The organism is Phaeodactylibacter xiamenensis, assembly GCF_965229835.1.
In the GTDB taxonomy this organism is placed as follows: Bacteria; Bacteroidota; Bacteroidia; order Chitinophagales; family Saprospiraceae; genus Phaeodactylibacter; species Phaeodactylibacter xiamenensis.
Genome location: NZ_OZ245931.1, coordinates 7,809,456 through 7,867,126, shown reverse-complemented (window position 1 = coordinate 7,867,126; position 57,671 = coordinate 7,809,456). Strand labels below are relative to the sequence as shown.

Sequence of the window (57,671 nt, the reverse complement as noted above, 5' to 3'; positions counted from 1 at the left end):
AACAAGCTGTCTTAATCCTACTCTGGACTGGATATGTGCTCTGACATTATGATCGCATTCTTTTGGGCTATCGGCTTACTAGGGTCTTAATCCTACTCTGGACTGGATATGTGCTCTGACTACATTGCAGACAAGCATGTGAAAAGATCGCAATAGTCTTAATCCTACTCTGGACTGGATATGTGCTCTGACATTATGATCGCATTCTTTTGGGCTATCGGCTTACTAGGGTCTTAATCCTACTCTGGACTGGATATGTGCTCTGACTACATTGCAGACAAGCATGTGAAAAGATCGCAATAGTCTTAATCCTACTCTGGACTGGATATGTGCTCTGACATTAGAAGCATTGAAGGATACTCTGACTTCTGGCTGTCTTAATCCTACTCTGGACTGGATATGTGCTCTGACCTTTCTGTGTTCGTGTCAAAGCTTGATGTTTTCATCGGGTCTTAATCCTACTCTGGACTGGATATGTGCTCTGACTCGCCAAGATCTTCTAAAGATCGGGGCATAATGAGTCTTAATCCTACTCTGGACTGGATATGTGCTCTGACATGAAAGTTTTTCGCTATTTCATGATTCTTTTTATTGGTGTCTTAATCCTACTCTGGACTGGATATGTGCTCTGACATGAAAGTTTTTCGCTATTTCATGATTCTTTTTATTGGTGTCTTAATCCTACTCTGGACTGGATATGTGCTCTGACTCTTTAATTAGGGAGATAGAGGATAATATTTTGTATTGTCTTAATCCTACTCTGGACTGGATATGTGCTCTGACGATATATCTTATTCACAGATTAAGCAGCACCGGATGCAGGTCTTAATCCTACTCTGGACTGGATATGTGCTCTGACGTTGAGGACATGAAACTGGCGCTGAGTTAAGAACAAGTCTTAATCCTACTCTGGACTGGATATGTGCTCTGACCAACAAGATTTTTTACATTCAATCAACGCCGAACGGGTCTTAATCCTACTCTGGACTGGATATGTGCTCTGACCTACAAACCTTTGGAGGCCTTAAAAAATACGAACTAAGGTCTTAATCCTACTCTGGACTGGATATGTGCTCTGACGTAACTGTAAGCAATCAACAACAACAAAAACCTAAGTCTTAATCCTACTCTGGACTGGATATGTGCTCTGACGCTACGACTTCCCGGAGTACCAATACCCAAACGGTACGTCTTAATCCTACTCTGGACTGGATATGTGCTCTGACAGCTGCTGAGAGCCCTGAGAGGAAAGATTATCACCCCGGTCTTAATCCTACTCTGGACTGGATATGTGCTCTGACCCGATCTAAAAAAGCGGTACAACAAAGGTGACATCGTGTCTTAATCCTACTCTGGACTGGATATGTGCTCTGACCGCTGACGGCCTTCTTTATGGCGGGAGTCTGCTGGGGTCTTAATCCTACTCTGGACTGGATATGTGCTCTGACAAAGATTACGGTACCGAAGGTAGCCCTAATCTTGGGTCTTAATCCTACTCTGGACTGGATATGTGCTCTGACTTCTTTTAAACTCGTCCTAGCGAGTATAAACAGGGTGTCTTAATCCTACTCTGGACTGGATATGTGCTCTGACGAATGCTGTCACGACGGTCTGATTGGACTAGACAACGTCTTAATCCTACTCTGGACTGGATATGTGCTCTGACTCATGTAGCTGTGATGCTACACCGTCAGAAGAATCAGTCTTAATCCTACTCTGGACTGGATATGTGCTCTGACATCTGATTGCAGGTTTTATTGGGTGCTGGTTTTTATAGTCTTAATCCTACTCTGGACTGGATATGTGCTCTGACTGCAATCTCTATAACTAGCTGAATAACAAACCATTAATATCAAAGAACTTGAAATTTTAACACTTTTTAACAGGGGTTTTTCGTTTGAGACCACTGCTTTTACTTAATAGATCATTACCGAACAGGAAGTACAACTCCCTGCCGGAATACAAGCAATATACGCAAATTCAGGCGGATTCGTTCCATTGCTATAGGGATATTTTTTATTGCCTTGCACCAGCCCCCTCTCCTACTGCAAACTCGTCACCTCTCTTTTAAACATCTCTCCATTCCCGTGCAACCACATAGACGTTTACCGCTCTACATATTCTCATTAATCCACCGCCTTGATTTTGCTATCATTTTAAGAATAGCTTTTCCCTCCTCGTGATTAATTTCAAACCTTGCACTACCTATCTCTACAAAATAGAACCACTTGTCAAATGAGTTTTGGTCGTAAAGCAAACCCCAGGTTAATCCATCTTCAAAATCAATGCGCCACGAGCTATTATATTCCTGTTTCTGCTGCCCGTAGATAAGGCTAACTGACTTTTCCAGAAAGGTAATAAGAGAATTAATATCCTCTATCTGTAAAAAAATCTCCCCTTTATTAGTTTCAACCACTGACGTTCTTGACCGACCTATGGCGATACCTAAGTCTCCCGTCAAGGCAACCCCCGCGCTACTCATCGTTTGAGATACTTCTTCAGACGCCACCCTTACACTAATTCCAGCGATATGCTTCACACTATCTGACCCGCTTTCCCTAATACGAATGCTTAGCAAGCTCATTTCCAAACCACTATCATCTCCACTCCTGAGGTTATTAAACACTTTTTGGTACTGCTCAATAACCTTAACCTCAGAATAGGTGTATTCCTGCTGGGCAAAGGATCTTGTGCCTCCTAAGGCAGCATTCAGTAAAACCAGGAATGCTAAATACTTGATATTGAAATTCATTTTTCATTTTTTTTAAAGAACTGACTCTTTTACCGACTCACCAAGACCCGCTTCGTCACCGGCGCACGCCCCTCACCCTGCACAGTTACAAAAAGGAGACCTGATGCGGAATAAGCCCCCCTCAGGTCAATCAGGAGCTGAGTTTCCGTGGTCTGGGCGGTGTAGACCGTCTGGCCTACAGCGTTGCGGACGACTACGGTGCTGCCCTGTTCCCGGTACGGAAGGGAGACGGTAAACTGCCCGTCATTAGGGTTAGGGAATAGAGTAAAGCCACTATCATTACTACCTCCAACTAAAGGCATAGGGGCAGAGAGTGTGACACTAGGCCCTACTTCAAAACCAGAATTTTCACCATCACATAACGATCTTACACGCCACTGTACCGTAGCGCCAACGGGTAGATTATTGACCGTGTAGCTGCTACTGACCGGGACATCGATAGAAACGCCATCCCCACCGATAGGACGGTACTGGAAGCGGTAGGCTGTTGCCTCCGCTACTGCATCCCAGGAAAAGGTGGCAGAGGTGGCGGACTGGGACTGGGCTAACAGATTGGCCGGTTTGGGGCATGGGGCTATGCCGATAAGGAATTCGCCCGTTTCCGACCACGGAGTGTCACCGTCCGGGCAGATAGCTTTGACCCGCCATTGATAGCCTGAGCCAAAGGTCAAATCAGTGATATCCACGCTGTTGCTCGTTACCGTTAGGGAAACCACTGCAATGGCCGGCGCTCCATTCTCCAGGTATTGAACCTGGTACTCCGTAGCTCCCAGCACTGCGTCCCAGGCGAGGGTGGCACTGTCATCCGTGAGGTCGATGGCTTGTAGGCTGACAGGGGCTTCACAACCGTTTTCCAGCAGGTCGCAAATATCATTTGCGTTGGTATCGATGAGCTGCCCTGCACAGTTACAATCTGTGCCGTAAACATCATTTTCTGTGCAGTCATCCCCATCATCACAGGGAGAACCGATAAGGGCATTATCGAGGTCCGGGCAATCATCCTGACTATCGCAAATGCCATCACCGTCCATATCTGAGCAGGCAGATGTGGTAAAGGAAGCAATATCGGAATAAGGAGAATTTTCATCGCTGCATATGGCTCTGACCCTCCATTGGTAGGTTGTTGAGGGAAGCAGCCCTGGGAGGGTTACCTCTGTCATTGTGGTGGTCCCTGTGCTGACCGTATTAAGCGGGGCTCCCTGTACAATATACTGAATGAAATACTCTACTGCTCCCGGTACCGCTGGCCAGGAGATGGTGACGGTTGTACCTGATGTATTATTGGTAGAGAGATTGGTGGGGGCAGTGCAGCCCGTTGCACAGGGGCTACAAAGCGCGCCACCACAATCTATATCTGTCTCATCGCCGTTTTGTATGCCATCGCTGCAGGTTTCACAGGAGCCATCGTCCTGGGTGGCAGAAGGGTTATAGTTGTGGGCATTGGGATTGGTACAGCCTAATATTGCGGAACAGTCTAACTCATCTCCTCCGAAGGCCCAATTATAATCGTTGATTAATATATTCCTTGCGTCCTCGCCAGCGCAATATTTCAAGTTAGGGACCATGAGCTCAATACCATCCTGAACATTTTGATTGGCCCAACCAATCAGGGTACTATCATAGCTAGTTATGGACAACCCAACATCAAATAACATAAAAAACATATCAGTCACGTTACTAATATCCCAGCCCCCTATGTTCTGATCGAAAGAGGTTGCGCCTTCAAACATTTGGACCATAGAGGTCACATTGCTGACGTCCCAACCGCCTATATCCTGATTGAAAGCACTCGCTTGATTGAACATAAATCTTGTATCAGTTACACTACTTAGGTCCCAACCGCCTATATCTCCGTTGAAGGACGATGCGCCACTGAACATATATGTTATATCAGTCACATTACTGAGGTCCCAGCCGCCTATATCCTGATTGAAGGATTCTGCTCCGGCGAACATAGCCTTCATGTTTGTAACAGTATTGGTATTCCAGCTCCCTATATCTTGATTGAAAGCAATAGCTGAATGGAACATATAAAACATATCATTAACATTGCTGACGTCCCAGCCACCTATATCTTGATTGAAAGAACTTGCCTTCCAGAACATCCCATACATATTGGTCACACTGCTGACATCCCAGCCGCCTATATCCTGATTGAAAGATTCTGTTTGAAAGAACATCCCCCCTATATCGACCACACTACTGACGTCCCAGCCGCCTATATCTTGATTGAAGGAAGACGCAGATGAGAACATGCCAAACATATTTGTTACACTACTGACATCCCAGCCGCCTATATCCTGATTGAAAGACTCCGCGTATGAGAACATAGAACGCATATTAGTCGCACTGCTCACATCCCAGCCGCCTATATCCTGATTGAAGGATTCTGCACCTAAGAACATTCCTTCCAAACTTTGAACACCAGATAAATCGGGTTTGTCTATAGCTTGGCCTGCAAGGTTGGAACAACCCCTGAAGGCATACGCCATAGTAGACCATTCGATATCTCCCCATTGATCAACCGAAAGGATTTTTTCCTTATCCCCTTCATCATTAAAATAAATCCTCGGAAAATCCCCACGAATAGCCACCTGATATGTGCCCGGTGTACCATAATCATGGGTGATATCACCAGAAACCCCAAAGTCATCATACACGCCGTCATTCTCCCAGTCTACGTCATAGTTGTAGCCGCCGCCCGTGGTAGGAATGGTAATACAACTGGAGCAGGAAACGCCGGGGTTGTCGGTTTTCCAGGTAGTGATAAAAGCATTAAAGGTTGAGTTACACGGTGGGCATAAGGCACCTCCGCAGTCTGTTTCGATTTCATCTCCGTTTTGTATGCCATCACTGCAGGTCTCGCAGGAATCATCATGCTGGGTGGCGGCAGGGTTGTAGTTGTGGGCATTGGGGTTGGTGCAGCCTTGTATACCATAAGTTTGATGAAACCCTTGGCTAACAATTATCCCTCCGTTGATCAAAGTGGAAGTTGCAAGCTCGCCTAATGTCCAGCTAATATGTAGGTCACCGACCTGGGCTTCACTGCCTGAAGATCCTATGACAACCGGAGTGAAATTTTGTCCAGCACAGTCAATGCTAATGATGAAAAAGGTAATGTATAGAGCTATTAATCTGGAGATCATATTAATAGTTGTTTTCATTTATGATTTAAAGTCTTAGCAAGCGATGCCCAGAAACCAGAAAAAGATGTGTTCATGAGAAAGGGAATCTTGTTAAAAAGTCTTTATAGCCTCACACCAACTTCTATGGACAGGTGACTTGAGTACTAATAAAGCCTCCGCTGTTCGATACCGTTACCCGCCAACAATTCCCGTTAGGTGATGTCATGATCACCCCTTTTCCTACTTCTTCAATGTAGATATCTCCTGAGGTTGATCTTATTCCTCCTTCTGTACTGAATACATAATTAGATTTTTGAAAGGATGCTATTTCTGTCGGAACGTTACCATCAACGCCTATTTTAAATTTAATTGTTGAAAGTTCCGGATTTGATCGAATGATCAAACCATTCCCATTCTGGTGAGATAACACCCCTTTACCTGCTTGATCAGGCACACCAGTATAGTTAGGTGAACAATGTGATAACCTAGTAAAAGGCCTATCCGGCATTGAAGGGCTACCAGCAGTCAATGTTAGGGCCACATTAGAAAAGTTTGAATTATTTTGGTTATCTAAAAAAACAAAATCACGTTCACTTGCCACTTGTGTATTTCCAATTATTGACAATGGGCGACTTGGGTCAAAGTCGCTACCAAGTTCCTCAGCAATAGCAACACTACCCCCAGAATAGCTGATTCCACCGTTATATGGAGACCAAAACCCTGTATTCCCTGCATTTTTTGCGTAAAGCGCATAGGGTACTGAAAGCAATTGATTTGTACCTGCCAGAGTATAATCAGTACCACCAGTCTCGTCTATTTCGAGTTGCAGATAATGTGTGCTCACAGCCCAATTAATGGCTGAGAAGCTCCCTGATAAAGGGTCTCCACTACCTACTTGAACCGAAAACAATCCAAGAGAATTTGTTGTAACATTATGGGTTTCAGCATAACTTATTGTACCAGATGTAGACCCTTCCAGTATACTGATGCGCAAGCTGATTTGTTGATCTGATAATGGTGAACCTGATAGATCTCGGGCAACTCCCTGATAATTCATCTTTTCAGGTGCTTGAGCAAAAGATGTGGCAAAAAAGAATAAAGTAAAAAGCGGTGCTAAAATCAATAATCTCATTGATATTTTATTTTAGAAAGTTTAATAAAACGGCTCCTTTGCTTGTGGAGAGTCAGTAAAAAAGGAATTCCTATCCCACCTGATATGCACCAGTAATACTATAGTCGTATATAACATCCCCGGAAACCCCAAAGTCATCATACACGCCGTCATTCTCCCAGTCTACGTCATAGTTGTAGCCGCCGCCCGTGGTAGGAATGGTTATACAGCTGGAGCAGGAAATGCCGGGGTTGTCGGTTTTCCAGGTGGTGATGAAAGGTGCTGTATTTTCGATTTTAGAGGGGATGGCTCCGAATAAACCTGTGGGGATCCACAACAAGGGGCACAGTCCTGTAAGCAGGTGAAGGGCTCTCAAGGGAGCGATGCTTGATGAAGGCATATTTGTTTGGTTTTTTGTGTTATTTGTTTTGCTTGGTATAGCTGTCAGGTACCGTCACAGACGCATCCGTACAGCAGACCCCTTAACCTCATTTCCCTTCATGATTCCACGGCAAGGGAAAATATGAAAAGTGGTATAAAAGCCCCTAGTAGAACACAGCCTACGTTGGGATCACAATAAATGGGTTAATAGATTGGTGCTAAGAAAAATCAATATCTGCGCTTAGACAATGATTTATGTCAAAGATAGGTTTTCTGCATTTTCCCTGCAAATATCCAAGGTCTAGCCTGAAAATTATTTTTAGTGAGTTCGGCTAGAATAACCTTTGGCTATCCTTTTGTCTCTACCGCTGACAGGGCCTTTGGGGCAAGGCATCTCCTTCCCCCAAAAGTACCCATCAGGAGCAATGGTGGATCGGTGCTTTTACCGGGCCACCAAGACCCGCTTCGTCACCGGCGCACTGTGCCCATCGGCAACCGTAATCAGTAATAGCTGATGGCTGGATTTCCAATCGGAAAGATCCAGCTCCAGTTGCTTTTGGCTATCGACCGGTAGGCGGTAAAGTTGTTGTCCCAAGATACTGCTTACTGTGACTACGCCCGAGAAGGGCTGCTCGAAGACCAGGTAAGCTTTGTCCCGTACAGGGTTGGGGAAAAGCTTGAATGGATTGCCCGATGCCTCTTGTACCGGGGTGCTGAAGTTTTGATAGTCCTCATCCCCGCCGCTCAGCTCGGACCAAGTAGTACCTGGTACAGCCAGATTAAGAGCAGGGCCGTTGACAAAGCTGGAGTTTTCAGTTCCACACAAAGCACGCACCCGCCATTGAACGGTAGCACCTTGGGTAAAATCAGTAATAAGTACTTCATTATCTGTTACATCTATACTGACACCATCCTCTCCTATTGGCCGGTACTGAAAGCGATAACTCTCTGCCTGAGGTACTTCAGACCAGGAGAAGGTACCACTTGTAGGAGATTCAACCACAGCGTCTAAGTTAGTTGGGGGCGTACAGCCCTCTTCCAAGTCACAGATTCCATTATCATTGGTATCTAAAAGAGTGCCTGCACAGCCACAATCGACCGTGTATATGTCATTTATTGTGCACTCATCTTCGTCGTTACAAGGCTGACCTTCCAAATCATTTACCACAGTCACAGTTGCGGTGCATTCTGAAGTGTTTCCAAATTGGTCGGTTAGAGTCAATACGATAAGTTGTTCCCCGGCATCAGCACAGCTGAACTGCGTTTGAGATAGCTCAATATCCATCGGTCCACAATTGTCTGACGAATTGATACCGATATCAGCGAAGCTAATAGTGCTGTTCTGTGTCGGTGTGACGCCCACCTGGATGTCCTCGCAAATCGCTACAGGCGGCACACTATCTTGTACACTGATAATCAATGAACTACTATCTATATTTCCAAAAGCATCTGTGAGGCTAAAGTCAAAAGCATACCATCCGTCTTCTGCACTAAGCTCAAACCGGTACACTGCGCTGTCCTCATCATACACCAAGGTATATTCCGGGGAGGTATTTGGAAAACTATCCGTCAAGCTAACAGCTAAGGTAAATGTATCAGCAACGGGGCAATTATCAGAGGGAATCAGCTCCAATGCTGTAGATATTGCACAAGAAGTATCGATTGTGGAAACCCAAAGGGTATCTTGTTGGAGTAACGTTCCCCAGAGGGTGGACACCGATAAATCGGGTGCAATCGTATCAGGCTTTACAAAGAGTGAAATTTGCAGGCTATCCGACGCGCTGTTTTCTAAGAACAAGGAGACGACAGTTGTATCTTCTGGTAGTACAGTACCTGCTACTGGATATTGCCCGATGACAAGGTTTCCAGCATCACCAGCACACCCTCCGGTAACGACCGCAGCTCCAGTCATATCCGGAACAATGGCCTCACAGTTGGCATTAAGTGTTAAGGTGGTATCTGTGATTGAAGAAGTAATGACGGACCCCAGCGTATCTGCTACGGTGATTTCAGAGATACAAACATCTGTGTTGCCTGCCGCATCCGAGACAAGTAAAAGAGCGAAATGAGTACCTAGCTCATCACAATCAGCCGAAGGAAAAGTGGAGTCCCATTCTGGAGTCCCACAATTATCTGCGCTCCCCCCATCAAGACTGCTGGGTGGAATAACGACCTGCCCGTTAGCCCCGAGATAAACCGTAATATCCTGGCATTGGGCATTAGGCGCATCCTGATCGGATAGTGTAATTGTACTGCTGCAGGTATCAGCTTTACCATTTGTGCCTTCCACATATAGCTCTACAGTTTGTACATCAGAGCTCATGCAGCTAAAGGTTAATTGATTAGCAGTGTAAGACAGACTGCCACAATTGCTGTATGACCCGTTGTCGAGGTCAAGTGGTACGATTTCTGCTACCCCCTCTGAATTGAGGCTGATGCTGAGGTCACGGCACAAAGCAACCGGGGCTTCTTCATTGATTACCGTTATTGTAGCAGTGCACATACCGATATTGCCGCTGGCATCTTCGGCAAGAATGACTATCTCATTATCCCCTATATCAACACAGGAAAGTTTTTCAGGTAATATAAGTGTATCTGTTAGGGAGCAGTTATCACCCAGAGAAGCCCCAAGTAAATCAAGTGTCACAATTTGAGCGTCATAGCCTGAAAGGTATACAGTTGTATCTTTACAAAGCAAGTCTGGAGGGGTACTATCGTTAATATAAATGGTAGAGGTACATTCAAATGTATCCAGCGTATTTGTAAGTGTTAGGATGACATTATGTGTGCCAATATCCTCACATGTAAATAATTCCTGGTTTAAACTGGCCTCCCAGTCTGAACAGCCTATATTAAAGAAAGTATCAATGAGTAACTCATCGGGTGAAAACAGAACCCCGTCTTCACTGGCTTCAGCAATAATAACCGGAGGGCATAGGCTTTCTTCTTCGAAGCCCGCCCTGACATCAATTGGCAAAACGGCAACAGATTCATTACCACAAATATCAGCAATTTGGATTTCTAATGAATGGAGACCAAGAGGAAAAACACCTGAAATGTTGAAGTTTGGATAGTTACCAGTCAGCACCTGCGGTAGAGCAGTGGGATTGCCTAGCTGCAGATAGTCAAAGAAAATGGAAACGGAGACGCTGTCTGTATCGTCACAATTTGTCTGAACCTCTACCGGAAGTATTACATTATCCAAACAATGCTCTATTCCGAATGGTGAAAATATATTCTCTTGGGGAAGATTGACACCGAAGTTAGTAACAGGGGCCATAGTATCTTGCTTTACAATGATCCTCTGAATAGCTTCTGCATGAGTCATATCACTGTAAGTCCCTCTCCAAATTCTATATAACGTGTCCGGACTGCCACACACACTGAGCGCATCAGCCAGCAATATACCTGTTTGGACGGTGCCACTTCCTGCTGTACTATCTGATGGGTAAAGATGTATTAGATCTGTCATATCCAAAGGATTGAACAGTATTAATGTATCGGCTTGTGGTATATGACAAATCTGATCTACTATCGTATCATTCGGTGGGGACAGCTTGCTTGAAGCCTGATTGAGAAATATATTTGTGACACAAGAAAATGTATCTGTTGGTATGCTCAATATCACCTCGATTTCATTATTGCCATATTGAAAATAGCTAGAGTGATTAGCAACTGCTGTTACACTCCAATCAGAGCAGGTCTCAAAGAGTAGAGAATCACTTAACAACTGATTAGGGGCAAAATCACCAATCTGATCAACAGAAAGTTCGAGCGGCTCATCAGAGCACAGCTCGCTAACATCATAGGGATTGGAAGTTACCGTTATTGTCCATTCTCCTGTGGATACCTTGGGTTCAAAGTAACACAGACTATCAAAGGCATAACGCCTGTAAGTAACGGTTTTATATGGGGATGGGGGAGTATAAGTCGGTTGATTGGCCCCAGGTATTGTGTCTGTGAAGTTATCCAGAGAGGAGCGCCAACTATAAGTGATATTATTACAGGAACTTGTAGCTGAGGTTATGCTGCCAATTTCCCGAGGGGTGCCTCCGTAACATATTGTATCCCCCGTTGTTTCGATACTACCTGGATCGATGCTTGTTGTTAACGTAACGGTAATGGTATCGGAAGCAGCGATATAGCTGTCTGTAGCGTAAGCAAAAACACCAACTTTTGCAATACCTGCTGCCAAAGGGACTAGTTGACCTGTACTTTTAACTTGCAGTACATTGTCTCCTTCGAGCACACTGAACAGTAAAGAAGCATCAGAATTAGATGTAACCGGTAATAAAAAAGCGGTTTGATCATTTAATTCAAGGGAAGTGTCCTGAAGATTAAAGAAAACAGGTATCGCTCTGGACTCGTAATGCTCGCCTAAGCTTTCCCTGTAGTTAATCATATCGTGAACTACCCTTAGCTGGAACCCATAAAAGAAGTCTTCATTGCGTCCCGTTCTCATTAAGTTTTTAGTGTCGTTTGGAACAAAAATGTAATTAGCATTAAATGTGGAATAATGAGACAATCCAAAGTTGTGCCCTAATTCATGTGCAAGAGTGGACCCAAGGCTTTGAATCGTACGGAATAAATGAGTTGCGACAACTCCATGTCTTGGAGGCGCATCAGTCGGCCCAAAACCATAGGAAGTCCCGCCTCCGTTCGCACCCCCAAAAAAGGAATCATTTTTATTTTGTCTAAGCATAACCATGTTAGAGAAATAGCTAGTATCAGGAATCTGGGCAACTGTAGAATTCCATTCAAGGAATTCAGGGTCATAGGAATTGCCATCGTTATTCAAATCCCATTCATACTCTTTGATACCAAGGTCTGTGAAATCGATAAAAATATTAGCAGCAGAGTAGATGTCTGCTATATAGGCTATTATCTGGTCCGATGCGCTTAACAGATGATGATCCGATTCGTCAGGGTACTTCACATAGGTGTAGGAGCACTTCAGCATTTTACGATCGGTAGCATGGATATCAAAGTAGGCTACCGAGTCCCCTTGTGCTACGAGATAAACCGTAAACAGCCCTGTGTCCATAGCCACCATAGCGATTTCCTCCTTTATTCCGGGAAATGCCTCTATGACTTCAAGCCGTAGTTTAGTTGTATCTGAAATGTGATAATCCAAATTACCTGCATGACTGGTTTTGCATACAAATGACTCGGTTTGGTACTTGTTTAGTAAAAGATATGGGAAATAATTGGACAATGTATCTACAATATAATTGGAGCTGTCCCTATGTGTAATCGAAAAGGTGCTGTCAGTGAATGAAGTTGCCTGACCAAGTAACTTGAACCAAACTCCTTCATCGCCTAAATTAGTCTTCCAGTCATTGCCAGTAGATTTTAAAATACGGTAACCACCAGACCACCAGTCAATACTATCAGGTTTCACCAATTCCCAAACGTAATCCTTATTAGGTTCCAAGACCAGTGAATCCGTTATGGGAATCATTTTAGTTGAGCTGCTAGGTTTTTCAATGGAAATCTCAGGGTCTATTACTTCCCTAATATAAGGCTGAGAATAGATCATAGGGCCTAAATCATCTACTGTACCCTCATAAAAATTGAGCATCATCATAGGGTTAGGCCCTGGCCAACCTGATTGTTCATAAAAAAAATGCTCAACCAAAATATGCTTTAGCTTCTTATCCTTCCCATTTAAGCGGAAATTTTGCTGAAAAACAGATCCTAGAGCATTCATATTATAATAATCAGGACCTGAAATCAGGGGAAGTTCAACGCTATACTGGGTTTGATAATTCACTTGACCCAGCCCTAGAAAAGGAAGGATGAAAAGTACTAGCAACAAAAGCTGGCGAATTGACAGATAAAGGCTCATGGCAATATGTTTTTTTTATTCATTGCCTAAACATAAAAGCCAGTTATCCTACACAGACGATTATGTGATAAAATAACCATTTATAGTGATTAGTACCTTATATTATGTGATAACATTTGACAACCGTACACTTTTTGCAGCTAGCTATAAGAGATAAATCCGGGTAGGTTCTTTGACATGTTGAGAAAATGAATAAGGAAGAGGAAATTAGTGGTTTCCTAGATCACAATCCCTCCTCCTTCTGAGCGGCTGTTACACTAATACTTTGAAAACCGCTTTGAAAAATTCATAATAATTGGGAAAATGACAATTGAAAGAAAAGGAAATAGTAACGATTGAAAGAATGGTCTGCTATATTCAATTTGACCGTTAGGAAAGAACCCTGAGAAAGCAGATTTAGGCGTGATTTGAAATAAAGAGGCTAATAAGAACGAAGCGATAGCGCTAAAACAAATGCTTACACTTAGGTAAAGGAATAAATGCTTGTCTGTTTTATCTGGCATAGCATTAGAATACTCTGTATACAGCAAGAACAATGTGTATCCTGGTAAAAGCGCTAATAAAAGCGGATAAAATACAGCTACAGCAGAATATTCAACCCAAGTTATTGGTTCACCCGCCTGGGGAGCTAAAACAACTGAATTAACCCCATAAAAGGCTATTGGAAAATAGAATAAAAGCGAAAAAGCACAAAAGAGGCTGTGAAGCAGCCGTCCAAACAGTAATGCCAAAACAGAAAATAAGACTAACAGACCTAAGAGTCTGTACAACCAATGGTCAAGACCGTAGCCATGCAAAAATATAAACAATGATTCACTCCCAAAGTATGTTACAACGGTAGACATAGACACTACAGCAGCTATACTTGCTAAGCTTTTGTTGTTCATCATGGGCGGTATTATTTGACTTATGTAAGAGCTTAAACGGGAAATCTTGGAGTTTGGCTAATCTTTTATGCCTTTTTTTAAAAAAATCTAATAATCAAGCCGATAGACCACATAACCTTCCACGTGGAGACCTTCGGGTTTCCCCTCTTATTTTTTACTACGCTGCCGTTTGCGCCCTGTACAAAGAGCCTACTGTTTCGGCGTACGCTATTGGGTTTTCTGAGCCCGAATAGCATCTGCCTATTGGGAAAAGTTTAAAAAATGTCCTGTTAAAGCGCATTATGAGGGAAGGTCAATGTCACTCATATTATAGTGATTTATATTTATAAAGCAAAGAGAACACCATCTGGAAACTATTCAACCTGTTGAAAAGAACAACATTTGGATTTATAGCACAAATCCGAATTTAAAAGGCTTTTAAGAAGAATTTGTCTGAGCAATGAATTGTAATTTGCTGTCACAAAAAACAATTAGTTACATGGCACCCTATTGTGATTCTTCTTTTTTTTGATTTATCTGAAAGGGAGTGAGGTACGATCTTTCTTGTGTGTCCGTTTGTATCTCATATCTCTTTCAGCCAAATACTATAGGAGGTCTAATGAATCCAATCAGCCTTGTGAGGCTTTCGGTTCCAACTTCAGCAATACATTGTTCTTTCATTGGTGTATAGTTATTGAGAAATCGTTTAATTTTTTATGCTAATGTTGTAAAGTTAAGGAACCGTTAGTCTCACTAAACACTTTGACAATCTAAGATTAAATCAGTATTGTTTGTTCATTCAGTAGTTGTCATGGGTATGCCTAGGTTTGTAGGAAGAAAAAAAAATTGTTTGTACAGCAATTCACTCAACACTATCGAGCTGGTTCCCCCAGTGTGTTTATTCTTCCAGTTTCCCAGCTGAACCGATACATGCCCATGACCTTTTTAACTCAAGGCAAAAGCACATAGCGCTCCAGTCAGACTGTTTTCTTTACATCCTCTTCAAGCAGTAGCCAAAGGCTACTGCTTTTTGCATCATTTGGTTGTTTGATCCTTCAGTGCATTAAAGATTGGAATCAGGTTGAAAAATAGTGTAGCTCATTTCCCTATGTACCTGCTCGATGAATGGGGGACCTAAGCGTTATTTCAGCGCATACTGTGCCGAAGGATATGTGTCACTTGTATTTAATTTATTTTCATATATTTGATTCTTATAAAGCTAGGATATAGGAAGCGTATGCGAGATATTTAGAATATTATTCCTTTTTAAAGCGTAATTCCGAACAATATATACAAATATCATGTTTTTTACGTGTAAATAATTCCAATTAACTGTCACAAAAAGTAAGAATACACTTTACGGTACCCTCTGGTTTTTCTGATTTTTGGTATGTCAAACGAAGGGTAAATTAAGTGAGCGTGCTTTGTGCACCTTTTAGTTTGCATTAGTTTAAATTGGGAAAGGCTTATGAACGCATAAGCCCTTGTGAGACTTCCGGTTCCAACTTCTACATATTTGCGATTTTTTTGAAGTGTGCATATTTATTTGAACAATGGTTCTTTATTGCTTTTATGTGGCTGTGGAACCGTTAGTCTTACTTTTACGGGAACTTCTGTAAAGTATAAGTTAATTCCGTTTTCACAGCCATGGGTTTGCTTAGGTTTACAGGTAGAAAACGAATGGCTCTATGCGGAATTGTGTGGGTGCTTAAGGTCGAGTTTACCTGCTAATAAATAGATCATAGTGATAAAATTATTGATATTCCGGTTCCCCCTCGCTCTTCTTTTTGCCAGCTGGATCTTTATGTTAATCCCTTCTAATATCCCATTGGTTAACCGAGATGTAGTAAAACTTATTAAATTCCATAACAGTGAGCTTTCAGGGTTTTGGTGAATTCGATGAATGGGAAGATGTTACTCTCCCCCACCTGGCCACACCAATCAGCTAAAAATATTTCTGCTTATTGTTCTTCCTTCATTTCCCAGAAGTCATCAAATAGTATTTTAAGCCAGTAGGCTTCGTCAAGAGTTGGATATAGCTTAAACAAGCTATCCGGCTTATCTTTTTGTGCCTTGCTCAACTTCTTCTCTCCTTTTAAATTAGGTGTACTTATGGGCTTTGACCTTGGCCCCGCTTCGTGAAATCCCGGTCAACCGTGACTGAAAATGTCAGTGGCACCAGACATTTCAGCCTGTAATATTGCATGCTTTTAAAAAAAATCATGGTCTCCCCCCCCCTTTTAGATTATTGGTGTCAATAAGTTATTGACAGCACATTTGAAAATGGATATTCAAAAATTGCAGCCATGAAAAAGCACCTTTTTCACCTTATCTTTTTATTGTTGCCTATAACCTTTTTTGCCCAACAATCTGCCTTATATGTAGAGTTTACAGGCTCAGGTATCCCTCATAAGGGTATAATTCTAATAAATGAACAAACCCGGCAAGGCGTATTTAAAGTTGCCATTCCATCACAAAATGGAATCATGGTGATAGAGCAACTTGCACAGCTAAGCCTCTTACAGGTACCAAATGTATACGCTTTCGGGCAATCTGGATGGCAAATGAGTCAGCAAAACCAAACTCAGGGCTCCAATCAGGACTTTGTCATCATGTGCAACACACCCCGTATTGCTTCGACCGGGCAAATGGCACCCGGCTACCAACCAGACACTTTTGTTTTTCAGAACGGGCAGCTTACGGTACGATCTAATGGTCAAGCCACTCGGGTTAACGCTCGTCCTATCCAATCTCAACAGGAGTATTTAGCTATTGCTCAACAACTAGGTCTCATTCAGTCCACACAGCCTACTACAGCTCCTGTCCCCAACCCGTCTTCCCAGGCCACCCCTGTCTTTCCTACTAATGTCCCGAACATGCCTTCACCCCAAACTAATCCCGCCCCTGGCCCACAATACCCCACGAACACCCCAGGTGGGCTCGGCAATCCATATCGCTACTAAGAATATCATTCTTCTCTACATTCCAATGTCCTAATTAAAATGATATCATCATGAAGAAGCTACTTTTGTATCTTACTATGCTCAGCATTCTAAGCATCTGGTCGTGTGAAGAACCGGCAACACTACTACCATCTATATCTGGCTGTACTGATGAATTTTCGTTCAACTACCATCCCGATGCCAATGAAGATGATGGCTCTTGTATGCCCATGCACGGCTGTTTAGGCTGGGTAGGCGGCTATAGCAAATCTGGACAAATCATCAGTTCTTTAGGTCATGCTGCTTACGATCAAAAGTTCTGGAAAGAAGTGGCCATACAACGTGCCTTTTTCCAGCAGATCCCTGCCCAAGTGTCTATCCTTTTAGAGCCTGAGCCGGAATTAAAGAATGCTTATGCCAGCAGTGATGGGCAAATCAGGTTTGGCTACTACATGTTTTGGGATATACTGGACCAATATGGCGAATTGCCCGTAGCCAGCATCTTGGCCCATGAGTGGGGGCACCGCACCCAGTTTCATTCCAATTGGAACGATTATAACCAGCCTGCTCATATGGAACTGGAGGCTGACGCATTTAGCGGTTTTTACCTTTTTCTGGCTAAACGCTGGGCATGGTCTCAAATCCAGGATGTATACCAGGCATTGATGGATTTTGGTGATTACAATTTCAACCACCCTCAACACCACGGCACACCCAATGAGAGATATGCAGCAGCGCGTCTGGGAGTGGAACTTGGGAAATATGCAGTAGAAAATGAACGGCAATTCTCCTACAAGGAGCTGCATGATATTTTCATCGAGCAAATTCGCACGCAGATCAAACCCAGAAGCTTGGAAGAAAAGCCTGTTGAGTACTCCGAGATTACCTTTCCGGAAGGGGTGACAGACGAAGAAGTGCGGAAACTGTTTCCCAGAGAATAATGGCAGATCACCGTTTGGTTGTCAATCAAAACCACAAAACAATGAAACTCAGCACCCAAATCTTACACCTATTCTTGCTTTGTTTCCTATTTGTACCGACTACGCAGGGGCAAACCAAAGAATACCATACTGACGACTGGTATAGGACCAGCTACAAACCTGCGGAAGGCTATCGCAAAGTAACCAATCTTGAAATTGGGACCAGCATGCAATCCTTTACAGATTATTGGGGACAAGTGCACTATACTGCGGCTACAGATGGCAGAGTACTAAGGGAAGTCAAGGATTATTATCCGAATGGCGGGCTTCGTTTTAAATGTAAAGCTATTTCAGTGACGCAATTACCGGATGAACTACTATTCGAGGGGCCTGCAGAGTGGTACTATCAGGATGGCTCCATCAAAGAAAAAGGCTCGTTCTTAAATGGTAAGCCACATGGCGAGTTTGCAGAATACGCCCCGAACGGAACTATTACCCGGAAAACCATCTACCAAAAAGGAAAGGCGGTTACAAAAAACCGCCATAGGGGGGCCATCTACACCCCTCTATTGGGTACCTGGTTGTACAACGAAGTAAAATACAATACGCCATCACCTCACATTACCAAAACTACCCAAAATAAGGTGACGTTTTCAGCAGATGGTATTTTATCGATCCAAACCAAAGTTGATCATCAATCCAATGACCCTTCTATGGCCATGTTTTGTCCATTGCTGGGAAATGGCACATTTACAGCATCGTACAATTGGCGATATGTGCAAGCTGCTGGCGGGCATTTTCTGGAAGAATACGATGGTGAGGAGATGGTTGCAAAAAGCCGCATACAGTGGCAGGGCAACAATAGGGTTTCCTTTGTTGTATTGCATTCTAACAACCCGGAGAATATAGGGCGGACACTGACTTACCAAAGAATACGCTAATAGCACTTCAATCTAAATGTTATGAAAATGAACTCGAAGGGCGTATGGCTATGCTTTGCTCTGTTCTTAACCGCATATGGACAAATAGCGGCACAGGCCGGAACATGCCTAAAATGCAAGGGTCTTGGTAGCGTACCATTCTATACCACAGACGACTATGGAAACAGTTCTTTTATCTACATCGCCTGCAGGCGCTGCAATGGGACTGGAAAATCGGTAAACGTCAATGCCCCTGATGTAAAACCCGAAAAAAAGAAGCTCGAAACATTAAATGCACTCATTGGTAAATGGCAATATATACACTCAGACTTTACAACATACAGGTTCACACAGCAATTTTTTGGTGACGGTAGTTGCCTGAGTGTAATTGAATTTCTTAACCCTTTTTGGAATAGTTGGTCAGTAAATGCGACTTATCCGAGGGAATATAGCTGGGGCTATGTCAAAACAAATGACCAGTCCGGCATACTTGAACAATACCAGGGCGGTGAACTCGTGAACCGCTTTTCCGTACAGTGGACGAGCCCCAACACCTTCACGGCAAAGCTGGCGTTTACAACTGAGTACACAATCAATAAAAGCGGCTGGTTTTATTTTCAGCGCAGCATGTAGGAAGGTAAACAACAGTAATAAACTGACTGGCAGGAATGAACTTACTTTTGGGATGACCGAAAGATGGGAAGCTTATGCCTGCTTGATTGAATTGTAAATTATTTTTTCACTTTCAAATTTCAAATTATCATGAAAAGGTTATCTTTTTTAGCATTTTTTGCCATCGGGTTTTTCACACTTAATGCCCAGAAAGCACATGAAGTAGGCACTGTCATTATTCTTATGGACGGTGGCGGTAGTGCTCAAGGAGCAGGAGGTACAAGTGGTACATCAGCTGGTGGTAGTGGTTATGAACCTTCTGAACAAGACATGAATTTAGAGACAACTCAACCTTATTATCAGTATGTACATAAATCAAAAAGTGGAAAGAAATACAAAGTTACAAATCATAAACAAGGCGATGAATATGTAATTAAAGCCACTGAAATCAAAAACAGCCCGAACTATGCTGGACTATCCTTTACCTTTAAGGTACCAAAGTCCATGGAAGAAGCTATAAAACTCGCGCAAACAATTCCGGGAAATAATTACTATACTCACTGTGAGGAACAGATAACTGCTAAAGAACAAGAATGGGCCGTGCAAGGCAAATTAAATATTGAAGGAGGAACTCCTCTGATAAAAGGCGGTGCAGGAACATCTGTTAATAAATCATGGGGGAACAATCATGCAACTAAAAACTCAGGTTGTGTTACAATCCAACTGAACGAGCAATAGTGGTTCATGCCGACGATTGATAGCATAGCAAACCATATCAATCGTCGGCGTTTAAGCTGGAAAGTGTGTTGTTACGAAACCAAAGCATACCTTATATAATATGCTGTGTCATTCATATTTAATAATGAAACAAGGGTTTATGTCGATCCCTATACGTGTAGGTAATGCAAGGGGACAGGTAGCAAAGGAAATAGCAGTGGTTCTTTTGCTTGAGGGGAGGTATAATGATTTCAAGCAGTTTATTTACGCAAAATTTCTTAATGCGCTTGGGGCTCACAATTAAATTAAGTAACCCCATTTTATAGGTGTATACTTCATCTCACTGCTTTCTGATTTTACCTAAAACTTAAATATCACCCTAAAATGACAAAAAAATCCTCCCATACCGCGCTCGGCCTGGCAATACTATTCTTCCTGCTTACGGCCATCTTTACCTTATTCATTATCCTTAATAAACAAAAAACCACAATCTGGGGGCTCAATCAGGCGCTTATTGCCAGCGGTATTGGCTTCACCCTGGTAGCCATATTAGTTAACCGCTGGTCAATTGTAGAGATCAAGCGTTACCTGAAAAAAGCCGAACCGGCCTCCAGCCATTGTGATTACTGTCATAACAGCCCTGCCGGCCCCTTGCTGTGCAGCCACTGCAACAGTATTATGTGGAACCGCATCCAATCAAAGTACACACAAGTGGCGGTTTTCATTGCGCATCACCGCTGGCCGGTATTGTCTGGCTTTCTGGCTTTATTGGTGATTGCTCCTATGTCCATCATTTACAGTCTAAAGGTGGAAAAGGAGGCGGAAATAGATCGCATTATTGAGCGTACAGAAGCGTATATTGAGAGGAGCAATGAGTTGCGGGCGAAGATCATGAATTATGAAAATAGCTTTGAACATTTTGTCATTAAGGAAGACGCATTTAACGAAATCATTAACCGGTATACCGATTTGAGCTGGGAATACCCTATGTTGCTTCAGGAAGTTGAAAGTTTGGCAGGAGGCCATCTGACAAGTGAGGATATCCATTTTACCGACACCTCCGGTATCAAACTTGCCAAGAGTGTAAAATCGATAGTGGTAGATGGCAATAATATAATAGATGGTAACACCTGTTTTTATCCGGTACAGATGAACGATAGGTGGATTCAATTTTTAAAGGAAACCTATAAGGCGGACCAAGCCTCGTTTACCAATGACCAAGACCTGATTTGCCATCGGAAGCAGGCAGCGTTCAACTTGTATTCCGAACTAAAAGTTCAAAACTTAATCTTACGTGAATTTGCCTTATACCTACGTAACTTTAACATCAAGAACGATGAAAACATAAAGCAGTTATCTCATATATTTAGTGCAAGCGAAGGGGTATTCGATATGAAGACGCTTGTCGCAATCAATACAAGTGAATACAGGATGAGTGAACTAGATAACCTTAATTTTCGAATGCCATAACAGTTAAAAAAATATTGCCATGCACCCCAGCCTTAAGCCCTTTATTTCACTTTTATTATTGACTTGTATTGCTACTTATAGCACGGGGCAAAGCATCTCTTACAAGATAGCTCAGGCCTATCAACAAAAAGCGGATCAATTCTTAGAACAAGAACAATTTGGCCTTGCCTTACGGCACTACCATAAATCAATCAAGCTACTGCAAAATGAAAGAGATAGCCTTTCGAACTTGCTTCTGTCAGAATCTTACCAAAAAGCAGGAGAAGCTCATGAAAAGAAAATGAACTATGACAGCACCGAGTGGTATTTTTCCAAGTGCCTAAGTACTCTTCAAAGCTTATACGGTTCAAATAGTAGGCAATCTGTCAAATTTATGAACCATTTTGCCGGATTTTACGCCGGCAGCGGAGATTGGAAGGCCTCTCTGCAAATGCGGTTAAATGCCCTCGAAATTGCCGAAAGCACAGAAGGAATACAGGACCTCATTGTCATTCTTTGCAACAACATCGCTATTCTATACTTAGGAATTAAAGAGAATACTTTCGCAAGAACATATATCGAAAAAGGCATTGCCAGCCTTCAATCGTGCGGACTGCCCCCTCACAAAAGAGCGATTTTCCTGGCTAATTATTCCAACATTTTATCCAACGACGGGGAGACAGAACTTGCATTTGAAGTCATAAATAAAGCCGAAGAACTGACAAGCAATAACACTTACGCTATTGTTTCACTTCTACAAATAAAAGCCGAAATGTTCCGCCGTATAGGTGATCATGAGTCTTCTTTACGCTCTGAGCAAAAAAGATTAAAGTGCCTGTTAGCCGATCCGATTGGACCTAATGACCTTGCTATTGCCCGGCTCATGTTGGGCAAAGACTTGAGAACATTAGGAAAGGCGGATAAAGCCTTGCTGCAATTGGACACTATAATCGATGAGTTTAGTGGCCAGCAAGTGGAAGACATCCTTTCTGATGTGTACTTTGAAAAGGGAATGTGCAACTTACAAATATCCAAGCCTGATAAAGCCATCGATTTTCTGCAGCAGTCTTTAATATTAAACTCCTACCAAAATAACTCTGTCAAAACCCTCAACAGATATGCCCGGGGCTTTAACTGTTTTTTCTACTTAGCAGAAGCATACAGACAAAAAGAAGCCCCGCTACTTGCTTTTGATGCCTATAACAAAGCCGATTCTTGCTTAATAGAGCAACGCAAACAAATACTGGTACAGTCCTCTAAGGAAAAGCTTGGCCCTGATGCACTTGCTCTTGCAGAAAGACTTTTATCACTAAAAGGAATGCCCCATACCATTGAATATACAGAGGCCTGCTTCCGCGTAATCGAACACTCCAAATCGCTTATCCTGTATGAATCTTTTTTGTCATCCAAAGCCACCCAAATAGCAGAATTATCAGCCGAACTTAGAAACCATGAACAGGAAGTACTTAGGGCAATCAACAGTGCACAAATCGACTTATCGAATGCTGTGGAAAAAGGAGTGCCGAGAACTTCTGCCAAATACCAACGCCTGCGTGCCCGGCTGAATGATGCTTATTTAGATTTCCGGCGATTAACGGCTGAGTATAAAAGAAACCATCCTAATTACTTTAGGCTGAAGTATGATTTTTCCCCAGTTTCCGACTCTTATGTTCAAAAAAAGCTAATCAACGATAACCAAGCCTTATTGGAATACCTCGTCGGCGACAGCAGCATATTCATCTTCCTGATCCCAAAAGAAGGAGCGCCAATACTAAAAGAGGTCAAAAAAGACTTTCCGCTGGAAGACTGGGTAGCAAAATTCCGGGAAGGGGTGAGCAACACCAACAAGGTGGAAACCTACCTCAAATATGCCCAACTGCTCTACGACAACCTTATACAGCCCGTAGCCGAACAATTACCGGAACGCGTCATCATCGTACCCGATGGTGTACTTGGCTACCTACCCTTTTCAGCTTTGCTCAGCGGGCAGCCTGTCAGCCTGGGCAACTTGAGTACCTATCCATTTCTGCTCAAAGAACACCAGTTCAGCTACAGCTACTCTGCCACCTTACTGAAAGAGATGCAAGACAAAGAACACCGCCATGAAGCGGAAGGCCAGTTGCTGGCTTTTGCTCCTTTTTTTGAAGAGGAAACCACCACGGTAAATGAGCAACGAAGCGATGTGTGGAAAGGGTTGCCCGCCTCCGGCCCCGAAGTGCAACAAGCCGCCTCTTCTTTTCCGGATAATCACCTGATCCTGTTGGGGAAAGAAGCTACAAAAGCAGCTTTCTTAAAATCAGCCGCCAAATACCGCTTCCTTCACATTGCGACTCATGGGCAGGCTGATGGCCGGGTAGGTGATTACTCCTTCCTCGTTTTTGCCAGCCCCACAGATACCTCAACAGCAGCCCGCCTCTTTGTGCGTGAACTATATAATCTGGAACTCAATGCTGATATGGTCGTCCTTTCCGCCTGCCAGGTCGGCGCAGGCCAGTTGCAGCGGGGCGAGGGCATCATCAGCCTGGCGCGCGCCTTTGCTTATGCCGGAGCCAAGAGCCTTGTTTTTCCAATATGGAGTGTCAACGACGGTAAGACAGCGGAATTGATGGGCTATTTTTATGAATACCTGGCGGAAGGAGCACCTAAGGATGAGGCACTGCGCTCGGCTCAGCTCAAATATCTGGACCAACAGCCCAGTAACTTCGCTAAACACCCTGCTTTTTGGGCGGCATTTTCGGCGGTGGGAGATATGGCCCCGATCAAATAAACCTTCTTATAACATAAGAAACACGTCATTATGCAATATATCAAGTATTTAAGTGTCACAGCTGTAATGCTATTGATTGGGGGGCAGTTCTTGTCTGCTCAGGAACGGGAGTGGGAGGTTGGAGATACTTCCTATGCCCAAAAACTATTGGACGCGGGGAAGAGGCTGACCCAAGAAGGAAAGCTAATCGAAGCATTAAGCACGCTTCAAATGGCTGAAGATATTTATATTCAAACAACTGGCGAAACAACCAAAGAAATTGCCATTGTTTACGACCAAATAGGACAAGTGCTTGCTTACATGAATAAATTTGACGAATCAATCACTCATTTTGAAAAAGCACTAAATATTAGAAAACAAATTTACAGAGAAGGCGACATTCAAGTTGTTATATCTCTGAATAACCTTGCCCTTACCTTAAACTATAACAGTGAATATGAACGGGCTGGAGAATACTATGAAGAGTCACTCAAATTAATTCTGGAACTCTATGGTGAGGATCACAAAAACACACCTATAGCCTACAGCAATTTGGGGGCGAACTATAATAATAGAGGGGAATATAAAAAATCAATCGAATGCGATAGTCAGGCCCTAAGGTTAAGGATTAAAATGTACGGGGAGGATTCACCTGAAGTAGCTGAGTCATATAACAACTTGGGAATAAACTTTCAAGATATAGGAGATTTTGACAAATCAATTGAACTACACAAAAAAGCGCTTTCAATCCGATTAAAAGCCTTAGGATTTCTACACAAACATACTGCCTATTCGTATTTAAACCTCGGTACTTCCTACATGGATAAAGGTGACTACCAAAGGCAGTTAGAATATCTACTGAAAGCTTTTGAAATTGATACGAGCTTATACGGTGATGAAAGCCCAGAAATTATCTCAACCTATAATAATATAGGAGTTGGTTATATTAACTTGGGAGATTATGAACGCGCTATATCGTACTTATCCAAAGCACTTTTTCTGGAAAAAAAATACTATGGAAAAAAACACATTGATATAGCTACCACATTAAACAACATTGGCATTTGTTATTCATCATTAAAGGATTATCAAAAGGCAACCGAATACCAAAAGGATGCTCTGGAAATACGATTAGAGGTATTCGGGCACAATCACCGTACCGTGGCAGACTCTTATAATAACCTTGGCACCATTGCCTATGACAGGAAAGATTTTAAAGAGTCAGTCAAATTTCACCAAAAGGCACTTGAGTTAAGGAAATCACTACTTGGAAAAGAGCACCCTGACGTAGCTTCTTCCAATTTTAATTTAGGATTAGTGTACGAAGAAAAAGGAGAACTAAACATAGCCCAAACCTACTATCAAAGCGCGCTAAATGAAAACATAAAAGTCTTTGGTGGAAGGCATCCAGAAGTTGCGAAAGTTTATCGAGCCCTTGCCTCAATTGCGATTCAGAGACAATCCTTTACAGAAGCAGAGAGTTTACTAAAAAAATCCTTTGGGGCCTTGAGTTTTCAAAGTGGGCATTCGCTATCATCAATTTCCTCGATTCCTGGCTTATTATTGACTCAAAACACTCAGATCAATCTGTTCAATAAAAAATATGACGTCTTAAAACATAATAGTTATCTACATGCGTCCCGTCGGGCTTATCAGGAAGCCTTTGAGACTATACAGTATCAATCCGAACTAAGCTCATCAAAATCTATCCTCCGAGAGAACATACAATCTACGTTTGAAGGAGCTATAATTGCAAATCATTCGCTTTATTCTCTGACAGATTCAGCAATCTATTTAAAAGATGCATTTTTTATCGCAGAAAATGCTAAGGCACAATTATTATATGCATCTATCAAGGAATCAAATGCTCTTAAATTTTCCGGTATCCCCGATTCCCTACTCCAACGAGAATATGACCTCCGGATAGACATGACATACTTAGATAAAAAACGCCGGGCTTTACTCCAAAAAGACTATGAGGCCATTGATACTACTGTACTTTCCCTTAGCAATCAAATCTTCGACCTGGAGCAAGAGCTAGAAGCCCTCAAAAAACAGTTCGAAGAGGCCTACCCCGCCTACCACCGCCTAAAATATGACCGCTCCACCATCTCTATCTCCGAGGTACAGCAAGAGTTACTCAAACCCGATCAGGCACTGCTCGAATACTTTGTAGGCGACAGCAGCATTTTCATTTTCCTGATCCCAAAAGAAGGAGCGCCAATACTAAAAGAGGTCAAAAAAGACTTTCCGTTGGAAGACTGGGTGGCAAAATTCCGGGAAGGGGTGAGCAACACCAACAAGGTGAAAACCTACCTCAAATATGCCCAACTGCTCTACGATAGCCTTATACAGCCCGTAGCCGAACAATTACCGGAACGCGTAATTATTGTACCCGATGGCGTACTCGGCTATCTGCCCTTTTCTGCATTACTCAGCGGGCAGCCGGGCAATATAGGCAACCCTAAAACCTATCCGTTTTTGCTCAAAGAGCATCAGTTCAGCTACAGTTATTCTGCCACCTTACTGAAAGAGATGCGAGACAAAGAGCACCGGCATCAAGCGGAAGGCCAGTTGCTGGCTTTTGCTCCGTTCTTTGAAAGTGAAATAGCCGGCATAACAGAACAAAGAAGTGATGCCTGGAAAAAACTACCCTTTACAGGCCCTGAAGTAAAAAGAGTAGCCTCCTTTTTCCCTAAAAAGTACCTAATCTTTTCCGGCAAAAAGGCGACCAAGGAAGCTTTCCTTCAAGACGCCGCTCACTATCGCTTCCTCCACATTGCTACTCATGGACAAGCCGATGACCGGGTAGGCGATTATTCCTTCCTCGTTTTTGCCAGCCCCACAGATACCTCAACAGCAGCCCGCCTCTTTGTGCGTGAACTATATAATCTGGAACTCAATGCTGATATGGTCGTCCTTTCCGCCTGCCAGGTGGGCGCAGGCCAGTTGCAGCGGGGCGAGGGCATCATCAGCCTGGCGCGCGCCTTTGCTTATGCCGGAGCCAAGAGCCTTGTTTTTCCAATATGGAGTGTCAACGACGGTAAGACGGCGGAATTGATGGGCTATTTTTATGAATACCTGGCGGAAGGAGCACCTAAGGATGAGGCACTGCGCTCGGCTCAGCTCAAATATCTGGACCAACAGCCCAGTAACTTCGCTAAACACCCTGCTTTTTGGGCGGCATTTTCGGCGGTGGGGGATATGCGAGCTATTAACCAATAAACTAATCTTGGCAAAGCCTGTTTGCTTTTACTTTTGCGGCCAGTTCCTCAACCCTATCCATATAGCTATGTCCCTCTTCCTCCAGAATCTCTTTTAACAGCTTCATATAAGCATCGCAATTATTCGGAAGTTGGGCAACGTAAGACAATAGGGCTAAATATTGAGCGTCGTGTTTTCTAAAAACGTCATCTACCGCTAAATAGGATTGTGCCGCTGCCTCATAGGTCCCGGTTTTGAAAAGCACTATACCTTTTAGAAAATGCATAGAATCAGGCACAATAGACGACAAGGTTTCAAAATCTCCTTTATTGTATAATTCTTGTATGCTGGTTTCCATAGAATCTGCTTCCTCAGAACTAGCTCGATAAACGTTAAAGACCGATGCCATAAATTGATTATGCTGGCCCTTAACTTCCAATTGCAGTTTATTGTCTTTTTCTTCTATTTCAGCAATTGGCACATTTCTCTCTTTGGCTTGCACTTTAGTATCAGGTGGCAGAGTTTTCTCAGGCTGAGCCTCATTTATCTCCACCGTATCTGCTAATACCTCCAGGGGGAACTGCCTTTTCTTTGTTACGGTGTCCTTGCTAGGCTGTGCCTCTTCTGCCTCTTCTGCCTTTTCATTCGTTAGGGTCGCGGCAGATGACATTTCACAAACAATTACTCCCAATATTGCCAAAAGAAGGAAGACTACCCCTGTCCATATCCATGGACGGTATTTAGTGCTGGTATCAGAAACAGGATCCGCCTTGGATGGCAGAGGGGTTATCGTCCCATCTGCCCGCCAAATTTCAAATTTCTGCCGGAGGGCCTGCTTGCGTAAATACCTATAAACCTCCACCTGTTTTTTCACCTGCTCGAATTGTATTTGTAGCATTTCATCCTTTTCAAGCGCTGCCTCAAATACAGCACGTTTCCCCGGTGGCATTACCCCCATCAGGTAAGCTTCTATGTCTTCTATTGAATATTTCTGATCCATCACATTTTAATTAAAAAACCATTCACAGCATTTTCAAAACAACTCCCGTAACTTCCTTTTGCATTCTTTGACTGCATCTTTAGCTGTAGACTCTGTCCATCTCATCTCCATCGCAATTTCTGCACTGGAAAAACTCAACATCCAAAGTCCTAATACTTTTTGGCAGCGTTTGCCCAGCTTTGCAAGTATCTTATGAATCCATTCTCTTTCTTGTTTAGATTCCAATAGCTCTTCCGGGTCAATACCCTGATCTGTCAACAAAGGGTTATCGGGGTTGCTTAGCTGTTCCTGCTCTAATAGGTTGTCTCGCCGGTTATTTTTCCTTGCATCTCTCATGATAAGGAAATTCGCTATACTTAGAATATATGTCCTCACTTTACTTTTTGACGGGTCATACACTCCAGACCAGACTTTCTCACAAAAGGTGATAATTGACTCCTGCAGGATATCATCGCTATTAATATCAGAACTGTTCCCTACCCATTTCATAATGGTATGTCTGATTATATCGTCTTGATACAGCTGCTGTAACGCCTTATCCTGTAACTTACGGTTTTTACCTCTTAATGCGGCGGCGATCTCTTCATCAGACATGTCGTCAGAAGGACTGGGGTGCTTCTTCATAGATTATTGTCAGTAGGAGGTTAAAAGAGGGTGGTTGTCTTAAAATACTAATCATTTAAAGCAATAGTCCGTGGCGAATCATGCGGCAACTTTGCCGATAGCCATGAAGTGCTTGGGGATGGAATTAATTTTTGAAAGCTGTGCGCCAATGCCAAACATCGAGTGTATCCGTACAGCTCCAAAAGAAAATAACTAGAGAAAGAAAAGTTGAAATTTTCATAACTGTTTATTTAGTGTGCACTCCCAGTCTTTTAAGAAGTCACATTACTCTTCACTGCCAACCATGCCCTTACTTACTCAAAGTAAAAGCCCTTCAGCACGTAAGCGTAACCTGACAAGGATAACGTCATCTGTTCTTCAAGAAATAGGCTAAGCGGTAGGATTAATCTTCAACAATGAAGATAGAGAAATAACTCGAACCCTAAAATCTTTAATTCCAAATTAAGTATAGTTTTTTAGCCCTTGATCACCGCTCCCGCAAACGCAAGCGTTATAACGCTCTACTCCACACAGACGAAAGCGCCCACCACTTAATACAGCCCCCCACCGTTCGTGGCGGTGGATATCCCCCCAGCTTAACGCAAAATCATTTACAATAGCTGTTAAGTCGAAATCAAAATTGGCAGGCATCATAGGGTTCCTATTCTTTATTATTGCAGCTAACAGCTGCAAGATAGTGTCTGACAAAGTATGTAAGTGGTGGGGTAAAGAATACAAAGATTTTAGAGGTTCAAGCTATTGTTCAAAGAAATGTGAGGCCGAAGCAGAGAGCAAACGTCGATTCAAGCATAATATATAAGTGTTGTCCTTTTTCAGGGCAGCAATTAAAAAGCCCAGGCGCATCCACGCCCGGGCTTTCTCATTTTATCAATAAGCGCTACTCCCCTACCCCTCAGCCATCTGTTTAGCCCGAGCACGGACACGGGCCTTCTCAGCCTTCCGCTTTTCCTCATTGTACTGCGCTTGCAGGACCTCGTTGCCGCTGGTATGGAGCATGCGGAAGCCGTTGCCCAGTTGGCGCTGGTACATAGCCAGATCACGGACCACCTTCTCTGCGATGTTGCTCAGGTCGGCTACCTTTTGGGTGGTGGCTCTGCTCATGTCGATCTCGACTTTCTTTTTGCCAAACTCGACAGTCAGCTTCAAGGTGTTATTACCGACCGCTTCGTTTTCCAGCGTCTTGGCTTCTTCTGCCAGCGTCTCGGTGTAGCCCATCTTGATCTTAAATTCCTCATAAGCCAGGTCACGCTCTTCCTGGGTGATTTTGGTCAGCTGCTCGCGCTCGCTTGCAAGTTCGTTGCGGCGGGCGGCGATTTTGGCCAGCTGCTCTTTAGATTGATTGTCCATTGTAAATACCTATTTAGTTAAAAAATAATGCTAAACGGATCGTTGGAGATTCAGCCAGAACCGACCGAAGCCTTTGAGCTTTTTGAAGGGGTAGCCGTTCCGATTCTCTACCCACAACTCAATGTCATTGAGGGCCTGCACAAAGGTGCCTTTGATTTCGTCCATCAGGTCTGGATCAAATAGGCTTTCATCGGTGAGCTTGTTGTAGCTCTGCGATGCTTTCGCAGCTTTCAGGGCTTCCTTAATAGCCTGGGCCCGGTTGCCTTCCTCGGTCTGGAAAAGATTGTGCAGATAGTACCGGCTGTCGTCTGGCTGAAAATTGATGATGGTTTCATAACCTCGTATCTCCCCTTCTTCATCGGAGTATTTGAGCACGGTTTCAAAAACAAAAGTCCCCCGGCGGTGGCGCTGGGCGTGATACTTAGTCGTGACTTCCTTGAAGTTGATATCGCGGACTCTTTTCCGGATAATGCCGCGATTTTGCAGCGTTTTCAGTACCCCCATAAATTTTTTGTCCTTAGTAAGGAGGTTGTGACTTGTTGCGAAAATAGCAATTTTTACACTTAGTAACAACAAACGGCATGGCAACAACCAAACAAACAGGGAAAACTGATAAGACCTTTCACCAGCACAACCCTACAAAATCGGAACACGTAGAGGCATTTTTGCGGGATTTCGATACAGGCAAACGGGGCTCTGCGCTCAAACTCCTAAATGAAGAAAAGGTCTACATCGTTGATGCTGATTTTTTGGAAAGGCAGGCAGAACACATCAAGCAGCTGGAATCGAACTATGAAACGCTGGAAAAAGCCCTGACCGAAGTCCGGGAAGAGCGCGACATCCTCCTAAATGGCCTGTACGGCATCTACAGCCGCTTTGGCTTTGTGGTGGATGCAGTGAAGAAGGGCATGGCTCAGAAATCCCCAATAAAAGGCTCCCGTCTTATTTCAGGCGTGATGAAAGCTTTCAATTTCAAACAATCGGAATCGAAAGAGGAAGATATAGCCACCGGCAATATTATCGTGAGCGTGATTGCCTCCATCCGGAAGAACCTCTACAAAATCACCGACAACTTCGGCGAACTCGGCGACCAGCTGACCCCTGGCCTGAAGGTGCTCGAAAAGCACGAGATCATACCGCCACTCAATAGCATGGAAATCCAGGAAGATGAAAAATAACTTTTTCGGCACACCTAAAGAGTTGCCCAAACCTGTAAGCGAGGACGAAATCACTAAGCCTTCTTTTGAGCGCCCGCCAATTGGTGAGGCGACCGACTACGAAGAGGTGACGGATGAGCCGGATGTGAATGAAAACATCATTGACGATATGTTCGGTGATGTTAAGGACATTCTCAATGATGCGGAAGAGAAAATAGAAGAGCAGGAAAAGGAAGCAGCCGAAGCAAAAGGAGATACCGCTCCCGGCACAGTCCCCGCAGCAGACATGCTGGAGGAGGACGAACTCAACGCCGAACTGGTTATCGTTGCTTTTGAGGGAGCCCGCCACCTGATCTACTCTTTCGTCTATAACCGCACGGTGAGCCGCAGCGATTTAAAGGTCATCAAGCGGATCACCCGTCAGTTGTCTATGAAAAACAGCCGGAACACGGAAGAGCAGGCACTGTTAGAACAGCTTTGGGGCTACATCGAAAAACATGAGCAAATGCGCGACGACTTTCTGGACCGTCTGGCCTGGAAGGATAAGCAGCGGGAAACCCTGGCAAAGCTGATCGAGCTGGAAATCCGGAAACGCCGTCTGCGTGGGCAGTCCAATATCACCAAGTGGGCTGTCATTGGCTCTCTGGTCATGAATGAGGCAAACGCTGTGGGCAGCTTGGTGGAAGCCCGAATGAATAAGCCCGACCTTGATACAATCGACTGGTCAGTGGTGCGTAAGGCAGGAATCGAAGTGTAACAGATGGGGAAAAGAGCTAACCGGAAAAAGACAGGTGCGAGAGATTACCAATCCTATTTGCTGATCGGGGGCAAAGGGCAGGGAAAATCTACCCTGCTGATTGACCTCGTAGAAGAATACTTGAAGTCCTTCCAAAATAGCTACTGCAAAGGCATTTACCCCAGGGCATTCATCCATGATATGAGCTCTAGCCGGGCGTTCCGCCACCTGCCTACTGTGGAGCAAGCCTGTCAGCAATTGGGGCTTGACCTGGAAGACCCGCTTGAACTGCTTACCCTCAAAGACTCGTCAGGCAACCCGGTATGGAAAAAAGGCGCACTACGCTACGTCTGCCGCAAAAGCAGGGAAATCCAGCACATGCACGAAATGCTGGCGGCGCACTTCCGCAACGGCATGGTAGTCTTTGATGAGTGGACCACCTATGTCCGGGCCAACCCACCGGACTGGCAGATCGACATCGTAAACAACCACCGGAACTACGGGCTGGAAGTCTTCTACGTATGCCACCAGATCATGCGGGTGCCGCTCTTTTTTATCCGGGGAGATATGATTGCCAAGATCATCCTGTTCAAAACCGGAGAGCGTGAGCTGGAATACCGGCAGTTCCGCCGCTACAGCTGCGCCGAGCAGCTTTGGGAAGCCTACCAGCGTGTCCTGAAGGCCCCTGCAACGGACAACTGGGTTCAATATCATGAAATAATCGACGTGTGATGGAACCGCAAAATCCAATACAAGCACCTTCGGGAGCACACGACAAACCGCGCATCATCAAAGTGCGCTGCAATGGCAGTTTTGTCTACAAAGAAGAAATACGGGATGTCCTTAATCTGGGCAGGCGCAGTCATTGGATGAGCGAAATCCGATTGCTCAAAGAAAGTGTGGAAGGTTTTTGGGACGACTATGAGCCCTACCTGCATCGCACACAGGTCACTACTGAGATAGCCCGAATCATCATAGAAACGGTATTGGAGAGAGCCGGTGAAAACGTCCGACTGGTCTTTTGCTGGCAGGACTCTAAGTAAGATGTAATTTTCGTACTCGTAACATCCCCAGCCGGTAAAGCATCTGCTTTGCTGGTTTTTTTATGCCCGCTGTGTAACGAAAACGGCACAACACGTTGCGAATCGTGCGCTTACGTACAAACACCGCTCAACATGATTTTGCCCACTTCCTCTTCCGATAGATTTGAGACTCATTCACGCTATCAAAAGCTATCGAAAACTAAAACTTCATCCAAGATGAATAACATGCTGAAGCGGGCACTGGAGCAGGATATGCGCAAAAAGCAAGCCTCTGGCTATGTTGCGCGTAGCGTTGCGCCAGGTGTCGCATCTCGTCTCGGTGCGCAGGGCGCATCCCAATCCAAGGTGGTCACTCCTGAACGTGGCGCAAACGTAAACATGCAGGTGCCTACCGGACAGCCTGTTGTTCCGACTTCCATTCCTAACGGTCTGGCAGTTGAAGAATCGGTAACGGTCCACATCGATCTCACTGGCCAGGGCCTGACGCCGGCAAAGGAGCGTATCGTTCTTTTTGACGAAGGCAACTTCTTCTCTGCTGCGAATGGCATTGCTTCCAAGTACCCGGCTGGTTCGGTGTACATTGGCTCTTCTGCTAACAACCTCTACCCTTCCTGGGTGGGCGGCCTGTGTGGCTGGACTTACCTCTTCGCAGGTATCAAGATGGACGTAGCTGCTGCCGCTGGCGCTGCTGCCTCTGCCCAACTCCAGTTCCAGGAGAAGATGACCTACCACAGCCTCAACACTCGTGATCGTATTACGAGCGAGCTGGAGGTGTCCAACTTTAACGATCCTGGCAACTTTGACCGGGACGTGCGTGTCATCCCCCTGACCGACCGCAAGGCACGTTTCGACCGGGAGACAGCGCTGGAGTTTTATGCCTACCACGGGCTGCATATCATCCTGACATTCTGGATGATCGGCCGGGCGCGTGACTAAGGGTGCGGGCTTTTACCCAACCCTTCAACAAGACACTCTATTTTTTCAACCGAGCGAGAATAATGGGCGCAGGAATTATTGATGCTATCCTTTTGAATAATCCCTTAGCTGTCAGCGAAAAGCTGGCAGCATTGGGACTTATCCGTGAGGATGGGGAGTATTCGCCTGAAGACCTGAAAATGGTCATCCACCAACGGGTGGCAGAACTGCCGGAACAAGATGGGACAGACTTCGCGTTGCAAACGCTGGATGTACCTATCGACCTGGCAGGAGATCAGGCAGACTACCTCCTTGAGTATCATGTTCAGAATGGCAACCGAATGGCGCTGGAAAATGAGCTGCAATTGGCATGCTCTAAGTCTTACGCCCAACCCGGTTCCCTTGCAAAAATGAACATCCTGGGCTGGCCGCTGCCTAATGTCGCGGTGGCTATAGCCCTTGTCTTCATGCTTGTCCTCATTATTGCTCTGATCAAAAAAATCTGATCATGCTGAAGAAGTATAAAAAGCACATCATCGTAGGTGTGGTTATCATTGCTGCTATCGCAGCTTACTACTTCTACAAGAAGAAGAAAGTCAACAGCAGCAAGAATGGAAATGGCAGCACTCCTGCCGGAATCGAGGATGATCCTACCGGCAAGCTGACGGGCGTGAAGACAGAAACCGATAAGGTGAATGTCGAACGTGCGATGTCCTACCTGAACTAACCCCACTACACCATGAGCAAGACTGCAAAAGCACTCATCCTGATCGTAGCTATTTTGGTGCTCCTGGGCGTGACGGGCTATGTAATGCAAAACCAGCAACCCAAAGTAGAACCGGGCCAACCGGGCGCAATGGGCAATATGCCGTGCGTTCGTGTCAACCGCGACCGCTTTGGGCCCTGGAATCCGGATGCTATTCCGAGCGGCGACCTAAACCGCATGGCAAAACAATACCTGAAGGGAGACAGCCAGACTAATGGCAGTATTGTCGGGGGCTTTTTCAAAGCGATCGACGTCTACCCTAACGAGAGCCGGGCTAAGTTTTACGAGCAGGAGATCAAAGCCTATGCAACATCTGTAGGGCTTCCTCACTGGGATGTGCTGATAGGAGAGCTTGCTTGCGACAATAACGCGATTGCATGACACAGCTAATGCCATATGATTACAACCAGCTATTCCGGGGCCGCCCCGTGTGGGTAAAGCCTGTCGTGATTGGCGTTGTGGTCATCCTGGTATTGCTCGTCATTTACTTCCTGGTGAAGGCAATCAGCAAATCACTCGGGCTTAGCTCGCAAAATGAGCCGCCGGTCCGGTTTGATGTGGAGGACATCAACTTCAATCCCGGTGACGGCCCGGTAACGAACTTCGATGTAGAGCCCTGGGTATCTGAGCTGCACGATGTGCTGACCTCCACCTACCTGCTGGGCTTCGGCATCAGCAAGCGGTGTGATACTTACCGGCGGGTGAGCGCATTGAACCTGAACCAGCTTCGGGCGCTCAATTTCGCTTATGAAGCGGCATACGGACTGACGATACGCGAAGCCATGCGCAAAACCTGGGACTCCGGGTGCATGGTATTCGGAAGCGTAGGAACGGACTATGGCGACTTGCTGGAAACTCAACTGGAACGAATCGAATCCTGATGCTGCCACTGACCGAACAAGAGAAGAAATTTTTGGTGATAAGCCTGGTTGCCTCATTGGTTGCCGCACTCATCAAGCATTATATCATCGTAATATTTGACCCACGATCATGAACAACTGGAAACATTACGCTGCGCTGGCAACCGTCACCGTTATCGCTACGGTGATAGCAGGTCTTATCGTAGACCACTATCAGGAAATGAAGCTGAAGAAGCTCATTGCTGATGGCGTTCTGCCAGCCAACACAGAAGTATAAACGCGACGCTATGAACGATCTCATTCCAACTCAATACGGCGTTGAAATCAGCCTGGACAAGCAATCCGCGAATTATTTCGGGCTTGCGGTGGGCGCACTGATTGCCGCTGGCATTATCCTGGGCATTGTCTCTGGCGTATTGATCAGCCGAACGATCAGTGGCTAGTCACGCCACATTATGGAAATTCTCGAAGCCTTGTCCGCCAAAGATGCAGGGTAGGGCTTTGATTAATTAAGCCTATATGTCATCTCTATCATGCAGTCATTTCAGCCGAATCTGGCCTCCCGGAAATAAGGATCCGCTCGATGCGGTAATTGCCGGGCTGGATAACGATACCGGTACTGTCGATGCAACAGGCAGCGTGGGCGATGAGGTCCGGGTGGTCATCAAGCGCAATGGCGTGGTCATAGAAACCACACCGGCGGAAAGCAACAACGGCAACAACCAAATTTCAATCACTGGCCCGCTCGAAAATGGCGATACGGTTTGTGTGCAGGCATCCAATGACGGCTTCATTCTTCTCGATGAGGACTGCCACACCATCCCTACACCGCTCTTTGGGTTCGTGCCTGTATCCTGATAGCTATGATCCTGATCAGCTTACAAGACTGCAAGCCTGTATTCCCGCACTGCTCTGGCATGGATAATGCCCAGGCAGTCTTCACATTTACAGACATGGATGGGAATACCGGAACCGTCACCGTATCGGGCAAGATCGCAGCTTTCAATGCTATCTCCCACGTCGACTACCTCGCGGTGGATGGCAGCAACGGCAACACCAGCGAAGTGAGTGTTGGCGGCACCCTGACCGTCGTTTCTGCCTTTGACCCCGCCTTCAATATCGACAACAACAAGACGGTGAGCATGAAAGTCACCGATTGTGCCGGGTACGAAAGCGTGGAAGAAGTGGTGGGCTATACCGATGCCGTAATGACCCACAACAACGAGTTCCTCAAAGTCGACGACGACCATTATCTGATCTACATATAACGAATGCTATGTCTTGCATAATCACAGGTAAGAAACCCTCCCAGCTCGATGACCCGGCAGTAACCGTGGACAACACTGCGTGGCTGGTCATCGAAACCAGCGATGGGAAAGTCGTAAGGATTCACCCTTCCGAACTGACCTACCTGGTCGATCCGGAATGGGAAGCTTTCATCGACCCGAACTTCACTGGCACCACCCTGACCATCCCGCTGACCGAAAACAACGGCAAGCTGCCCGATGATGACGATCAGATTTTTGTGGATGTCAATGGCTTAACCAGTCAGATTGGCGACCACTGGAACCCGATACGCAACGCAGGGGCAATCCAGGACGCTATCGAGTTCGTGGGGCCTAAAGCCAACGACCGTATCGGTGTCCGTTTCCCACGATCCGCATAATTATCCATCAGAAAACACCATCTACGCGATGAAAAAGCTACTCTTTATTCTTGCTGCCCTTTGCCTGACTGCCTCCTGGAGCTTTGCCCAGGAGCAGCGTATCGATCCGCCCCGAAACATCAAGCAGGCACCAGGCGCAAACTACGTCCTGCTTTCTGACGGGCCCGGCAATTTCCAGATTGTCCCGGCAGCCAGCCTGCCGGGCGGTGGCGGCGATATCATTACCAACTTCACCTACAACGGCAGTGCACTGACCATCACTACCGATCAGGATGTATTTTCAGTGAATGTCAATGCAGGGACCGTAGAAACAACTGTACCGATCAGCATCAACGGCACCGCCTACCCAAGCGGGACGGATATCCAAGTCATTCTCGGCGCTATCGGCACCGCTATCGACAACATAGGGCTGGTGGATAACGGCGACGGTACCTACACCTTTACCGATACAAACGGCAGCACCGTGACGATCAATACAGGCGGCGGTGGGGCAACCGTTACCGCCTCAAATGGCCTTAATGATCAGGACGCTACTTCAGATGTCGATGTGGAGCTGGGCGGCACGATGGAACGTAACACAGAGGTACTTGGTGCTAATTTGAATCTGGACTGGCAAACTTTCACGAATTATAGGGTAAGGGATTTGCAAGGGCAGTTTTTAGCAGAGACGGACACACTTGGCGGTACCAAAGGCAGCTTGCTTATTCAGCCTTCCGGTCAGACGATGCGGATGAACAACTACACATTAGGCGCAAAAGCAGACGTCTACACAAATATAGCAGGAGCCGCCACAATGAGGTATTCACAGCTTGATAACTCTTACCCTTCTATTGTAAATGTCTCTGCCGGTGGTATTGAAATCAGCCGAAAAGCAACGGCAGATACATCAGGCTTGTTTTTCACCGGCGATAGCGCAAGAATATTTACCACCCTACCTCTAGACTTCAGGAGCAATTCAGGCATTTCTTTTTTTGGAGGGAAATACGCTATGCCGGATGCTACACCCGGATCCGGGCAAAAGGTCGTGGTCTGGAATAGCGGTACGCCGAGCTTTCAGGATTATTCGGCAGGCAGCAGCGGTAGTGCCTCTACGATCAGTTCAATCACTGGAGGCGGCGCGACTATCATGGTCAAGTACACGGGCACAGCCCCTACACTATCCGGTAGCTCAGGCAACTGGACGATTACCGTTCCATCCGGGACTATTCTGGATTGGTTTCGATGGAACGGCAATAACTCATTTTTGACTGCCGGGGGCGACATGAATATCACCGTTCAGTGGATAGGTGTGTCTTTCAATACCTCACAAGCCGATGCCGTAATCCCTGATATTACCCTTGTTGAGCGCACTACAACTTTGAACCAACAACTTGATGTGCAAGGTGCAGGATGGAATGTTACTTGCCCTAATGCAGGCATAGGCGGGGGAGCTACCACATCCGTTATCAGCGGTCTTAATGGATTCGGAGGGGACTGGACGGTTATTGGAGAATTTTAAATCTGACAGGATGCAAAAGTACGCACTCTTATTCATTGCTGTTTCAATTGCGCAATCACTATTTGCCCAGGTAGATACGCTCTACTCTGAAATGACAGGTACGTGTACTTTTGGTAATGTGACTGCGGTCGATTCGGACACCTATACTTTTGACATATTCGTTACGGATCAAGGGAGTGAATACTCGGCAAGTGATGTTGCAGTCGGCCATGTCATTATTGACGGCAATAAGAATAAATATATCGTAACTGCAATTAACGTGCAGAGCGTTTTTCTTACAAACATTACTGTCGATTGTGTAGGTGGTAATTGCCCTGCTCCGTTCGGAAAAGGCCAGATTACGCAAGCTACCCCTAATTTCGGTTTTGATTTATTCACTCCGGATAATCAGAATGGCCTTTCGCAAATCATCAAAGCATCTTTAGAAACCTCTAACTGGTTAAAGCTCGATCAAATACTCAACGAACTGACGGCTGCAACAATCTATGGTTATTTCCTTAATCATGTCGATGCTGGAGCCGATGGAGTACCTGTGGGTTCTCCATACAAAGCTGCTTTAGGCAATACTATGGGTATGCCTTGGGGAGCCCTAATTATTCGTACACATTAAAAACAAACTTAGCGAATCATGAGAAATCTAATCATTGTTGTTGCACTATTGCTCGCTGGGCAAGGTGTATTTGCCCAGTCAATCACTGGCGGCTCTGGTGTATGTGTTGTCAGCAGCGATCCTGATAACATTACGGCCATGCAAGACCAAGATGCTCGTTACGAGTGTGTTGTTGCCTGGGACAATACCAACCAGGTTCTTTACCTGTACGACTCAACACAGTCGGCCGGGAACCGGTGGACTGATGTCCCTCTATCAAGTGTGATTGACACCGATACCCGGCTGGACAATCCTAGAGTTGTAGGGGCAAACCTTGTTTTTGACCTTTACGACGAGATTACTGACACTGATCTTGGTGATGTAAGCGTCCCAATCTTGGACATTGCTCCTGTGCAAGGTATTTCAGCAGGTACGGGTATCAGCGTTACTGATGACGGCAACGGAAACTTTACTGTGACCAACACCGCGCCTGCTAATGCTACGGATGAGCTTCAAACGCTGGGAAACACCTTCCCCAATGCTTCAACAGGGCGTGTGACCCTTAGCGATGGCGGAGGAAATGTTGATATCGTTGAAGGTACTGCAATCGACATTGCGGATGACGGATCCGGAAATATAGAAATTACAAACACAGCCCCTGACCAAACGGTAGGGATCACAGGAGGTACAGGGATTAATGTGTCGGGCACATACCCCAACTTTACCATTACGAACTCAAGCCCGACCAATGGCACTGACGAGCTTCAAGACCTGACGCTTACTGGCAATGATCTCAGTTTGACGAACTCAGCAGTAGATATTGATTTGAGCCCTTATCTGGATAATACAGATACTCAGGATTTATCTCTGGTTGGCAATGACCTAAGCCTTACCGACGGTGGCACGGTAACTATTGATGGAGATGCCACGAACGAGGCACAGGAGCTTTCTATTGGGGTTGCGACTGGAACAGCTGCAGTAAGCTTATCTGATGTTGGCGTACTTGATGGGGGAACCGTAAGTTTCATTGAAGGCGACGGTATTAGCATTACTTCAAACGGAAGTAATGGCGCGAATATCATCAACACCGAGTTTGCCTCCGTAGAAGCGGACGATCATGCTGATGCCGGGATTCAGGGTGTAAGCATTGGAGAGTATTTCTACACTTCGGCAACGAACACCATGGGATTGCCGGCCGGCACTAAGGTTATGCGCCGTTTCTAAACAATAAACCAGAAGCAATGCTTCGAGTTCCGTATAAGTACATCACATCATTCGTATTCCTTTTGATTGCGGCGAATTTGCAAGCGCAGAGCATCGTTGGGGGAGCTGCTGTCTGCAAAACAACAGGTGACCCTGATCTTATCTTAGATATGCAAACGATAGATCAAAGGTATCAATGTTCAACCGCTTGGGATACGGTAAATAATGTGATGTATTTGTACAACTCAGCAGCAACCGTGGGGCAAAGGTGGGAACCAGCACCAGGCAATGACAACTTGGGTAATCATCTCGCAGAACAAAACCTAGACATGGCAGACTTTGCGATTACAGATGCCGATCGAATCAGCGGGGGATTAGGCCCAAACTCTGCGACAAATGTTGCTGAAATTGACTTCAACGAACCCGTAGGCAGTGGAGTGGTTGGCAATGCGATGACGATGGAGCATAACGCCTCCATAATGATTACAAGTGATCGCAATGGAAATGCAACTACAGCTAGCGATGAACCTATAATTCTGTCGCAAGGCAGCATTGATACTGATGACCCAAATTATGTTGAGCTACTCAGAACTTACAATGGGACATTTAGGATTATGGATTCGTACAACATGGCAGCTACTGCTCCACCAGTTGATGGCGACTCGTATGTTCAATCCTGGACGAACGGCATCAATAACTGGACTAACACTAGCACGTTCGGCGGTGGCGGTGGCGGGATATTCCAAGTAGAGAACACGTCAACCATCGCTAGCAGTAGCTCGACCAATAACTACCATCGAGGCAGCCTTGGCATTGGCGACTTCAGCAATACAACTATTGGTGCAAGCTTTCATTTGTATGACCCTAACATGACTATGCGCCTTAGCGACAGTTGCAGCACCGATCAATGCGCAACGCCATTGTTAGAGTTTTACAGAGGAAGAAACACGAGTTTGTTAGGGCGTGTTGGCTTTTTAAGCAGCACTGATAGTGACTTTTCTTTCATCAACAACCTTGCTGCGGGTAAACTAAAGTTTGGTACAGATGCCACGGTCAAGCTAGAACTTCTTGCCAATGGCCAGGCGAGGCTTAATCAATATACAACGACAAGTTCCTTCACTGGGACTCCGGCAGGGTATTTAGCGTTTGATTCAAACGGGTATATCATTACTGAATCAGGCACATCTGGTGGCAGTACAGCGTTCACCAGCTTAACTGACACCCCTGGCAGTTACACAGGTCAGGGAGGCCAGTATGTTCGGGTTAATACCGGCGAGACGGCTTTGGAGTTCGTTAACCCACCAAGCGGTGGAGGTGCTTCAACATTTACGGATTTGACCGACACGCCCGGCAGTCTTTCAGGGGAAGCAGGAAAATACGTCAGGGTAAACTCTGGTGGCACTGCCTTAGAATTTACAACTACATCATCCGGAGGCAGTTTAGGATATGCTGCTGTGCAAATACCGAACGATTCTTTGACGTTGCGATATGATTGGAACCAGCAGGAAGAGGGCCTGTTCAAAGTGAATATGGACACCAGAGATCGCTGGGAGATTGTCGCATCGAATCCGCCCGCTTCGGTGGCTGCGGAGTATAGTTTACTGTTTACGAACGTCGGTCTTAATGATACTGTCACATTCCCATCTAACTTCTTATACGCAGATAGTAACGCCATTGGTTCTATTAACCTGAAGAACTCGCTCATTCAAGACTTTTGGTACGACGGCACAAACTACTGGACTTATGAAAATCTTGGAAATTCACTAACTGGCGTACCAACCTGTTCTGACGGCATTCAGAATGGCGATGAAACCGGGGTAGACTGTGGCGGTAGTTGCCCGGCTTCTTGCGGCCCAACCTGTTCTGACGGTATTCAGAATGGCGATGAAACCGGAGTAGACTGCGGCGGTTCTAGCTGCCCACCGTGCGCCAATAGCTATGAAGACGAATATAATGCAGTATTGACATACGCAACTAATCAAGGCTATACACTACCAAGTACAGCAGTCCAAGACGATCAAAACCAATTAGTGGCTGATCTTAAAACTGCTGGCATTTGGGACAGCTTGGATATTTTCTATGTCTTTGCCGGTGATGGTGATTCGGACTTCGCTCTTATTAACTGGGCTGATACATCACAGTTCAATGGTGTGATAAACGGTACCGTCGACTTCACTGCAAACGAGGGCATGAAGGGCAATGGCACCAACGGCTATATCAACACAGGCTATAATCTAGCTAATGATGCTGTGAACTATAGGGAAAGCTACGGTCAGATATTAACACACATTCATACAGGTGATACCGACTGGCAAAACGCTACCGCTATTTGCGGAGCAAGAGAAAGTGGCGTCGTAACTGAACCGCAGTTGATGGTTCAAAACAGTTCCACGGGTAGTACCATATTGAGGATGCAAAGCTACGGTAACACAATAGGCTCCTACACATTTATAACTGGGCCCCCTGCCGGGTATGATGGCACATTCTTATTCAGCAGAAAGAATAACAGCACCTTAGAGGCTTGGCGTGGAACTACAAGATACCTAAACGGTAACACGCACAATAGCCACCCGACCTTTCCAAGCAGGGAAGTTTATCTATTCGCCAACAATACCGGCGGCACGGCTGGCAACTTCGGAAGCCACGAATTATCAATGTGGTGTATAGGTGGGTTTGACAGTCAACAGGCAGCATTTAATACTGCTTGGAATACTTACGCAACAGCTTTAGGCGGGCTCTAACAAGCTTAATTATGATACGAACGATAACTTTGATACTGCTATTTGCAGCAAGCAACGCTTTCAGCCAGAACAAGCCGAATATTATCTATATCATGGCTGATGACATGGGCAATGCAGATATGAGCCGGAATGGTTCTTTGTACGATACCCCATGCTTAGACAGCTTAGCAAACGAAGGAGCATACTTTGACCGCTTTTATTCGTACCCGGGATGCACACCTACCAGATCAGCGCTAATGACTGGCAGATACCCACTCAGAATGGGACTGTGGCAAGTTGTCATAGGCAGGTATGATAATTATTGCCTGCCAGCTGAAGAGACAAAATACATGTTGCCCAGGCTAATGAAAGAAGCAGGGTATCAGACTGCATTAATTGGCAAATGGCATTTAGGGCACATGTACCCCGAATGCCTGCCGCATACAAAGGGCTTTGACTATTACTATGGTACTTCTTATGGCCTAATCAATTACTACACCTGGGACTTTGAAGGTGCTGACGATGTGCGGGAGAATGGCATTTACCAACCGTCTGACGGCACTTACTTTACTGATAAGATTGCCGAGAAATGCGAAGACTACCTTGATGACTGGGCAAACTGTAACAGTTCACCGTTCTTTCTTTTTGTGCCAATGCTCGCACCGCACGTTGCTCCAAATGGTACAGGCTGTAATCGTCTTGAAATACCAGTAGATAGTCTGCCCAACGCACCTGGTAATTTAACTACATGCCAAAAAAGATACTGGGTAATGATGCGCCAAATGGACTATGCGATTAGCAGGATTGTAAATAAAGTCCGAAGCCTTGGCATCGAGGACAATACGATCATCATCTTTACCAGCGATAACGGGGGCGATGTGGACTATGCAGCCAGCAACACCCCGTATAAAGGAGAAAAAGGACAACTCACAGAAGGAGGCATTAATGTCCCTGCAATCTGGTATCACAAAAACACAATTAGCCCGCAAGTAGTAAATACACCAGTGCAGGTAGAAGACTTCCACCCGACCTTATTGAAAATTGCAGGCAGGAACATTAGTGACATTGACCAAGACTTGGACGGGATTGACATCTATCCGCTCATAACAGGCGGATCTATTCCCAGTCGAATGTTTCTGAAGCAATATCAACCGACCAATAATGCTACGACCAGAACTTATGCCGTAATCGACGGTGATTATAAATTCTGCAATCTTTGCTTCTCCGGAGAATCTCTATACAACATCGCAAACGACCCGGATGAAAGCAGCAATATCATAGGTAGTAATTCGACCAGAGCAACAGCCATGCGGAATTTCGCAAACAGCTTTAGCAGTGCAACTACCAACAGATCGAATAATAATGCAACATCTCCACCCTCTGGCTGGCAGTCTATAGACGCATGGGCTATTCCGGAAACGTTCTACGATCCAAATTACTTCTACTACAGAAACCCTAAGGACTAAAACATGGAGCCTAAAATCTATCATATAAAGAAAGGAAAAACCGACTTCCGCCCACGGGAGCCCTTCTGGCCGCATTGGGCGGTAGGCTTTGAGTTTGAAGCTGTCTTCCACCCTTCCTGCTGGTTCTCCAGTGAAGATGTAGACGGTGACGACGACCGTGACGACTGGCTGAAGCTTACCGGCATGACCGGCTTCTTTGGATGGAACGACCACCGATCTGTATTAATCGCCTTCCGCCCGGTCAATAAAGAGGGCGTGATGGCACTCACAGGCTACACCAACGACCGCAAAGGGAACAGGCAGGTGGGCAAAAAGACGATCCAGTTCAAAGAAGTAGAAGTTGGGCAACGGTTCTATGGACGTGGAATGGTCAACGGCACCTGGCCATGGCGGGCAGATAGTGTCGATTACTTCCTTGACACTCCTGCCGGTACTTGGTCTGCCAATCACTATTTTGATACGCCCATGCTGCCTGTTTACCGCCAAATAGGCACGTATTGGGGCGGGAAGAACAACTCGCCCGGTCCCTACGGCGGCGCGGCGCCCTGGGATGCCTCCCTTGAACTAGCATTCAACTGGATCAACTAACAGGCCCCCTGTAAATGAGTACCTATGCCACACTCCGACTACAATTTCTGGACCGCCATAGCTATTCCAATCGCAACACTGGTTGTGGGATGGCTGGGCAAAGCTTTCCACTTCCGTACCCGAGAGAAACAGAACAAGGAAGAGAATGAAGCCCTGGCCATCGCCAACACCCTGCGCAATGACCTGATGGCAAGCCTTGCGGAATACCAGGCCAAGCTCATACAGTCGAACGATCACATACAGAAGCTCGAAGAGCGCATGGACGAAAAAGAACAGCAGTACCGGCGTGAAATGGCACAAAAGCAAGAGGAAATCGCCCTGCTCAAAACAGAAATACAAATCTACCGCAACGAAGTATCAGAGCGGGACCGGCAGATCAGCGACCTGCGCAGCCGGTTAGCCAAACTCGAAGAGCAAATCAATCCACAATAATATCAAGCTATGAAACATCTATTTTCCTTGCTGCTCCTGCTGCTGATTACGGTCAGTAGCTTCGGGCAGATTTTCAGCCCCAACCGCCCGGACAATATCCCCCGGCAAGTGTGGCGGCAGCTCCCCCGCGATGTCCGTCAGGATGTAAAGGAGGATTACAAATTTGAGCGCAAGCTCGCCAAAGAGCGCGAAAACACCTCAGATACCATCTTCATTCCGCCCGGAGAGTCTGTAGCCCTGCCCCTTACGCCGGCCGTAGCCGATGTGCTGAGCTACGAAGCCAACTGGGGGCGCGTATACCTGGAATGGGACCGCTATGAAGACCAGCTATTGTCGCAAGTCCCCGCCGGGCAGAAGTACGCTATTGTGCTGACCGCAGATACCGGCTTCCCGGACAACATCAATCTGGAGCCCTACATCTACGACCAATTTGTACGAAGCTATACCGGTGAACCCGTGCTCGATAACCACGGCCACGCCACCCACGTTATTGGCAGCATCGTAGGGCATACCACCCAACGCGCCTACGGCATAGCCGCGAAGTTTGCGGAAGCCGGCCTGGTTAAAATTGCGATTGCCAAAGTCTGCACCGGTAGCGGCAGTTGTCCCAGTTTGGGCATTGCCCAGTCTATCCGCGAGTTCACAGACGCTACCCAGTCAAAAGCCGATCAGGGGCACCCCCGCTACATTAACCTGAGCCTGGGCGGAGGCGAAAACGCAGCCATGCGGCAAGCTATCGAATATGCTACCAGCAAAGGCGTGATTGTGGTAGCCGCCAACGGCAACCGTGGTGTAAGCCCGCCGTCCTTTCCCGGAATTATGAACGAAACCGTAGGCGTAGGCGCAATCGACCGCAACGGTGACAAAGCCAACTTTAGCCAGTTTGGCCCCACCACACAGTACGCCGCGCCCGGAGTCCTCATTCCCAGCCTTTGCATAGGCAACCGGGAGTGCGTAATGTCCGGAACCTCGATGGCAACGCCCCACATCGTTGGAGTATTGGTCTGCCTCGATCTGGCGAACGCCGGGCTTACGAACCCGGAGCTGCTCAACTATGCCGCCGTGTACGCCACCGATCTGGGCGAACCGGGCCACGACCACTACTACGGTCATGGTACGCCCAAACTAAAGCAGTACCTGGACAACCCACCAGACGGTAACGAAGAGCCCGACGAACCGGACGATCCGGGCGATGGAGGCGACAACCCCGGCATTATCCGTGAAAACCGTACCCTTACCTACGAATTGGAAGGGGAATGGACCATGCCGTGGATGACCGTACAGGCTTCCTCTATGACAGATGAGCCCGCCTTTATTATCGACCTCGATAAAAATACCGTAGCCAATTTTGACGGCGTAGCTACCATCACTTACATACAGGTCGCCGTGGAAACCAATACCGATGCAGGCACCACCTTTGAGCTGACGATGGATAATACGAACACCTACCACCATGGCCGCGGATTAGGGCTGCGAAGCCCCGCCGATGTATCAGACGCAGTAGGATGGAGCAGCTACTTCTACGACATGCTCCTGGACAAAGGCAGCGGTAACCTGGAAGAGCAGGAAGTCCACGTCCTAAAAGTACGCGGTCACGACCAAGACGGCACCCCCATCACTCTCAATGAAGACGATCTGAGGCACTGGCCCCGCCGGTAGCCACACTTTTTGATACCCAACGTATTTCGCTGTGCTCAACACGGCGGAATGCGTATCAACACGACCAAACACGGTCGGACAATTTCAGAATGCTCCTAATATTGGGCAATAATCTATAGCTATGAAAACGACAAAGTTCACGAAACTACAGGCTACCCTCGACAGCCGCAACTTTTTTGTCAGCCTGATCAGCCTCGTGCTGCTCACGCTGGAAGCCAATGACCTCAGCATCGGTACAGATGCCGACAGCGTCTACGATGCCTTTGCCTCCGGCGAGCTCGGGCGCATCCTGTCCCTCGTCCTCGTCAACTTCCTCAACCCCCTGATGAAGATCATCCGGGGCGAAGCAGGCTGGAGCTGGGGCTTTCTGAAAAGCTGGAACTTCCGCACACAGGCACTGACCGCCGTGCTGATTTTCTTTACCGGTATTGGCGTGGTCTTCCCAGACGGTGCCGTATCAAACCTCATTGACGCGCTAGTCGGCGGAGAACTCAATGCCATTATCATTGCGCTAGTCGCCAACATCATCAATCCATTCATTCACTTTTTCCGCGACAAGGCCAAAGACCGCCGCCGGGAAGTACCGGGAGAATCCGAAACTCCGAACAGCCCACTCGGCAAGGCTATCGCGTAACCAAAAAACTATCCAATGGACTATTCCAACGTTGGAGCAGGGGCGATTAATGCCTGGCAAAACGGCTCCGTCAGCAACCAAAACGGGGTGCCGGTCAATCAGAATGAGACAACCAGCGGCAATAGCTGGTTCTCCGGTGAGAATGTCAGCGGCTGGCTGGGGGGCGTTTCCAGCGTGATCGACTCCCTAAAAGGCAATCAGGGCCCCGATACCGTGATTTACCAGACCGCGCCCCAAGATGGAGGCAAGGACGGCGGGCTCAGCACCGGCGCACTGATCGGTATCGTCGTCGGTGTGATCCTCTTTTTCGTCATGCTGCTCGTCATAATGACTCGCCGCAAAAAATCATAAGCTATGGCAATGAGCACTGAAAACATCCACATTAAGGATGAAGAACAGCCATTCCCACCACCCAGCACTACCGAGCCGGACTTGGAAGTAGCCGGAGCCCATAAGAAGGACTGCGGCTGCGGCTGTGGCGGGAACCACGATGGCGATTGTAAGAAAAAGCGCCGCAAGATGATGTTAATACTGCTGGCAGCGGGTGCCGCCATCGGGCTGGCGCTCTATTTTACATTCCGGAAAAAGCCGTAGACATGGGATTTTGCATAGGAGGAAAATGGTGCAGGGCTCAAGAGTGCCGCAGCCGGTGTGAAAGCTGGTTCGGCACTATGCCTGATGTGAAAGATGCTTGCAGAAAAGCATGTGACGGCAGCGTATCTTTCTCCAAAGAAGAGTTCCTATGCTCTGGGAAATACCTTGATATAGGCCCTGTCATGCTCAGGTATAAATACGACCCCTGTAATGACGACTCGATCACCATGGAGTCTATTCTGGACCCAGCCAACAAGCGCACGGAAGAAGAAGACCGGCTTAAGCTCTATGCCCCGTATTTGATCGGTGCATCTGTCTTATTCCTTGGCGCACTGGCCTTAATCTTGTTTGCCCCCACCAAAAAAGAATAGATGAACCCGATATCAGCAATAGCATTAGCGGCAAGCAACATCACAAGTACCGTTGTAGACGCTTTCACCTTCAAGGACCGGGCGATATACAACAACATGCCCGGTTACAGCGATCCAAAGGACTATCTAAGCCCTAGGTTTGGGATAGAGCTATTTATTGGGGGGATGTTCCTGCTGTTCATCATTATTGGTGTTGTCGTAGCCTTACGGAGATGAAAAAACAAGACTACATATTTGCTGCTATGCTTACTCTTATTGCTATAGTCCTCATGGCGGTTTTGAGCCGCCCCCGCCGCCGGGAGCAGTCCCCCTCTCCTACCGAGCCCGACCCTGTTGACCTCCTGCTTGTAGACGAAAGTGCTGAGCGTGTACTGGAATGCGAATATCAGCCCCACCACAATATGGATACGGACCTCGATGTCATTGACGTAGTCAACAACCGTATGCGCCTCCTGCAGCGCAACCGCACCACCGCCCTCCAGGTGCGCGAAAAATCCAAAGCCAACAACTGGAGCTACTACAAAACCCTGTACAACGAAGCCCTCCGGCAGCTACTCATCGAGGGCATGCTCGTACACAACGCCCCGGACGCTTGCGGTGTCCCGGGAAAATCGTAAATTGCGATAAAAGCAACTTTTATGAAAAAGAATGAAGATCAGCTAAGCATGAAAAACCTGGGGATGATCAAAATGCACCCCGGCACCATCAGAGAGCTGCGCAAGATGTATGAAGAATACGAAAAGAGCCTACCCGAAGGCGAGCACAAGCTTGACAAAAGCGAGTTCTTTGGCCAGCACTACGAAAAAGTAATGTCGGCATACTCTGACCTGTACGCCAAGCATAAGCTACAGCAAGCCCAGTTGGAGAATGTCCAGTCCGCCTATCAGGCAGCAGAAGACATTGAAGGAGGCGAGCAGGAGCGGTCACAAGCAGATCCGGAAGAAGAAGAAATCAACATCCTACACCGGCAAATCCGGAAGCTCGAAAAACGCCTGGACAAAGCTCAGAATGGCGGCGAAATCAACTGGTACGCCATCGGAGCAGCAGGCGTCGCAATTCTATTTGCCATAGGCGCAGTCTACATCGCCCTGCAAATCCGAAAAAAGGTAAAGAACGATGAGTAACCTCCAAACTTACATACCGCAGGCACCTAACGAGACAACCAGCTACGTCATGGTGTCCAACTCCAGCCAGATGCTACGGGAGAACTTCACCGTGGGCGAGTTCTACAACCCGAAGACCGGGCTTCCGTCCCATCCACTGGCGGTCAGCGTCATCGATGCGGTACAATATCTGCGTACTAAGTTTGGAATGCCCATCCGCATCACCAGCACCTACCGCAACTACATCCCAACGGGCCCGGGCGTAGTGGGAGCCGCCACGCACTCCCCCCACATGCTTGCCCAGGCTATCGACTTCCAGTTCATCGGCAGCAAGCGCGAAGTTAACCCGATCTACATTGAGCTGCGGGACGACTTCGACAACAAGGGCCCTATCTTTCAGGAATTGTGGGATATGGGCATACGCGGGTTTGGCAGCTACGACACCTTTCTGCACCTGGACTGCGTACAAAGCGAGCTCTACCCCGTATTCGCCGCCAAGCGCACCCGCCGGTACCAAGGCAAACAATACAGCCGATGGAACAGCATGAAGACCCTCCGCAACCTTTACGTTGGGCCTACAAATGTCGTGCTCGACACTATACTGGTCACTGCCGGAGAAATCCGTGGCGTATTCGCTGACTTGGGCAATGCAGAAGACCGTGGTAAAGACATCCGGGCGAAGCACATTATAACCATCGCCTTGGTGCTCGCCGTTGCCGGAGCGCTCGTCTATTTTGGCTACCGGTACTTTATGTAACAATAAGATGAATATAGAAACCGCATAAAAAAAGCGCTGCCCAAAGGAAGGACAACGCTAACCCATAATTTACCTATTATTATAAATGTACGATTTTGTTTATACAAAAACAAGTATTCTTTTTTGGAATGAAAACACCACCCAAGTCCATACTCATCGTGCAATTCGAGGACCAATCAACCTACCGCTTTGAAAACGGCGAACTGGCAGAAGAAGTCGAAGGCAGCCCCATCGGAAACCACCAATCCGACCCTGAAATTACTAAGGGCGTTTCAGCCAAAAATTGCGAATAAGACAACTAATGATTAATTTAGTGGCTCGAAGAGCTGCAATCATTAAGGTTGTGACTAACCGCAGCCAGAAAGAAAGCGCCCAGCCCCTTATCTACGGGGGAAGGCGCTTTCTTCAGCAGCATTCAAAAGGATAGCAGTTAACAAATACTGCTAATGGCAAGCTTCAATTTATTCGCGGGCAAAATCCTACAGATCGAGGGCGGTTACAACGACAACCGCGACTGGGATGAGAACTTTTTGAACGGAGCGTTCATAGGTACTAAGTACGGTATTACGCCCGCTACACTCGCCCACCACCTGCGCAGGGACATTACCCAAGCAGACATGGTAAACCTGACTAAGGCAACCGCCCTGGAAATCTACGAAAAGGAATACTGGGACCGTTACCGAGTGAGCGAGTTCGACAGTCAGGACTTAGCGGAGATCGTAGCGGACGGCATCATCCAGCACGGCCCGGGCGGCAACGGGGACACTGGCGGTGTAACGATGCTTCAGCAAACCCTCAACGACCTGGGCGAAGACCTCGAAGTCGATGGCATACTGGGGAGCCTGACCGTCGCGGCCACCAACCGGCAGAGCAAAATCAATGGCGGGCTCCTATATAACCTTTACCGGGACTCCCGCCTGAAATACTACGAATGGCTTGCCCTGCAAGACCCACGAAAGCTCAGCGTACTACCGGGCTGGAAAAACCGCATCAATAACCACTTTCCGGAAAAAGAAGACGGCGCCGTCATCGTCACCGCCTCCAAGTTCCCCGTAGACCGCCTCATCGAAGTGGCGGTAGCAAAGTATGGCTGGGGCTGGATTATTGCTGCCGCCGTGCTGCTGCCAGTCACTGCGTATGCGGTGTACCAGCTCTTTTTCCGGAATGAAAAACCAGCCGCCGCATGAAAAGCCTGTTCGCCCAATCAGGAGAAAAGCCAATCGCCAAGCCTTACGAGCCCCGGCCCAAGATGCCTAAGCCGCTCTTGACTACGGAACAGGCCTTCTACATCGTGATAGGAATAATACTTCTAATGCCTGTTGCTGGTACTTTTTTGTACCGGCGGGGGCATCTGCTAGCAGGCCGGATTTTGATAGGGCTATTTATCCTTCTGATCCTCATCAACCTGCTGGGCACTAGTGAAATCGGAGCAAAGAAATAAATCATGACCAACCGGCAAGCCTACGAGCTCAATAGACAGATCGAAGCCCTGATTGACCAAAAGGGCAGCGACCCGGCAGCGTACACCGCTGATGAGAAAGCCATGCTTAGCCAGTATTCCGGCTACGGCGGGCTCGACCAGTTTTTGGAAGAATCGAACGCGGGGATCCTCTACGAGTTTTTCACCCCCATACCTATCGTCAAAAAGATGTGGGGCTTGGCACTAAAACTTGGTTTCAAAGGAGGCGAAGTCCTGGAACCGGCAGCGGGCAATGGGGTATTCCTTGCTCAGGTGCCCGCCCGGCAATACCTGGAACGGGATGCCGTAGTGACCGCCATCGAGCCGCAGCAGTATAGCTATGCTATTCTCCGCATTCTTTATCCCGAAGCCCGGGCTGTTCAGGGCTTGTTTGAACAGCAATTCATTAATGAGGAAGTCAATTTGTCTATCAAAAACAGGGCCGCACCAGTATTTGATTTAATCATTGGCAATCCGCCTTATGGAAGCATTACAGGCGGTAAAGGGGGGCGGTATATGGAAATGGGCGAAAGGAGTTATACAAAAGCCCGGTCATACGACGAATACTTCATCCGGCGCGGGATCGACTTGCTCAAGCCCGGCGGCATCCTGATCTACATCATCGGGTCGGAAGTGGCCAACGGCGCCGTGCCCTTCCTTCAGCGGGGCAACAGCCGGGTAAAGGGAGAAATTGCGGCCCGTGCCACCCTCTCGGACGCCTACCGCCTGCCCAACGGTGTGTTCGACCGCACCGACGTACTGAGCGACATCGTTTGTTTCACCAAAAATACAGCATAATGGACGCACAAGACCTACTCAACGACCTGAAAATCGCTATCAACGAGCAGCTGGACCAGTGCGAGGAAGACGAGACCGGCACCTTCACGCCAAAGGTGTGCAGCTTCATCAACAAGCCCGGCGGGCGGGAGAAAATCGTGCAGCTCGTGGTCAACTACGTGGCAGAAGAAGGCATGACCATTGCCGAGGCGATCGACCACATCGAGCGCGACTTTAATGACAATTTAATGGAGCACTAATGACCGTACTCGGCAAAAAGATCATCCTTTCCATGCCCAACGGCGAGAAGCGCGATGCCCGGTTCGCTATTGTGGAGCTGGACAGCGTGCTGGCTTCCCACAATGAGCAGACCTTTGCGCCTACTCCCGGCTACCCGGTAAACGAGCAGGGGCAGAACGTGAACGACCGCAACTACGAGGACGACGCAGCGGCACAGGAGCGGGTGCGGGACAATGCCCGCAGGCTTGACCCTTACCGCCTGCTGACTACGAGCAGGACACCATCGGGCAGCCCCATCGTCGCCGGGCAGCAGATTGGTGGGAAGTGGATTGTCGTCTCCGGCAACAACCGCACTATGAGCACCAAGCTTGCGGCAAGCCGGCACCCGGAGAACTACAAAGCCTACGTGGGTGCGCTGTGCGAAGAACTGGAAGCCTTTGGTTTTTCAACCACCGACAAAACCGAAAGGATAGATTGCCAGAACGGCAAACTGGTCTACCTGCCCACGGGCGACGATTTCAGCATCAACAACGATGCCTACCACTTCCGGCAGCCTTTGCTCGTGCGGATCGACTACGGCTTCCCGGCTTTTCAGACCCAAGAGCTTGCGAAGTACAACCAAAGCACGATGAAAGGCAAGCGGGCGGTGGACAAAACCATTGAGCGCAGCAACAGCCTGCGGGAAAACCCGCTGTGCCAAACCCGCATCCCGGCTATGCTCGACCAGCACGAGCGCATGAGCGATTTCTACGCCGACCGGACGGCCCAAAAACAGATGCTCGAAGCCCTGCTGCAGTGCAACATCATCACGGAGCAGTCCGTCCCCGAATATTATGACGAGGGCTACTTCACAAACGCCGGAAAAGAACTCGTAGAGTCAGTCCTGGCGGGCGTAGTGCTGGAAAAGGCGGCCCTGAAAGCCGCAGAGCGGGACGGCATCAAGCAAGCCCGGCGGGTGGTGGTATATGCCATGCCCGTACTGGTCAGCAACAGCACTTTGCCCGGCAGCGCTAACCTGATACCCCACATCAACGATGCCATTCTGTACCTAAACGAGATGAAAGCCAGCGGGCTCCCTTTCGACCAGTTTATCAATCAGGGTGCCTTGTTCTCAGAAAAGGAGTGGCACCCGCGGGCGGTCTACCTGAGCCGCTTGATGTCCCAGGGGCAGCGCAAGTTCAAAAGGGCAATTAAGGCATTCAATGAGAGCGTGCGGCGCAACACCGGGGCAGCGCTGTTTTCTGACGAGAACGTCACCCCTGAAGAAGCATTCCAGGCTTATGTAATTGATCACATACCGGCAGAGGAAGCCCGGCTGATCGAAGCGTATGCCAACGCCCCCAACCCGCCCAAAAGCCGCTACCCCGACTGGCTTTTCGTCGGCAACATGGGCGGCAGCACGGTCTATGCCGACCGCCGAAAACGCAAAAACGGCGACTACCTGAGCATCGCCCACCTCAACCCGTCCAACGGCGAAGCCACCCGGCTGATTAAGCCAACCGACAAGGATTACAGCAAAGACTACGAACTCGTTTACCAGCTCGCGGAAGAGGATGGGGCTGAGCTGAAGCCCAAAAAACCATTGTCGGAAAAGACTAAACGGCTGCTCAAAAAAGCAGATGATTTAATAGAAAGCGAGCAGCCGCCAAAGCCTGCGCAAAGAAAGTACAAAGCAGGCGATAAGGTCATCGACAAAAACGGCAAGCAGGGCGAAATCATAAAGCCAGTCACTGACGGGCATAATGAAAACGTGGTAGCGCCCGCCTACATCGTGCGGTTCGGGGACAACAAAAGCTATAAATATGAGACTGGACTGCAACCGGCTGAGGAGGCTATAGAAACCTACCGCGTTTACCGCTATTTTTTGGATATGCTCACCGAAAAGTTTGGCGCATTGCTCCAATCGGAAGCATGGGATATTTTGCAGAGATACCTGGATAGCGAGCCAAGGGGGCTGATGGTAGACGAAGTGGTCAAAAAACAAATGGTACACGCGCTGGCCCCCATGATATTTGAAGGGCAGTTCACTGTAAAAGACCTAAAAGCGGCACTCGATGAAACGCTGGAAGGCCTGAACCCCGGCCTGCCTGATTATGGGAAATATAACGGTACCGGCTACCATATCCGCGACTACATAATGGACTATGTGGAAATGGAGGCCAACGGAATGATCGGAACAGAAAACCAAAGGCTCTCCAGCCTGGAAGAAGAGGGCGAAGCCCTGCGGGAGGAAGCACGTTCCCTCCTGATGCGGCTGCACAAAGATTACGCTGCTGCGCCGTTCCGGTATTATGAAGACACCCTGCCCCGGATAACCTCGCCCGAAAAGGTGGAAGAAGCCCGTCACATGCTGAGCGAGCTGAAGCAGATCGACAGCAAGGAAGCCTTTAAAGCCTATTTCGACGGCAAAGTTGACCTACCTAAAGATGAGCGGTATGGCGACGATATAACTCCTGATACCCGCCCCGGCGATTACTTTGTCTCTGTGCACGGCCAAGGGCAAATGCCAAGGTTAGCTCTTGGCCCTTTTAAAACCCACAAAGAAGCCATCAACCAGGTAGAGGCAGTCCGGCAATATATGCTGGAGGCTGACCCCCAAGGCCATTTTTATGGCTACGGCACAGCGCGGCAGGAAGAAGGCAGCGGCAATAATGGATCACTAAATAACCGCCTGGGCTACGGCCCAGTTAACCGGATATCTATGGAAAGCGGAATACCAAAAAAGACAGAAATCATTGTGGCCCACGGCATACAAGTGAAGCTTATTGACCACGGCGGAAGAGAGAATAAATGCCGGATGCCCGGAGGCGATTTCCGGATTTTAAGCCTGCAAGCTACGTCCGGCAGCAACCCCTACATGCAGGGCTATTACAAAGCCGTTTGCGAAGCCGCCCGAAGGTACGGCGGGGTATATTACGAAATTGATGGCCCGTTACAAGAGATTGTCAATAAACTGAAGGGCGGGGCATTAGAAAACGGGAAGCCGTCTATTGAAATTTTGGCGGGCTCACACACCCTCATTTGCGGGCGTGCTTACTACAAAATCAACTATATAGGCGATATCCTCCCTCCCCCTGTCATGACTTCTTATGAAGAGATATTCATGGACGAATTTGGCATTTCTCAAGCCGTAGCCCATGAGATATGGCAGCGGGCAGTATATGAATATGGCCGCCCCCTTGATGATGTCAGCCGGGCAGAGCTAATCCGGCGCGGCAGGAGCCAGCTTCAATCCTATGAGTATGAGCGCAGCGAAGAAGGTTACAAGTATTTGCAGCAACTCAGCCGGGAGATGTTCGCCAAAGAGGAGCCTTTTGAGCCCGTTGAGCCCGTAAAGAAGCCCTTTGAGCGCTACGTCGTAAATACTGTAGAATTTTTTCACGTGCCTAACCCCGAAGCGCCTGACCGTTTCCAACTGGAGTTTCATGAGCGGAATTCCGATGAAAAACGGCACGTGCAAGTCAGAGATGCTTTTGAGCAACTTAGAGCAAGGCTAAGGTCAGAAGGCTTTGAAGTCACCGACTCCTGGATTTCTCAATTCGACCCTATTGACTGGGAAACATGGGGGCATATAGCGGTCAGCCTGAAGCCTTCGCCCAAAGAGGCCTCTGCCAAGCTGCTGCTGGCAAAAGCCAAAAAGAAAAAGAAGCTCCAACTCCTAAAATTGGCATAGCATGATAGAAGCAATCATTAACGACAACTGGTATATCCGGAACCCGGAAAAGATACTCGGCACGCCCTACCAAGCCACCGGGCGCTTCTCTGACAACGTCACAAAGTACCGGGGCACGATGGAAGACGTGATGCGCATCCCGGGCGTAGCTTATGAAGCGGCTAATATGCTCTCGCCCCATATCTCCAGCGAGCATAGCGA

General features: G+C 47.0%; 56 protein-coding genes and 1 CRISPR repeat array (2 of these 57 cut by a window edge). Of the genes, 45 read left to right on the top strand and 11 right to left on the bottom strand.

What is annotated here, in order from left to right; all coding sequences use genetic code 11:
- A CRISPR array of direct repeats spans positions 1-1,813; the repeat unit is 37 nt; unit sequence GTCTTAATCCTACTCTGGACTGGATATGTGCTCTGAC (it extends 290 nt beyond the left edge of the window).
- A gap of 300 nt (positions 1,814-2,113) precedes the next feature.
- The 7 genes from ACO08I_RS30035 to ACO08I_RS30005 all read right to left on the bottom strand — a co-directional run bounded on the left by ACO08I_RS30035 (position 2,114) and on the right by ACO08I_RS30005 (position 15,979).
- The gene (locus tag ACO08I_RS30035) at positions 2,114-2,752 is read right to left on the bottom strand and encodes a hypothetical protein (RefSeq protein WP_421948066.1); all 639 of its coding nucleotides are present in this window, start codon (positions 2,750-2,752) and stop codon (positions 2,114-2,116) included.
- 29 nt (positions 2,753-2,781) lie between these two features.
- Positions 2,782-5,898 (bottom strand): BspA family leucine-rich repeat surface protein, encoded by a 3,117-nt coding sequence (locus tag ACO08I_RS30030; RefSeq protein ID WP_421948065.1) that lies wholly within the window; start codon positions 5,896-5,898, stop codon positions 2,782-2,784.
- A 121-nt stretch (positions 5,899-6,019) separates the two neighbouring features.
- A complete protein-coding gene (locus ACO08I_RS30025) occupies positions 6,020-7,009 on the bottom strand; it encodes a hypothetical protein (RefSeq protein ID WP_421948064.1) in 990 nt (329 codons plus the stop codon).
- 70 nt (positions 7,010-7,079) lie between these two features.
- A complete protein-coding gene (locus tag ACO08I_RS30020) occupies positions 7,080-7,388 on the bottom strand; it encodes a hypothetical protein (RefSeq protein ID WP_421948063.1) in 309 nt (102 codons plus the stop codon).
- Positions 7,389-7,811: 423 nt separating this feature from the next.
- Positions 7,812-13,217, bottom strand: coding sequence for a hypothetical protein (locus tag ACO08I_RS30015; RefSeq protein ID WP_421948062.1), 5,406 nt, complete (start codon positions 13,215-13,217; stop codon positions 7,812-7,814).
- Between the two features lie 257 nt (positions 13,218-13,474).
- A complete protein-coding gene (locus tag ACO08I_RS30010; protein ID WP_421948061.1) occupies positions 13,475-14,107 on the bottom strand; it encodes a hypothetical protein in 633 nt (210 codons plus the stop codon).
- A 1,662-nt stretch (positions 14,108-15,769) separates the two neighbouring features.
- Entirely contained in the window at positions 15,770-15,979 is a 210-nt protein-coding gene (locus ACO08I_RS30005) for a transposase (protein ID WP_421949742.1), read from the bottom strand.
- A gap of 410 nt (positions 15,980-16,389) precedes the next feature.
- Here ACO08I_RS30005 and ACO08I_RS30000 point away from each other — a divergent pair, with 410 nt between their 5' ends.
- From ACO08I_RS30000 to ACO08I_RS29965, 8 genes are all read left to right on the top strand, one after another.
- Positions 16,390-17,046 (top strand): hypothetical protein, encoded by a 657-nt coding sequence (locus ACO08I_RS30000; protein ID WP_421948060.1) that lies wholly within the window; start codon positions 16,390-16,392, stop codon positions 17,044-17,046.
- A 50-nt stretch (positions 17,047-17,096) separates the two neighbouring features.
- On the top strand, positions 17,097-17,966 hold the full coding sequence (locus ACO08I_RS29995) for a hypothetical protein (RefSeq protein ID WP_044225397.1): 870 nt from the start codon (positions 17,097-17,099) through the stop codon (positions 17,964-17,966).
- A 41-nt stretch (positions 17,967-18,007) separates the two neighbouring features.
- On the top strand, positions 18,008-18,886 hold the full coding sequence (locus ACO08I_RS29990) for a toxin-antitoxin system YwqK family antitoxin (RefSeq protein ID WP_421948059.1): 879 nt from the start codon (positions 18,008-18,010) through the stop codon (positions 18,884-18,886).
- A 21-nt stretch (positions 18,887-18,907) separates the two neighbouring features.
- Positions 18,908-19,498 (top strand): hypothetical protein, encoded by a 591-nt coding sequence (locus ACO08I_RS29985; RefSeq protein WP_421948058.1) that lies wholly within the window; start codon positions 18,908-18,910, stop codon positions 19,496-19,498.
- Positions 19,499-19,627: 129 nt separating this feature from the next.
- Positions 19,628-20,215 carry a hypothetical protein gene (locus ACO08I_RS29980; protein ID WP_282776018.1) on the top strand — a complete coding sequence of 196 codons (588 nt, stop codon included), beginning with the start codon at positions 19,628-19,630 and terminating at the stop codon, positions 20,213-20,215.
- A gap of 363 nt (positions 20,216-20,578) precedes the next feature.
- Entirely contained in the window at positions 20,579-21,664 is a 1,086-nt protein-coding gene (locus ACO08I_RS29975; protein WP_421948057.1) for a hypothetical protein, read from the top strand.
- 373 nt (positions 21,665-22,037) lie between these two features.
- Positions 22,038-24,410, top strand: a complete 2,373-nt coding sequence (locus ACO08I_RS29970) for a CHAT domain-containing protein (RefSeq protein WP_421948056.1) — start codon at positions 22,038-22,040, stop codon at positions 24,408-24,410.
- A 30-nt stretch (positions 24,411-24,440) separates the two neighbouring features.
- A complete protein-coding gene (locus ACO08I_RS29965) occupies positions 24,441-27,614 on the top strand; it encodes a tetratricopeptide repeat protein (RefSeq protein WP_421948055.1) in 3,174 nt (1,057 codons plus the stop codon).
- 1 nt (position 27,615) lies between these two features.
- Here the strand turns inward: ACO08I_RS29965 and ACO08I_RS29960 are convergent, their stop codons facing one another.
- The 4 genes from ACO08I_RS29960 to ACO08I_RS29945 form a co-directional block, all read right to left on the bottom strand.
- A complete protein-coding gene (locus ACO08I_RS29960) occupies positions 27,616-28,593 on the bottom strand; it encodes a hypothetical protein (RefSeq protein WP_282776013.1) in 978 nt (325 codons plus the stop codon).
- Between the two features lie 33 nt (positions 28,594-28,626).
- The gene (locus ACO08I_RS29955) at positions 28,627-29,217 is read right to left on the bottom strand and encodes an RNA polymerase sigma factor (RefSeq protein WP_421948054.1); all 591 of its coding nucleotides are present in this window, start codon (positions 29,215-29,217) and stop codon (positions 28,627-28,629) included.
- An 885-nt stretch (positions 29,218-30,102) separates the two neighbouring features.
- On the bottom strand, positions 30,103-30,564 hold the full coding sequence (locus ACO08I_RS29950) for a hypothetical protein (protein ID WP_282774243.1): 462 nt from the start codon (positions 30,562-30,564) through the stop codon (positions 30,103-30,105).
- 30 nt (positions 30,565-30,594) lie between these two features.
- Entirely contained in the window at positions 30,595-31,068 is a 474-nt protein-coding gene (locus tag ACO08I_RS29945; RefSeq protein WP_282774241.1) for a hypothetical protein, read from the bottom strand.
- Positions 31,069-31,145: 77 nt separating this feature from the next.
- Here ACO08I_RS29945 and ACO08I_RS29940 point away from each other — a divergent pair, with 77 nt between their 5' ends.
- The 37 genes from ACO08I_RS29940 to ACO08I_RS29760 all read left to right on the top strand — a co-directional run.
- Entirely contained in the window at positions 31,146-31,742 is a 597-nt protein-coding gene (locus ACO08I_RS29940; protein WP_421948053.1) for a hypothetical protein, read from the top strand.
- On the top strand, positions 31,732-32,478 hold the full coding sequence (locus tag ACO08I_RS29935; protein ID WP_282774238.1) for a hypothetical protein: 747 nt from the start codon (positions 31,732-31,734) through the stop codon (positions 32,476-32,478). The genes ACO08I_RS29940 and ACO08I_RS29935 overlap by 11 nt, the downstream gene beginning before the upstream one ends.
- A gap of 3 nt (positions 32,479-32,481) precedes the next feature.
- The gene (locus tag ACO08I_RS29930; RefSeq protein WP_282774236.1) at positions 32,482-33,189 is read left to right on the top strand and encodes a hypothetical protein; all 708 of its coding nucleotides are present in this window, start codon (positions 32,482-32,484) and stop codon (positions 33,187-33,189) included.
- The gene (locus ACO08I_RS29925; protein ID WP_044225329.1) at positions 33,189-33,500 is read left to right on the top strand and encodes a hypothetical protein; all 312 of its coding nucleotides are present in this window, start codon (positions 33,189-33,191) and stop codon (positions 33,498-33,500) included. The genes ACO08I_RS29930 and ACO08I_RS29925 overlap by 1 nt, the downstream gene beginning before the upstream one ends.
- Before the next feature lie 216 nt (positions 33,501-33,716).
- A complete protein-coding gene (locus ACO08I_RS29920; RefSeq protein WP_282774232.1) occupies positions 33,717-34,436 on the top strand; it encodes a hypothetical protein in 720 nt (239 codons plus the stop codon).
- 62 nt (positions 34,437-34,498) lie between these two features.
- The gene (locus ACO08I_RS29915) at positions 34,499-34,921 is read left to right on the top strand and encodes a hypothetical protein (RefSeq protein ID WP_421948052.1); all 423 of its coding nucleotides are present in this window, start codon (positions 34,499-34,501) and stop codon (positions 34,919-34,921) included.
- 2 nt (positions 34,922-34,923) lie between these two features.
- Positions 34,924-35,142, top strand: coding sequence for a hypothetical protein (locus tag ACO08I_RS29910; RefSeq protein ID WP_421948051.1), 219 nt, complete (start codon positions 34,924-34,926; stop codon positions 35,140-35,142).
- 12 nt (positions 35,143-35,154) lie between these two features.
- A complete protein-coding gene (locus ACO08I_RS29905) occupies positions 35,155-35,562 on the top strand; it encodes a hypothetical protein (protein WP_421948050.1) in 408 nt (135 codons plus the stop codon).
- Entirely contained in the window at positions 35,559-36,062 is a 504-nt protein-coding gene (locus ACO08I_RS29900) for a hypothetical protein (protein ID WP_282774225.1), read from the top strand. The genes ACO08I_RS29905 and ACO08I_RS29900 overlap by 4 nt, the downstream gene beginning before the upstream one ends.
- 109 nt (positions 36,063-36,171) lie before the next feature.
- Positions 36,172-36,318: a hypothetical protein gene (locus tag ACO08I_RS29895; protein ID WP_282774223.1), complete on the top strand. Its 147-nt coding sequence runs from the start codon at positions 36,172-36,174 to the stop codon at positions 36,316-36,318.
- Between the two features lie 10 nt (positions 36,319-36,328).
- A complete protein-coding gene (locus ACO08I_RS29890; RefSeq protein WP_282774221.1) occupies positions 36,329-36,484 on the top strand; it encodes a hypothetical protein in 156 nt (51 codons plus the stop codon).
- A 76-nt stretch (positions 36,485-36,560) separates the two neighbouring features.
- The gene (locus tag ACO08I_RS29885; RefSeq protein ID WP_421948049.1) at positions 36,561-36,899 is read left to right on the top strand and encodes a hypothetical protein; all 339 of its coding nucleotides are present in this window, start codon (positions 36,561-36,563) and stop codon (positions 36,897-36,899) included.
- Positions 36,900-36,904: 5 nt separating this feature from the next.
- Complete coding sequence (locus ACO08I_RS29880) at positions 36,905-37,309, top strand: hypothetical protein (RefSeq protein WP_421948048.1); 405 nt, start codon at positions 36,905-36,907, stop codon at positions 37,307-37,309.
- 8 nt (positions 37,310-37,317) lie between these two features.
- On the top strand, positions 37,318-37,707 hold the full coding sequence (locus ACO08I_RS29875) for a hypothetical protein (RefSeq protein ID WP_282774215.1): 390 nt from the start codon (positions 37,318-37,320) through the stop codon (positions 37,705-37,707).
- A gap of 28 nt (positions 37,708-37,735) precedes the next feature.
- Positions 37,736-39,205, top strand: coding sequence for a hypothetical protein (locus ACO08I_RS29870; RefSeq protein ID WP_421948047.1), 1,470 nt, complete (start codon positions 37,736-37,738; stop codon positions 39,203-39,205).
- A 10-nt stretch (positions 39,206-39,215) separates the two neighbouring features.
- Positions 39,216-39,815, top strand: a complete 600-nt coding sequence (locus ACO08I_RS29865; protein ID WP_282774212.1) for a hypothetical protein — start codon at positions 39,216-39,218, stop codon at positions 39,813-39,815.
- A gap of 18 nt (positions 39,816-39,833) precedes the next feature.
- On the top strand, positions 39,834-41,018 hold the full coding sequence (locus ACO08I_RS29860) for a hypothetical protein (protein ID WP_421948046.1): 1,185 nt from the start codon (positions 39,834-39,836) through the stop codon (positions 41,016-41,018).
- 17 nt (positions 41,019-41,035) lie between these two features.
- The gene (locus ACO08I_RS29855; RefSeq protein WP_421948045.1) at positions 41,036-43,738 is read left to right on the top strand and encodes a hypothetical protein; all 2,703 of its coding nucleotides are present in this window, start codon (positions 41,036-41,038) and stop codon (positions 43,736-43,738) included.
- A gap of 11 nt (positions 43,739-43,749) precedes the next feature.
- Positions 43,750-45,183 carry a sulfatase-like hydrolase/transferase gene (locus ACO08I_RS29850; RefSeq protein WP_421948044.1) on the top strand — a complete coding sequence of 478 codons (1,434 nt, stop codon included), beginning with the start codon at positions 43,750-43,752 and terminating at the stop codon, positions 45,181-45,183.
- 3 nt (positions 45,184-45,186) lie between these two features.
- Positions 45,187-45,771, top strand: coding sequence for a hypothetical protein (locus ACO08I_RS29845; RefSeq protein WP_421948043.1), 585 nt, complete (start codon positions 45,187-45,189; stop codon positions 45,769-45,771).
- A 24-nt stretch (positions 45,772-45,795) separates the two neighbouring features.
- Positions 45,796-46,203 carry a hypothetical protein gene (locus ACO08I_RS29840; protein WP_421948042.1) on the top strand — a complete coding sequence of 136 codons (408 nt, stop codon included), beginning with the start codon at positions 45,796-45,798 and terminating at the stop codon, positions 46,201-46,203.
- Positions 46,204-46,212: 9 nt separating this feature from the next.
- Entirely contained in the window at positions 46,213-47,862 is a 1,650-nt protein-coding gene (locus ACO08I_RS29835; RefSeq protein WP_421948041.1) for a S8 family peptidase, read from the top strand.
- 121 nt (positions 47,863-47,983) lie between these two features.
- Complete coding sequence (locus tag ACO08I_RS29830) at positions 47,984-48,496, top strand: hypothetical protein (protein WP_421948040.1); 513 nt, start codon at positions 47,984-47,986, stop codon at positions 48,494-48,496.
- A gap of 15 nt (positions 48,497-48,511) precedes the next feature.
- Complete coding sequence (locus ACO08I_RS29825; protein WP_421948039.1) at positions 48,512-48,847, top strand: hypothetical protein; 336 nt, start codon at positions 48,512-48,514, stop codon at positions 48,845-48,847.
- 3 nt (positions 48,848-48,850) lie between these two features.
- Positions 48,851-49,090: a hypothetical protein gene (locus ACO08I_RS29820; protein ID WP_421948038.1), complete on the top strand. Its 240-nt coding sequence runs from the start codon at positions 48,851-48,853 to the stop codon at positions 49,088-49,090.
- Positions 49,091-49,272: 182 nt separating this feature from the next.
- Complete coding sequence (locus tag ACO08I_RS29815) at positions 49,273-49,461, top strand: hypothetical protein (protein ID WP_421948037.1); 189 nt, start codon at positions 49,273-49,275, stop codon at positions 49,459-49,461.
- Positions 49,462-49,677 (top strand): hypothetical protein, encoded by a 216-nt coding sequence (locus ACO08I_RS29810; RefSeq protein WP_421948036.1) that lies wholly within the window; start codon positions 49,462-49,464, stop codon positions 49,675-49,677.
- A 26-nt stretch (positions 49,678-49,703) separates the two neighbouring features.
- Positions 49,704-50,078: a hypothetical protein gene (locus ACO08I_RS29805; protein ID WP_421948035.1), complete on the top strand. Its 375-nt coding sequence runs from the start codon at positions 49,704-49,706 to the stop codon at positions 50,076-50,078.
- Positions 50,079-50,099: 21 nt separating this feature from the next.
- Positions 50,100-50,585, top strand: a complete 486-nt coding sequence (locus ACO08I_RS29800) for a hypothetical protein (RefSeq protein ID WP_282778350.1) — start codon at positions 50,100-50,102, stop codon at positions 50,583-50,585.
- Positions 50,578-51,321 (top strand): D-Ala-D-Ala carboxypeptidase family metallohydrolase, encoded by a 744-nt coding sequence (locus ACO08I_RS29795; RefSeq protein ID WP_282778349.1) that lies wholly within the window; start codon positions 50,578-50,580, stop codon positions 51,319-51,321. Before ACO08I_RS29800 ends, ACO08I_RS29795 begins: the two co-directional genes overlap by 8 nt.
- Positions 51,322-51,449: 128 nt before the next feature.
- On the top strand, positions 51,450-51,614 hold the full coding sequence (locus ACO08I_RS29790; protein ID WP_282778348.1) for a hypothetical protein: 165 nt from the start codon (positions 51,450-51,452) through the stop codon (positions 51,612-51,614).
- A 153-nt stretch (positions 51,615-51,767) separates the two neighbouring features.
- On the top strand, positions 51,768-52,508 hold the full coding sequence (locus ACO08I_RS29785) for a glycosyl hydrolase 108 family protein (RefSeq protein ID WP_421948034.1): 741 nt from the start codon (positions 51,768-51,770) through the stop codon (positions 52,506-52,508).
- Positions 52,505-52,762, top strand: a complete 258-nt coding sequence (locus ACO08I_RS29780) for a hypothetical protein (protein WP_421948033.1) — start codon at positions 52,505-52,507, stop codon at positions 52,760-52,762. The genes ACO08I_RS29785 and ACO08I_RS29780 overlap by 4 nt, the downstream gene beginning before the upstream one ends.
- Before the next feature lie 3 nt (positions 52,763-52,765).
- The gene (locus ACO08I_RS29775) at positions 52,766-53,578 is read left to right on the top strand and encodes an Eco57I restriction-modification methylase domain-containing protein (protein ID WP_421948032.1); all 813 of its coding nucleotides are present in this window, start codon (positions 52,766-52,768) and stop codon (positions 53,576-53,578) included.
- Positions 53,578-53,817, top strand: coding sequence for a hypothetical protein (locus tag ACO08I_RS29770; RefSeq protein ID WP_421948031.1), 240 nt, complete (start codon positions 53,578-53,580; stop codon positions 53,815-53,817). Before ACO08I_RS29775 ends, ACO08I_RS29770 begins: the two co-directional genes overlap by 1 nt.
- The gene (locus tag ACO08I_RS29765; RefSeq protein ID WP_421948030.1) at positions 53,817-57,470 is read left to right on the top strand and encodes a hypothetical protein; all 3,654 of its coding nucleotides are present in this window, start codon (positions 53,817-53,819) and stop codon (positions 57,468-57,470) included. The genes ACO08I_RS29770 and ACO08I_RS29765 overlap by 1 nt, the downstream gene beginning before the upstream one ends.
- Before the next feature lies 1 nt (position 57,471).
- On the top strand, positions 57,472-57,671 hold the 5' portion of the coding sequence (locus tag ACO08I_RS29760; protein ID WP_421948029.1) for a helicase-related protein. Its footprint extends 3,937 nt past the window's final position; only the first 200 of its 4,137 coding nucleotides appear in the window; it begins with the start codon at positions 57,472-57,474; its stop codon lies off the right edge, out of view.

Excerpts from the sequence above, each read along its gene's own strand:
- ACO08I_RS30035 (WP_421948066.1), bottom strand. The coding sequence starts at position 2,752 with ATGAATTTCAATATCAAGTATTTAGCATTCCTGGTTTTACTGAATGCT.
- ACO08I_RS30030 (WP_421948065.1), bottom strand. The coding sequence starts at position 5,898 with ATGATCTCCAGATTAATAGCTCTATACATTACCTTTTTCATCATTAGC.
- ACO08I_RS30025 (WP_421948064.1), bottom strand. The coding sequence starts at position 7,009 with ATGAGATTATTGATTTTAGCACCGCTTTTTACTTTATTCTTTTTTGCC.
- ACO08I_RS30020 (WP_421948063.1), bottom strand. The coding sequence starts at position 7,388 with ATGCCTTCATCAAGCATCGCTCCCTTGAGAGCCCTTCACCTGCTTACA.
- ACO08I_RS30015 (WP_421948062.1), bottom strand. The coding sequence starts at position 13,217 with ATGAGCCTTTATCTGTCAATTCGCCAGCTTTTGTTGCTAGTACTTTTC.
- ACO08I_RS30010 (WP_421948061.1), bottom strand. The coding sequence starts at position 14,107 with ATGATGAACAACAAAAGCTTAGCAAGTATAGCTGCTGTAGTGTCTATG.
- ACO08I_RS30000 (WP_421948060.1), top strand. The coding sequence starts at position 16,390 with ATGAAAAAGCACCTTTTTCACCTTATCTTTTTATTGTTGCCTATAACC.
- ACO08I_RS29995 (WP_044225397.1), top strand. The coding sequence starts at position 17,097 with ATGAAGAAGCTACTTTTGTATCTTACTATGCTCAGCATTCTAAGCATC.
- ACO08I_RS29990 (WP_421948059.1), top strand. The coding sequence starts at position 18,008 with ATGAAACTCAGCACCCAAATCTTACACCTATTCTTGCTTTGTTTCCTA.
- ACO08I_RS29985 (WP_421948058.1), top strand. The coding sequence starts at position 18,908 with ATGAAAATGAACTCGAAGGGCGTATGGCTATGCTTTGCTCTGTTCTTA.
- ACO08I_RS29980 (WP_282776018.1), top strand. The coding sequence starts at position 19,628 with ATGAAAAGGTTATCTTTTTTAGCATTTTTTGCCATCGGGTTTTTCACA.
- ACO08I_RS29975 (WP_421948057.1), top strand. The coding sequence starts at position 20,579 with ATGACAAAAAAATCCTCCCATACCGCGCTCGGCCTGGCAATACTATTC.
- ACO08I_RS29970 (WP_421948056.1), top strand. The coding sequence starts at position 22,038 with ATGAACCATTTTGCCGGATTTTACGCCGGCAGCGGAGATTGGAAGGCC.
- ACO08I_RS29965 (WP_421948055.1), top strand. The coding sequence starts at position 24,441 with ATGCAATATATCAAGTATTTAAGTGTCACAGCTGTAATGCTATTGATT.
- ACO08I_RS29960 (WP_282776013.1), bottom strand. The coding sequence starts at position 28,593 with ATGGATCAGAAATATTCAATAGAAGACATAGAAGCTTACCTGATGGGG.
- ACO08I_RS29955 (WP_421948054.1), bottom strand. The coding sequence starts at position 29,217 with ATGAAGAAGCACCCCAGTCCTTCTGACGACATGTCTGATGAAGAGATC.
- ACO08I_RS29950 (WP_282774243.1), bottom strand. The coding sequence starts at position 30,564 with ATGGACAATCAATCTAAAGAGCAGCTGGCCAAAATCGCCGCCCGCCGC.
- ACO08I_RS29945 (WP_282774241.1), bottom strand. The coding sequence starts at position 31,068 with ATGGGGGTACTGAAAACGCTGCAAAATCGCGGCATTATCCGGAAAAGA.
- ACO08I_RS29940 (WP_421948053.1), top strand. The coding sequence starts at position 31,146 with ATGGCAACAACCAAACAAACAGGGAAAACTGATAAGACCTTTCACCAG.
- ACO08I_RS29935 (WP_282774238.1), top strand. The coding sequence starts at position 31,732 with ATGAAAAATAACTTTTTCGGCACACCTAAAGAGTTGCCCAAACCTGTA.
- ACO08I_RS29930 (WP_282774236.1), top strand. The coding sequence starts at position 32,482 with ATGGGGAAAAGAGCTAACCGGAAAAAGACAGGTGCGAGAGATTACCAA.
- ACO08I_RS29925 (WP_044225329.1), top strand. The coding sequence starts at position 33,189 with ATGGAACCGCAAAATCCAATACAAGCACCTTCGGGAGCACACGACAAA.
- ACO08I_RS29920 (WP_282774232.1), top strand. The coding sequence starts at position 33,717 with ATGAATAACATGCTGAAGCGGGCACTGGAGCAGGATATGCGCAAAAAG.
- ACO08I_RS29915 (WP_421948052.1), top strand. The coding sequence starts at position 34,499 with ATGGGCGCAGGAATTATTGATGCTATCCTTTTGAATAATCCCTTAGCT.
- ACO08I_RS29910 (WP_421948051.1), top strand. The coding sequence starts at position 34,924 with ATGCTGAAGAAGTATAAAAAGCACATCATCGTAGGTGTGGTTATCATT.
- ACO08I_RS29905 (WP_421948050.1), top strand. The coding sequence starts at position 35,155 with ATGAGCAAGACTGCAAAAGCACTCATCCTGATCGTAGCTATTTTGGTG.
- ACO08I_RS29900 (WP_282774225.1), top strand. The coding sequence starts at position 35,559 with ATGACACAGCTAATGCCATATGATTACAACCAGCTATTCCGGGGCCGC.
- ACO08I_RS29895 (WP_282774223.1), top strand. The coding sequence starts at position 36,172 with ATGAACAACTGGAAACATTACGCTGCGCTGGCAACCGTCACCGTTATC.
- ACO08I_RS29890 (WP_282774221.1), top strand. The coding sequence starts at position 36,329 with ATGAACGATCTCATTCCAACTCAATACGGCGTTGAAATCAGCCTGGAC.
- ACO08I_RS29885 (WP_421948049.1), top strand. The coding sequence starts at position 36,561 with ATGTCATCTCTATCATGCAGTCATTTCAGCCGAATCTGGCCTCCCGGA.
- ACO08I_RS29880 (WP_421948048.1), top strand. The coding sequence starts at position 36,905 with ATGATCCTGATCAGCTTACAAGACTGCAAGCCTGTATTCCCGCACTGC.
- ACO08I_RS29875 (WP_282774215.1), top strand. The coding sequence starts at position 37,318 with ATGTCTTGCATAATCACAGGTAAGAAACCCTCCCAGCTCGATGACCCG.
- ACO08I_RS29870 (WP_421948047.1), top strand. The coding sequence starts at position 37,736 with ATGAAAAAGCTACTCTTTATTCTTGCTGCCCTTTGCCTGACTGCCTCC.
- ACO08I_RS29865 (WP_282774212.1), top strand. The coding sequence starts at position 39,216 with ATGCAAAAGTACGCACTCTTATTCATTGCTGTTTCAATTGCGCAATCA.
- ACO08I_RS29860 (WP_421948046.1), top strand. The coding sequence starts at position 39,834 with ATGAGAAATCTAATCATTGTTGTTGCACTATTGCTCGCTGGGCAAGGT.
- ACO08I_RS29855 (WP_421948045.1), top strand. The coding sequence starts at position 41,036 with ATGCTTCGAGTTCCGTATAAGTACATCACATCATTCGTATTCCTTTTG.
- ACO08I_RS29850 (WP_421948044.1), top strand. The coding sequence starts at position 43,750 with ATGATACGAACGATAACTTTGATACTGCTATTTGCAGCAAGCAACGCT.
- ACO08I_RS29845 (WP_421948043.1), top strand. The coding sequence starts at position 45,187 with ATGGAGCCTAAAATCTATCATATAAAGAAAGGAAAAACCGACTTCCGC.
- ACO08I_RS29840 (WP_421948042.1), top strand. The coding sequence starts at position 45,796 with ATGCCACACTCCGACTACAATTTCTGGACCGCCATAGCTATTCCAATC.
- ACO08I_RS29835 (WP_421948041.1), top strand. The coding sequence starts at position 46,213 with ATGAAACATCTATTTTCCTTGCTGCTCCTGCTGCTGATTACGGTCAGT.
- ACO08I_RS29830 (WP_421948040.1), top strand. The coding sequence starts at position 47,984 with ATGAAAACGACAAAGTTCACGAAACTACAGGCTACCCTCGACAGCCGC.
- ACO08I_RS29825 (WP_421948039.1), top strand. The coding sequence starts at position 48,512 with ATGGACTATTCCAACGTTGGAGCAGGGGCGATTAATGCCTGGCAAAAC.
- ACO08I_RS29820 (WP_421948038.1), top strand. The coding sequence starts at position 48,851 with ATGGCAATGAGCACTGAAAACATCCACATTAAGGATGAAGAACAGCCA.
- ACO08I_RS29815 (WP_421948037.1), top strand. The coding sequence starts at position 49,273 with ATGCTCAGGTATAAATACGACCCCTGTAATGACGACTCGATCACCATG.
- ACO08I_RS29810 (WP_421948036.1), top strand. The coding sequence starts at position 49,462 with ATGAACCCGATATCAGCAATAGCATTAGCGGCAAGCAACATCACAAGT.
- ACO08I_RS29805 (WP_421948035.1), top strand. The coding sequence starts at position 49,704 with ATGCTTACTCTTATTGCTATAGTCCTCATGGCGGTTTTGAGCCGCCCC.
- ACO08I_RS29800 (WP_282778350.1), top strand. The coding sequence starts at position 50,100 with ATGAAAAAGAATGAAGATCAGCTAAGCATGAAAAACCTGGGGATGATC.
- ACO08I_RS29795 (WP_282778349.1), top strand. The coding sequence starts at position 50,578 with ATGAGTAACCTCCAAACTTACATACCGCAGGCACCTAACGAGACAACC.
- ACO08I_RS29790 (WP_282778348.1), top strand. The coding sequence starts at position 51,450 with ATGAAAACACCACCCAAGTCCATACTCATCGTGCAATTCGAGGACCAA.
- ACO08I_RS29785 (WP_421948034.1), top strand. The coding sequence starts at position 51,768 with ATGGCAAGCTTCAATTTATTCGCGGGCAAAATCCTACAGATCGAGGGC.
- ACO08I_RS29780 (WP_421948033.1), top strand. The coding sequence starts at position 52,505 with ATGAAAAGCCTGTTCGCCCAATCAGGAGAAAAGCCAATCGCCAAGCCT.
- ACO08I_RS29775 (WP_421948032.1), top strand. The coding sequence starts at position 52,766 with ATGACCAACCGGCAAGCCTACGAGCTCAATAGACAGATCGAAGCCCTG.
- ACO08I_RS29770 (WP_421948031.1), top strand. The coding sequence starts at position 53,578 with ATGGACGCACAAGACCTACTCAACGACCTGAAAATCGCTATCAACGAG.
- ACO08I_RS29765 (WP_421948030.1), top strand. The coding sequence starts at position 53,817 with ATGACCGTACTCGGCAAAAAGATCATCCTTTCCATGCCCAACGGCGAG.